Consider the following 56,882-nt stretch of genomic DNA (forward strand, 5'->3'; position numbering starts at 1 on the left):
ACTGGAAGGCCTGCACGAGCGGCTTCGGCAGAGCGAGACCCGAGGTCTCGATCAGGATATGGTCGACCTTCGGCGTGCGCGACAGGATCTGGTCGAGCGCCGGCACGAAATCGTCGGCTACGGTGCAGCAGATGCAGCCATTGGCGAGCTCGACGATGTTTTCCTCCGGGCAGGTGTCGATGCCGCAGCCCTTGAGGATTTCGCCGTCAACGCCGACGTCGCCGAACTCGTTGACGATCAGCGCCAGCCGCTTGCCCTTGGCGTTTTCGAGGATATGGCGGATCAGCGTCGTCTTGCCGGCGCCGAGGAAGCCGGTGACGACGGTGCAGGGCACGCGGGAAACGGAAGCGGTCATGTCTAGTCCTTCAGCATGGTAAGGGGAGGGATGCGCGCGATCAGGCCGCGCTTCAGCGAATCAGGGCGGCCGCGCCATGGGATGAGGCCGTCCTCGGAGGTGACGAAAAGTTCTGCGCCGGCGACGAGGTCGGGGCCGCTTTCGGCGGTCAGGTCGCCGAAGACATAGCTCCAGCAGCCGTCGCGCAACAAGGCGGCGGAGAGCCGGCGCTTGCAGTTGCCGAGACATTCGACGGTGCGGACTTCGATGTTCCGGTTATCCTCGGCGGCGGTGCGGGTAGCCTCGGCCAGCAGCGCGCCGGCACGTGGACGCGCGTCCGAGCCGGTCTCGTCGCGGCACGAGGAACAGACGATGATGGTGACGGGCGCGGTGTCGGCGTCTGCCGCAACACCCGCCGTCTCAGCCGAAAAACTGCCGTTGCGATCCAAATCGGACTCCTTGCCCGGGACACCCGCCAGGCGTTGGGGTTTTGGTCGGACGGCAGGTCTCCTGGCTCGCGGGTCGTCGCCTCGGTGCCGCCTTCCCGGGAAATCCCAGTGGCTATCGGCCTTGGCTCGTCGCTCACAGTTGCGGGGACAGCCGCGGAGTTGAGGTTTTTGAACCTCGCACCGCATTCCCTCTTCGCTCCTCCCGGTGAAGAGAGGAGACCGTCTTTGCCGGATTTAGGCTTGGGCGGGCCGTGCTGTCAACGCATGGTTACGGCGGATGACGTCGCATGCGTGGCCATGCCAGTCCGGCGCCGATCTGGCGATCAAACCACGACGCATTCGCGATTGCGCCGTTCGATGTGTAGATTGGCGGCCAGGAAGTCGATGAAAAGCCGCGTTTTGGCGAGCGGCAGGCGAGCGGCCGGCCAGATGACATGAACCGGGACCGCCGGTTGTTCAAACGCTTCGAGGATCACCTCGATTGCGCCGCTGTCGACGAGATCCTGCACTTGCCAAAGCGGTACGCGGCCGATGCCAAGACCGACAGCGACGGCGGAATGGCTCGCCGCGGCGTTGTCGAGATGCAGCCGTCCGCTCACCTTGACGGTCATCGGTCTGCCGCCATCCTGAAATTGCCATGCACCAGCGTCACGGTCGGTGTTGCGGAAAACGCATTGATGTTCCGCCAATTCACGCGGATGCCGTGGCCTGCCATATTTGTCGAAATAGGACGGAGCGCCGAAGACCACACGGCGCATGACACCGAGCCGGAGCGCCTTCAAGTCCGAATCCGGCAGCTCGCCAATGCGGATGGCAAGGTCGAGCCCTTCCTGGGCAAGATCGACGAAGCGGTTCGAGAGGCTGAGTTCGACCTCCACCTTGGGGTGCATTTCCATGAAGCGCGCGACGATGGGGATGAGATAGCTTGGCCCGAACAATTCCGGCCCGCCGATCTTGAGCAGCCCGGAAGGTTCGGCGCTGCGATTGCCTGCCTCGGCCCTGGCCTCGGCAATCTCCGAAAGTGCCGGTTTCACGCGGCGGTAGAAATCATATCCGGCTTCCGTGGGCTGCGCCTTGTGCGTGGTGCGGCGCACGAGCTCAACGCCAACGCTTTTTTCAAGAGCTGCCAGCGAACGGCTGACCGCCTGCAACGAGCGGCCGAGATGCCGGGCAGCGGCTGAAAGATTTCCGCGTTCCACGATTGCCAGGAACGCTTCGACATCACCAAACCGATCCATACCGTTCTCCGATTTTCGAGAGACGGTATCACGAATTGGCCCTCTACCAACCGAAGGGCGAGAGACCGATGTTTCAGGACATGCGGATCCAATATGGAAGGAAAACGGGATGTCCGATGTGAACAGGAAAACCGTGCTCGTGGTTGGCGCTTCCGGCCGCAGCGGCGGCTATGTCGCTGCCGAGCTTGCCCGGCGTGGCGTCATCGTGCGGGCGTTGGTGCGCAACGAGGCTGCCGCACATTCGGCGCGGAACAATGGCGCTTCCGAAATCGTGGACGGTGACCTGCGCGATGCCGAAAGCCTCGACGCTGCGCTCAGGGGTGTCCATGGCGTCTACTATGTCGGTCCACCTTTCGTAGCGGACGAACCGGCACTCGGCATCGCCATGGTGCATGCGGCGAAACGGGCAGGGGTGGGCAAGTTCGTGTTTTCTTCGGTCATTCATCCGGCCAACGGACTGGCCAACCACGCCAGCAAATTGCCCGTCGAAGAGGCGCTGCTGCGCTCCAATCTCGACTACACCATTCTTTACCCCGCAACACTGTTCCAGAACATCGCGCCGGCGTGGCGAGCCATTGTCCGGGACAGTATGTTCGTCGAACCCTTTTCGAACACTGCGCGGCTGGCGCGGGTCGACTATCGCGATGTCGCCGAAGTGGCTGCCGAGGCTCTGACGGATGACCGGCTTGCCTATGGCTCCTTCGAGCTCGCCGCAGACGGTATGTACAACCGCGTCGAGATCGCCGCGATGATGAGCGCCGTGCTCGGACGCTCGATCGAGGCGGTGGAACGCAGTTTCGAGGAGTGGGCAGCTGTCGCCAGGCCGCCCTTTGAGGGGGAAGCGCTGCAGCAACTCGCGCGCGTGTTCGAATCCTATTCGGCCTTTGGTTCTGCGGGAAACAGCCTGACGCTGCGTACCATCCTCGGACGCGAACCACGCACGTTGCGCCAGTATTTCGAAGAGCTTGCTGCCGCCGAGCCTGGCGAGCCGATGCGGGCTTGAACGGGCTGTTTATTCCATCACCACGTTCGTCCTCTGGCCCTGCCGAAGTTGCCTCTTGCCGGGGTTCGTCTGCTATCGTCTGATGCTATCTGAGGATAGCAACATGGCGGAGCCGTCCGGCTCGGCCGCATCGGAGAGGAGAAGGTAATGGCGGTTCAGAAGGTGGCGGTGGTGACTGCCGGCGGCAGCGGCATGGGCGCGGCGGCGGCGCGCAAGCTGGCAGCGGACGGCTACAAGGTCGCGATCCTGTCCTCCTCCGGCAAGGGCGAGGCATTGGCCAAGGAACTGGGCGGCGTCGGCGTCACCGGCTCGAACCAGTCCAATGACGATCTCAAGCGGCTGGTCGACCTCGCCGTTTCGACCTGGGGCCGTATCGACGTGCTGGTCAACAGCGCCGGCCATGGCCCGCGCGCGCAGATCCTCGAGATCAGCGACGATGACTGGCACAAGGGCCTCGACACCTATCTGATGAACGTCATCCGCCCGACGCGGCTGGTTGCGCCGGTGATGCAGAGGCAAAAGGCCGGCACCATCATCAACATCTCGACTGCCTGGACATTCGAGCCGAGCCCGATGTTTCCGACGTCGGCGGTCTTCAGGGCCGGACTTGCTTCCTTTACCAAGATCTTCGTCGAGGCCTATTCCGGCGACAACATCCGCATGAACAATGTGCTGCCGGGCTGGATCGACAGCCTGCCGGCGACCGAAGAGCGGCGCGACAGCGTGCCCTTGAAGCGCTACGGCACCAGCGAGGAAATCGCCGCTACCATCGCCTTCCTGGCCTCGGATGCCGCGGCATATATCACCGGCCAGAACATCCGCGTCGACGGCGGCGTGACACGCTCGGTGTAGTGGTGGCTGAACTTTCCATCGACGCGATCACCGCAGCCGTGGCGATTCTTCAAAGCGGCGATCGTTGCGCGGGAAAGTTGGAGCTTCAGCGGCTATGGAACGACGGCTTCGAGACCGATCCTTATCGCCGCTGTATCATCGCGCATTTTCTGGCCGATACAGAAGAAGATGTGGCCATGGAGCTTGCCTGGGACATCGCCGCTCTTGAGGCGGCGACAGGGAGGGCGGAGGGGGACGCGGATCCGCTGGCGCCGGCGCTTGCGAGCTTTCTTCCTTCGCTCCATCTCAATGTGGGGGATGCGTATCGCCGAATCGGGAATCTTGAACAAGCCAGGTTTCATGCGAAAGCCGGCCTAAGGCGGGCCAGTGTTCTTGAGGAGAACGGCTACGGTTCCATGATCAAGACCGGACTGGACAGGCTCCACATGCGAACCGAGGCGGACTGATCGTCTAAATTTTGCGGTGCGGTGGGATATCCGCCGGCGAGAATGCAACTGAAACGCTATGCGACTTGTAGGATCCGGTCGACCGTTGCTTGAAGAGGACCGCTGGAATCGATTTCGTGGTCGGCGGACTCCCGAAGCAGCGGCTCGATCAGCTCGATCAGTTCGGCGATCTTGCGGCGCTCCTCCGCCACACCGCCGTAGCCACTCGACATGCGTGCCGACACGCGCTGCATGATCGTATCGATCGGCGCCGAAAGCAGAATCACGGTGTCGATCAGCGGGAAAAGCTCTCCCATGTTCTCAGCGCAGCCGCTGATGAAGAGCATGCCTTCACGCGGTTCGGAAAGCAGGGCCCGGACCTTGTCCAGCTGCCACACCCAATCCTTGCCATCTCCGGGTGTCAGCGTGTCGTCCGAGGCGGCGTCGATCCAGTGCGACCATTCGGGCGTGTCGAGATCGCAGGCGGCATAGCCACGCGCGCTAAGCTCTCCGATCGTCGCTGACTTTCCAGTTCCGGACATGCCGGTGATCAACACGCGCTTCATATTTCTTCTCGAGGATATCGGTGGGTGGGTTGACGTCGGCACTACGCTTCAAGCCGCTTCTTCATGTAGACCGTCGTGCCTTCCATATAGGCTTCGCGTCCGGTGATGATGTAGCCGAGCCGCTCATAGAGGGCGATGTTGGCCTCGAAGGCGGCATTGGTCAGCAATTGGATTTCCTTGCGGCCGGCCTCAACCGCCATCTCCTCGGCGTAGCGAAGCAGCGTCTTGCCGAACCCTTTGCCCTGATGGGCGGGCAGCACGCAGACATTCTCGATCCACAAATGATCGTCTTCCAGCGTCGTCTCAATTAGTCCGGCAACCTTAGGACCTTCATGGAGAAGGGTGAATTGGTGCTTCCGCAGCACCTCATCGTAGTCAGCCTTCATCGGGCTTGGCTCGCGGCCGATCACGGGAATCCACTTCGAATAGGCCGCGCGCACGATGTCGCGAACCAGCGCGACATCGTCCATCGTCGCTGCCCGGAATTGCAAAGCGGGTTCGTGCGGCATTCGGGTATTCTCTCCTCAGGCGGCTTTGGCCATTCCTGCCACATCGGCCAGGGCAGGGCCGAGATCGCCGGCCGGCGTGACCTCGATGCGTTCCAGGCCGAGCCAGCCCTGCATCTGCTTCAATTCCTCGAACAGTGCCTCGGCGGTGTTGGCCGGCGCGTGCGGCTCGGCATAGGCGGCATGCACGCGCAGCACACCGGCTGGCCGATCCGCCTTCACGTCGATGCGGCCGACGATCTTCTCTTCATGGAGGAAAGGCAGCACGTAATAGCCGTATTGCCGCTTTTCGGCCGGCGTGTAGATCTCGATGCGATAGCGGAAGTCGAACAGGTTCTCGGCGCGGCTGCGCTCGAACACCAACGGATCGAACGGAGCGAGCAGCGCGCGCGCTTCCACCTTGCGCGGCTGGCGGGCGTCCTTGTGCAGATAGGCCGGTTTGTCCCAACCCTCGACGCGCACCGGGATCAGTTCGCCGTCCTCGACCAGTTCCTCCAGCCGCGCCTTTGTGTCCTCCGGGGCAAGGCGGAAATAATCGCGCAGGCAGGCATAGGTGGCGACGCCATGAGCGCGGGCAGACATGCGCAACAGTTCGCGGTGCGCGTCCTCGGGCGAGGGGACGGGCAGGTCGCGCACGGCCTGTGGCAGCACGCGCTCGGGCAGGTCGTAGAGGCGCTCGAAGCCGCGGCGCGAATGGGTGGTGATGCGGCCGGCCCAGAACAGCCATTCGAAGGCATGCTTGGCCGCGCTCCAGCCCCACCAGCCGCCATTGCCCTTGTGGCCTTCGATTTCCGAGGCGGCGATCGGTCCGCGCGTTTCGACCTCGCGAAAGATCTCGTCGATGAGGTTGGCGTTCTGGCAGCCCCATTTGGCAAGGCCGGTATACATTTCCTCGCCGCGTTCGGCTCGCTCCATGCGCCAGCGCATCAAGGGATAGGTCTCGATCGGCAAGAGCGAGGCCTCGTGCGCCCAATATTCGAACAGCGCGCGCTTGCGGCCCGGCGCCATGGCTTCGTCGAGCAGCGACATCGGATAGGCGCCGAGGCGCGAATAGAGCGGCATGTAGTGGGCGCGCACCACCGCGCTGACAGAATCAATCTGCAACAGACCGGTGCGGGAAAGCACGCGGCCGAGATGGCGGCGGTCGGGCGTGGTACTTGGTCGCGGGTCGGCGAAACCCTGCGCCGCCAGGGCGATGCGACGCGCGGTCTTGAGCGAGATCTTGTCTTTCATCCTGACGGCATTCTGGCGGTTCGAGCTGGCCGCCAAGGGCGGCGATTCCACCCATGCTAGCAGGGTTTCGGCGCCAATCCTGTCAGGAGAGAAAAGTGGAGTAAAAAGTGAAGGAAATCAAATAGGAGCCGATCGGACCAGTTTTCCCGGATCAAGCGTCCACAGCCGCATTTTGGACAAGGTTTGACTTGCTTCGCCGGGAGCGCTGCGCTAACCGTCGCCGCATTGCAGCATGGGCCCCGTAAAACGGTTTAGCCGTTGAACACGCGCGCTTCCGCCCTAAGGTCTTGTGCTGTATCAGGTGGATAAGCCACCAACGGAAAGTCGCAGCATGAACGCACTCCTCAGTTCGTATCTGCCCATCGTCCTCTTCATCGGTGTGGCGCTGATCGTCGGCCTTGCCCTTATCGTGGCGCCTTTCCTTGTCGCCTACCGCAATCCCGACCCGGAAAAGCTGTCGGCTTACGAATGCGGTTTCAATTCCTTCGACGACGCCCGCATGAAGTTCGACATCCGCTTCTATCTGGTGTCGATCCTGTTCATCATCTTTGACCTGGAAGTGGCCTTCCTGTTCCCCTGGGCGGTGTCATTCGGTCAGATCGGCATGCTCGGCTTCTGGTCGATGATGGTTTTCCTGGGTGTGCTGACCATCGGCTTTGCTTATGAATGGAAGAAAGGAGCGCTGGAATGGGATTGAACGACAATTCCGGCACGCTCGTCGCGCCGCGGCCGAAGGGCATTCTCGACCCGAACACGGGCAAGCCGCTCGGGTCCAACGATCCCTTTTTCCTCGAGATCAACAATGAGCTCGCCGACAAGGGTTTCCTGGTCACCTCCAGCGAGGCGCTGATCACCTGGGCGCGCACCGGCTCGCTCATGTACATGACCTTCGGCCTGGCCTGCTGCGCGGTGGAGATGATCCACAGCGCCATGCCGCGCTATGACAGCGAGCGTTTCGGCATCGCGCCGCGCGCGTCTCCGCGCCAGTCCGACGTGATGATCGTCGCCGGCACGCTGACCAACAAGATGGCGCCCGCGCTGCGCAAGGTCTACGACCAGATGCCGGAGCCGCGCTACGTCATCTCGATGGGCTCCTGCGCCAATGGCGGCGGCTATTATCACTATTCCTATTCGGTGGTGCGCGGTTGCGACCGCGTGGTGCCGGTCGACATCTATGTGCCTGGCTGCCCGCCGACCGCCGAGGCGCTGCTCTACGGCCTGCTTCTTCTGCAGAAGAAGATCCGCCGCACCGGCACCATCGAGCGGTGATCGATCATGAGTGAAGCCCTCAACGACCTTGCCGCCCATATCAAGGACAAGCTCGGCGCCACGGTGACCGACAGCGTGATCGCCTATGGCGAGCTGACCGTGACGGTCAACGCCGCCGACGTCGTCAAGGCGGCGACCTTCCTGCGCGACGACACCAAGTGCCAGTTCATCTCGTTCATCGACGTGTCCGGTGCCGATTACCCGTCGCGGGCACAACGCTTCGACGTTGTCTATCACCTGCTTTCGCCGAAGCAGAACCTGCGCGTGCGCCTGAAGGTCCTTGCCGACGAGGAGACGATGGTACCGTCGGTCACCGGCGTGTGGCCGGGTGCCGACTGGTTCGAGCGCGAGACCTACGATCTCTACGGCGTTCTGTTCTCCGGCCATCCGGACCTGCGCCGCATCCTCACCGACTACGGGTTCGAGGGCCATCCGCTGCGCAAGGATTTTCCGCTCACCGGTTTCGTCGAGGTTCGCTACGACGACGAAGCCAAGCGGGTGATCTACGAGCCGGTCGAGCTCAAGCAGGAATTCCGCAATTTTGACTTTTTGTCTCCCTGGGAAGGCACGGACTACGTGCTGCCGGGTGATGAAAAAGCCAAGACGAACTGAGGCGCCCCATGGCCGAGACCTCCGTCCGCAATTTCAACATCAACTTCGGTCCGCAGCATCCGGCCGCGCACGGCGTTCTGCGCCTCGTGCTGGAGCTGGACGGTGAAGTGGTCGACCGCGTCGATCCGCATATCGGCCTGCTTCATCGCGGCACCGAGAAGCTGATCGAGCAGAAGACCTATCTGCAGGCCGTGCCCTATCTCGACCGGCTCGACTATTGCGCGCCGATGAACCAGGAGCATGCCTTCGCGCTCGCCGCCGAGAAGCTGCTCGGTATCGAAGTGCCGAAGCGCGGCCAGCTGATCCGCGTGCTGTTTTCCGAAATCGGCCGCATCATGTCGCACATCCTCAATGTGACGACGCAGGCCATGGACGTTGGCGCGCTCACCCCGCCGCTGTGGGGCTTCGTCGAGCGCGAGAAGCTGATGGTGTTCTATGAACGCGCCTCCGGCTCGCGCATGCATGCCGCCTATTTCCGTCCGGGCGGCGTGCATCAGGACCTGCCGACCAAGCTGATCGAAGACATCGGCAAGTGGATCGACCCGTTCCTGAAGTCGATCGACGACCTTGACGCGCTGCTCACCCCCAACCGCATCTTCAAGCAGCGCAACGCCGACATTGGCGTGGTGTCGCTGGCCGATGCCTGGGCCTGGGGTTTCTCCGGCGTGATGGTGCGTGGCTCGGGCGCTGCGTGGGACCTGCGCAAGTCGCAGCCCTACGAGTGCTATTCGGAGCTCGACTTCGATATTCCGATCGGCAAGAACGGCGACTGCTACGACCGCTACCTCATCCGCATGGAAGAGATGCGCCAGTCGGCCAGGATCATGCGCCAGTGTATCGACCTTCTGCTCGGCAAGGAAAGCACCGGTCCGGTGTCGAATGTCGACGGCAAGGTGGTGCCACCGAAGCGTGGCGAGATGAAGCGCTCGATGGAAGCGCTCATCCATCACTTCAAGCTTTACACCGAAGGTTATCGCGTGCCGGCCGGCGAGGTCTATGCGGCCGTCGAAGCGCCCAAGGGCGAGTTCGGCGTCTACCTGGTCTCCGACGGCACCAACAAACCCTACCGCTGCAAGCTGCGCGCGCCCGGTTTCGCGCATCTGCAGGCCATGGATTTCCTGTGTCGCGGCCACATGCTGGCCGATGTCACCGCCATCCTCGGCTCCCTCGACATCGTGTTTGGTGAGGTCGATCGCTAAATGTCAGTCCGTCGTCTCGCAGATGCCAGCGTCCAGCCAGCTTCCTTCGCCTTCAACAGGGCGAATGCGGCGTCGGCCAAGAAGTGGATCGCCAAATATCCGAAGGGCCGCGAGCAGTCGGCGATCATCCCGCTCCTGATGATTGCGCAGGAGCAGGAAGGCTGGGTCACCAAGGCCGCGATCGAATCGATCTGCGAGATGCTGGGCATGCCCTTCATTCGCGGGCTGGAAGTCGCCACCTTCTACACGCAGTATCAGCTGAAGCCGGTCGGCACGCGTGCCCACATCCAAGTTTGCGGCACCACGCCCTGCATGCTGCGCGGCTCGGAAGAGCTGATGGACGTCTGCCGTTCCAAGATCCATCACGACCAGTTCCACACCAATGAAACCGGCACGCTGTCGTGGGAAGAGGTCGAATGCCTCGGCGCTTGCGTCAACGCGCCGATGGTCATGATCTTCAAGGATACCTATGAGGATCTGACGCCGGAACGTCTGGCCGAGATCATCGACGCCTTCGAAGCGGGCAAGGGCGCGGATGTGCCGGTCGGCCCGCAGAACGGCCGTATATTCTCGGCGCCGATCAGCGGCTTCTCCGCGCTGGCTGACGAGAAGGCCATCCTCAAGACGACACGCGACAAGGAAGCCAAGGCGGCCGCGAAAGCCGCCAAGGAAGCACCGGCCGTTGCCGCCGAGCCAGCCAAGGTGGCCGAGCCGGCGAAGGTCGCAGCCGTGCCGAAGGCTCCCGCCAAGGCGAAGGCCGAAGCAAAGCCCGTCGCGAAGAAGACCGAGGCTGCGGCTGCGGCACCGAAAAAAGCAGCCGCGCCGGCCAAGCCCTCGCTCGATCACAAGGATCGGCCGAAGGGCATCGAGAAGCCGACTGCGGTGGACGACCTCCAGCTCATCTCCGGCGTCGGGCCGAAGATCGAGGCGACGCTGCATGAATTGGGTATCTTCACCTACGCCCAGGTCGCGTCCTGGAAGAAGGCCGAACGCGTATGGGTCGACGGCTATCTTGCCTTCCACGGCCGCATCGAGCGCGAGGATTGGGTGAAGCAGGCCAAGGCGCTCGCCAAGGGCGGGGTCGAGGAATACATCCGCGTGTTCGGCAAGAAACCGGTCTGAGGGACGATCAATGCTTCAGGACAAGGACCGCATCTTCACCAACATCTATGGTCGCTTCGACCAGTCGCTGGCCGGCGCGATGTCGCGCGGCGCCTGGGATGGAACCAAGGGCCTGATCGAGAAAGGCCGTGACTGGATCATCAACGAGATGAAGGCGTCGGGCCTGCGCGGTCGCGGCGGCGCCGGCTTCCCGACGGGTCTCAAATGGTCGTTCATGCCCAAGCAGAGTGATGGCCGGCCGAGCTATCTGGTCGTCAACGCCGACGAATCCGAGCCCGGCACCTGCAAGGACCGCGATATCCTGCGCCATGACCCGCACACGCTGGTCGAAGGCTGCCTGCTTGCCGGCTTCGCCATGGGCGCGGTCGCCGCCTACATCTATGTGCGCGGCGAGTTTATCCGCGAGCGCGAGGCGCTGCAGCGCGCCATCGACGAGGCCTACGAGGCCAAGCTGATCGGCAAGGGCAACAAGAACGGCTACGATTTCGACATCTACGTCCATCACGGCGCCGGCGCCTATATCTGCGGCGAGGAAACCGCGCTGCTCGAAAGCCTGGAAGGCAAGAAAGGCCAGCCGCGCCTGAAGCCGCCATTCCCGGCCAATGTCGGCCTCTATGGCTGCCCGACCACGGTCAACAACGTCGAATCGATCGCGGTGGCGCCGACCATCCTGCGTCGCGGCGCTGCCTGGTTTTCGTCCATCGGCCGTCCCAACAATGTCGGCACCAAGCTGTTCATGCTGGTCGGCCACGTCAACACGCCGTGCACCGTCGAAGAAGCGATGGGCATCACCTTCCGCGAACTGGTGGAAAAGCACGGCGGCGGCGTCCGCGGCGGTTGGGACAATCTGCTGGCCGTCATCCCCGGCGGCGCGTCCTGCCCCGTGATCAAGGGCGAGGACATGGCCGATGCCATCATGGATTTCGACGGCATGCGCGAGAAGAAGTCGTCCTTCGGCACCGCCGCCGTCATCGTCATGGACAAGTCGACCGACGTCGTGAAGGCGATCGCCAGGCTCGCTTATTTCTTCAAGCACGAAAGCTGCGGCCAGTGCACGCCGTGCCGCGAGGGCACCGGCTGGATGTGGCGCGTCATGGAGCGGCTGGTGCGCGGCGAGGCGCAGAAGCGCGAGATCGACATGCTGCTCGACGTCACCAAGCAGATCGAGGGCCACACCATCTGTGCGCTGGGCGACGCGGCCGCATGGCCGATCCAGGGCCTGATCCGCAATTTCCGCCCGGAGATCGAGCGGCGCATCGACGAATTCACCCGCAATGCGCATCGCGCCGAGCCGGTTCTCGTCGCGGCAGAGTAACAAGACAATGAGAGAACAGGGGCGCAAGCCCTGCTGAACAGGAAACGGCAGCAAGAGCAGGGCATACGGAACGAAGCGGCTTAGGAGGCCATCGATGTTTCCCACCCCCGATCGCGAAGTGCCTGACGTGAACGATTTCGAGACCATGAACCAAGAGCTGACCAAATTGATGCCGCAGGAGATGGCCAACGCCGTCAATCTGTTCGCGCATCCGGTCGCCGGAGCCGCAGCGATGTCGGCGCTCGGCGTCGGCCTGGCCAGCCATGCCTTCGGACTGTGGGTTGGCGCGCTGACCGGCGCGGCCGAGGTTTCGCAACGCCTGCTGCAGCCGGTTCTGGACGATTTCCCGGGCAGTGTCGAAAGTTTTGCCGGCGAGGGCGCAGATACGGCCGCCAAGGCTCCCGCGGCGAGGGCACGCGCCACCACCAAAAAGCTGATCGCCGAAGCGCAGTCGGTTGCCGAGAAAATTGCCGAACCGATAGCCGAGCCTATCCAGGAAGCGCCACCCGCCGAGATCGCGGTTGCCGAAGTGCCGGCTCCCGTTGCGCCGACGGTCGCCGTGATGCCGGAGGATTTCCGCAAGCCGGCAGCTGTCGACAAGCCTGCGACGCCAGACGACCTCAAGGCGATCACCGGCATCGGCCCGAAGCTGGAAAAGGTGCTGAACGGCCAGGGCGTCTGGACCTATGCGCAGATCGCCGGCTGGACGTCGGCCGAGGTCGCCTGGGTTGACGACTATCTGGGCTTCAAGGGCCGCGTCGAACGCGACGGCTGGCTGATGCAAGCGGCGGCTCTGGCCGCCAAGACGAACGATTGAGCGAAGGGAGGCGACGGCGATGCAAGTCCATGACATGCGCGATGTGCTCGACGTTCGCGGCGCCGTCGTCACCAATTCGTGCTTCGACGACGTCAACATGTCGAACACGCAGTTTCACAACGTCAACCTGGCCAACGCCAGGGTGGAAGACGTCAATCTTTCCAATACGTTGTTCACCGATGTGAACATGAGCAACGTAAAGATCGAAAATGCGCAGATCGCCGGAATGGAGATCAACGGCGTCAGCGTCGTTGATCTGTTCGCGGCATATAAGACGGCGAAAGACGCCGGGAGCAATTGATGGCAAAGCTCAAGGTCGACGGCAAAGACATCGAGGTACCCGACCACTACACGCTGCTGCAGGCGGCGGAAGCGGCGGGCGCGGAAGTGCCGCGCTTCTGTTTCCATGAGCGGCTGTCGATCGCCGGCAACTGCCGCATGTGTCTCGTCGAGGTGAAGGGCGGCCCGCCCAAGCCGCAGGCTTCCTGCGCCATGGGCGTGCGCGACCTGCGCCCCGGCCCGAATGGCGAGCCGCCGGAAATGCTGACCAATTCGCCCATGGTCAAGAAGGCGCGCGAAGGCGTGATGGAGTTCCTGCTCATCAACCATCCGCTCGATTGCCCGATCTGCGACCAGGGCGGCGAGTGCGACCTGCAGGATCAGGCGATGGCCTTCGGTGTCGATTCCTCGCGCTTCCACGAAAACAAGCGCGCGGTCGAGGACAAATATATCGGCCCGCTGGTGAAGACGGTGATGAACCGCTGCATCCACTGCACGCGTTGCGTCCGCTTCACCACCGAAGTCGCCGGCATTTCCGAGCTCGGTCTGATCGGCCGCGGCGAGGATGCCGAGATCACCACCTATCTCGAACAGGCGATGACGTCGGAACTGCAGGGCAACGTCGTTGACCTCTGCCCGGTCGGCGCGCTGACCTCAAAGCCCTTCGCCTTTACGGCGCGGCCGTGGGAACTGACCAAGACCGAATCGATCGACGTCATGGACGCGGTCGGCTCGGCGATCCGCGTCGACAGCCGTGGGCGTGAGGTCATGCGCATCCTGCCGCGCGTCAACGAAGCGGTGAACGAGGAGTGGATTTCCGACAAGACCCGCTACATCTGGGACGGCCTGCGCACGCAGCGCCTCGACCGGCCCTATGTGCGCAAGAACGGCAAGCTGGCTCCCGCCAGTTGGGCCGAGGCGTTCGCAGCAGTGAAAGATGTCGTCGCCAAGGCTGCACCGGAGAAGATCGGCGCCATCGCCGGCGATCTGGCGGCTGTCGAGGAAATGTATGCGCTGAAGCAGCTCGTGCAGTCGCTGGGTTCCGCTGGCATCGACTGTCGCCAGGATGGCGCAGCGCTCGACCCGTCGCTCGGCCGGGCCAGCTACATCTTCAACCCGACCATCGAAGGCATCGAACACGCCGACGCCGTGCTGATCATCGGCACCAATCCGCGCTTCGAAGCTTCGGTGCTGAATGCTCGCATCCGCAAGCGCTGGCGCGCCGGCAATATGCCGGTCGGCGTGATCGGCGAGGTCGGCGACACACGCTACGACTATGAGGCGCTGGGCGCCGGTCCAGACACGCTGAAGGATCTGGCCGAGGGCAATGGCAAATTCTTCCAGGCGCTGAAGAAGGCCGAACACCCGCTCATCATCGTCGGCCAGGGTGCGCTGTCGCGTTCGGATGGCGCTGCCGTGCTCGGCCAGGCGGCCAAGCTGGCGCAGGCTGTCGGTGCCGTGAAGGATGGCTGGAACGGCTTTGCGGTGCTGCACACCGCGGCTGCCCGCGTCGGCGGCCTCGACATCGGCTTCGTGCCGGGCGAGGGCGGCAAGGACACCGCCGGCATCTTGAGCGACAGCGAAGTGCTGTTTCTGCTCGGCGCCGACGAACTCGATCTGGCGAAGGCTTCCGGTTTCGTCGTCTATATTGGCACGCATGGCGATGCCGGCGCCCACCGCGCCGATGTCATCTTGCCGGCGGCGGCCTACACTGAAAAGTCGGGCACCTACGTCAACACCGAAGGCCGGGTGCAGCAGACCAACCGCGCCGGTTTCGCGCCGGGCGATGCCCGCGAGGACTGGGCGATCCTGCGCGCATTGTCGGACGTGTTGGGCAAGAAGCTGCCGTTCGATTCGCTGGCGCAGCTCCGGCAGAAGCTCTATGGCGAGCATCCGCACCTTGCCCGCGTCGACCAGATCGCGGCAGGCGAAGCGGGCGACGTCACCAAGGTGGCAAAGCTCGGCGGCCGCCTCAACAAGGCGGCCTTCACCTCGCCGGTGAAGGACTTCTACATGACGAACCCGATCGCGCGGGCCTCCGCGGTCATGGCCGAATGCTCGGCGCTCGCGAAGAACGGCTTCAGGCAGGCAGCGGAATAAACCATGGACAGCTTCTTCTCCTTCTACGTGCTGCCGGCGCTGCTGATCCTCTTGAAGTCGGTCGTGCTGATCGTCGTGCTTCTGATCTTCGTGGCCTACATCCTTTATGCCGACCGCAAGATCTGGGCGGCGGTGCAGCTGCGTCGCGGCCCGAACGTCGTCGGTCCGTGGGGCACGCTGCAGGCCTTCGCCGACCTGTTCAAGTTCGTTTTCAAGGAACCGATCATTCCGTCCGGCGCCAACAAGGGCGTGTTCCTGCTCGCTCCGCTGGTCTCGGCGGTGCTTGCCATCGCCGCCTGGGCGGTGATCCCGGTCAACAATGGCTGGGCGATCGCCAACATCAATGTCGGCATCCTCTACGTCTTCGCCATCTCCTCGCTCGAAGTCTATGGCGTGATCATGGGCGGCTGGGCGTCGAACTCGAAATACCCGTTCCTCGGCGCGTTGCGCTCGGCGGCGCAGATGGTGTCCTACGAGGTCTCCATCGGCTTCGTCATCGTCACAGTGCTGCTCACCGTCGGCTCGCTGAACCTCACCGACATCGTGTTGTCGCAACATGATGGCCTCGGCACCCGTCTGGGCCTGCCCAACACCTTCCTCGACTGGAACTGGCTGGCACTGTTCCCGATGTTCGTGATCTTCTTCATTTCGGCGCTGGCCGAGACGAACAGGCCGCCCTTCGACCTGGTCGAGGCGGAATCGGAACTCGTCGCCGGCCACATGGTCGAATATTCGTCGACGCCGTTCCTGCTGTTCTTCCTGGGCGAGTATGTCGCCATCGTGCTGATGTGCGCGCTGGCCACCATCCTGTTCCTGGGCGGATGGCTGCCGCCGTTCGACTTCGCACCCTTCACCTGGGTGCCGGGCGTGATCTGGTTCGTCCTCAAGGTCTGCCTGATGTTCTTCTTCATCTCCATGGTGAAGGCATTCGTGCCGCGCTACCGCTACGACCAGCTGATGCGTCTGGGCTGGAAGGTGTTCCTGCCGATCTCGCTGTTCATGGTGGTGGCGACTGCCGCGTTCCTGAAACTCACGGGGGGGGCGTGATGTCCCCGAATGTTTTGGGTGCGATCGTTGCCGTTTTCTGGTTGGAACTGGGAATTTTGTTGATCTGGTTGGTGCTCCATAAAACCACGTGGCTTGAGAATGTAGGAATGAATCACGGGCTTTCTGCACAGCAGCTCCGTCGCTACTTCTGGATCCTACCGGCCTTGGCCGCGCTCGGCGGTGTGTTCATCGGTTGGCAGGGCGGACCGGCATTATTTGGAGGCGAATAGGAACATGTCCGCTCTTGCTCAGGCCGCCAAGGCACTGCTTCTGAAGGACTTCGTCGGCGCCTTCTTCCTGTCGATGCGCCAGTTCGTGTCGCCGAAGGAGACGATCAACTACCCGCACGAGAAGGGGCCGATCAGCCCGCGCTTCCGTGGCGAGCATGCGCTGCGGCGTTATCCGAACGGCGAGGAACGCTGCATCGCCTGCAAGCTGTGCGAAGCGATCTGCCCGGCGCAGGCCATCACCATCGAGGCCGGTCCGCGGCGCAATGACGGCACCCGCCGCACCGTGCGCTACGACATCGACATGGTGAAGTGCATCTATTGCGGCTTCTGCCAGGAAGCCTGCCCGGTGGACGCCATCGTCGAGGGGCCGAATTTCGAGTTCGCGACCGAGACGCGCGAGGAGCTTTATTACGACAAGGAAAAGCTGCTCGCCAACGGCGACCGTTGGGAGCGCGAGATCGCGCGCAACATGGAACTGGACGCACCTTACCGGTGAGTTTTGAAAGATGGACGCGCCGCAACGGCTCGTCTAAGGACAACGCGGTTTCGCAACCGGAGGCGGGGCGAGGCCGAAAAGAATGGAGCAGGGCGCCAGCCTTGCCCAACAGGAACCTGGGGGAACCCCTATGCTGAACGGACTAGAGGCGGCCTTCTTCTACCTCTTCGCCTTTATCGCTGTGGCGTCGGCCTTCATGGTCATCTCGTCGCGCAACCCCGTGCATTCGGTGCTGTTCCTCATCCTCACGTTCTTCAACGCGGCTGGGCTGTTCCTGCTCACCGGCGCCGAGTTCCTGGCGATGATCCTGCTGGTCGTCTATGTCGGCGCGGTCATGGTGCTGTTCCTGTTCGTCGTCATGATGCTCGACGTCGACTTCGCGGAACTGAAAAGCGGTGCCTTGCAATATGCGCCGATCGGCGCGCTCGTCGGGCTGATCCTGGCGGCGGAGCTCATCGTGGTGCTGGGCGGCTACACCTTCGCGCCGCAGCTCGCCACCACCATCACGCAGAAGACGCCCGATCTTGCCACCCGCACCAACACGGCGGCACTCGGCGACATTCTCTATACGAATTATCTCTTTTACTTCGAGATCGCAGGCCTGGTGCTGCTCGTCGCCATGATCGGCGCGATCGTTTTGACGCTTCGCCACAAGCCGGGCATCAAGCGGCAGTCGATCGCGGAGCAGGTCGCCCGCACGCCGGCGACCGCCATCGAAATCAAGAAAGTCGAGACGGGGAAGGGTATCTGAGATGACCGTCGGCATCGGACATTACCTCACCCTTTCGGCCATCCTGTTCACGCTCGGCGTGTTCGGCATTTTCCTGAACCGCAAGAACGTCATCGTCATCCTGATGTCGGTGGAACTGATCCTGCTGGCGGTGAACATCAATTTCGTCGCCTTCTCGGCGGCGCTGGGCGACCTCGTCGGCCAGGTCTTCGCACTGTTCGTGTTGACGGTGGCGGCGGCCGAGGCGGCGATCGGTCTTGCCATTCTGGTCGTCTTCTTCCGAAACCGCGGTTCGATCGCGGTCGAAGACGTGAACATGATGAAGGGTTAACGGGGCAATCATGTACCAAGCCATCGTCTTTCTTCCCCTCATCGGCTTCCTGATCGTCGGGCTGTTCGGCAATTCGCTGGGCGCCAAGGCATCGGAATACATCACCTCTGGTTTCCTGGTGATCTCGGCGGTTCTGTCCTGGGTGGCCTTCTTCACGGTCGCGCTGGGCTCGGGCGAAGCCTTCACCGTTCCGGTCATGCGCTGGATTCAGTCCGGCGGCGTCGACGCCGCCTGGGCGCTGCGGATCGACACGCTGACTGTCGTCATGCTGGTTGTGGTCAACACCGTATCCGCCTTGGTGCACATCTATTCGATCGGCTACATGCACCACGATCCGAACCGGCCGCGCTTCTTCGCCTACCTTTCGTTGTTCACCTTCGCCATGCTGATGCTGGTGACGTCGGACAATTTGATCCAGATGTTCTTCGGCTGGGAAGGCGTTGGTCTCGCGTCCTATCTGCTGATCGGCTTCTGGTACAAGAAGCCGTCGGCCAATGCCGCCGCCATCAAGGCGTTCGTCGTCAACCGTGTCGGCGACTTCGGTTTCGCGCTCGGCATCTTCGGCGTCTATGTGCTGTTCGGCTCGGTCAACCTATCGACCATCTTCGCCAATGCCGCCGCCTTCGCGCCGGCCGGCCATGACGCCGCCGCCACCGCTGCAGCGCATGGCGAAACGGTGCTGACCTTCCTCGGCTATGCGCTGGACAAGGGTGCGGCGCTCACCGTCGTCTGCCTGCTTCTCTTGATGGGCGCCATGGGCAAGTCGGCGCAGGTGCCGCTGCACACCTGGCTGCCGGACGCCATGGAAGGCCCGACGCCGGTTTCGGCGCTGATCCATGCCGCCACCATGGTCACCGCCGGCGTGTTCATGCTGGCGCGCCTGTCGCCGCTGTTCGAACTGTCGGCTACCGCGCTTACCGTCGTCACGCTGGTCGGCGCCATCACCGCCTTCTTCGCGGCCACCGTCGGCCTGGTGCAGAACGACATCAAGCGCGTCATCGCCTATTCGACCTGCTCACAGCTCGGCTACATGTTCGTGGCGCTCGGTGTTGGCGCCTATGGCGCGGCAATCTTCCACCTGTTCACGCACGCCTTCTTCAAGGCGCTGCTGTTCCTGGGCTCCGGCTCGGTCATCCACGCGATGTCGGACGAGCAGGACATGCGCAAGATGGGCGGCATCCGCAAGCTGATCCCCACCACCTACTGGATGATGGTGATCGGCACGCTGGCGCTGACCGGCGTCGGCATCCCGGCGACCGTCATCGGCACGGCCGGCTTCTTCTCCAAGGATGCCATCATCGAATCGGCCTTTGTCGGTCACAATGCGATGGCGATCTTCGCTTTCGCGCTGCTGGTGATCGCCGCCTGCTTCACCTCTTTCTACTCCTGGCGCCTGATCTTCATGACCTTCCACGGCAAGCCGCGTGCCAGCCACGACGTCATGCACCATGTCCATGAATCGCCGCCGGTGATGCTAGTGCCGCTGTTCATCCTGGCGGCCGGCGCGCTGGCTGCTGGCTTCCTGTTCCACGACTACTTCATCGGCGAAGCCTATGCCGAATTCTGGAAGGGCTCGCTGTTCACGCTGCCCGACAACCATATCCTGCACGACATGCATGGCGTGCCGGTGTGGGTGAAGCTGGCGCCGTTCGTCGCCATGGTGGTCGGCTTCCTGGTCTCCTGGAAGTTCTACATCTCTTCGCCCGAGATGCCGGTGACGCTGGCGCAGCGCCATCGCGGACTCTATGCCTTCCTGCTCAACAAGTGGTACTTCGACGAGTTGTACGACTTCCTGTTCGTGCGGCCGGCCAAGCGCCTCGGCACCTTCCTGTGGAAGAAGGGCGACGGCGCCGTCATCGACGGTCTCGGCCCCGACGGCGTCTCGGCCCGCGTGGTGGATGTCACCAACCGCGTGGTCAAGTTGCAGACCGGCTACCTCTATCACTATGCCTTCGCCATGCTGATCGGCGTTGCTGCACTCGTCACCTGGATGATGCTCTGATGTCGACCTGGCCAATCCTCTCCACGGTCACCTTCCTGCCGCTCGTCGGCGCGCTGCTGATCCTGTTCATTCGTGACGACAGCGATGCGGGGCGCCGCAACGTGCGCGCCATCGCGCTGTGGACCACGATCGTCACCTTCCTGGTGTCGCTGCCGATCTGGTTCTACTTCGACAAGTCGAGCACCGGCTTCCAGTTCGTGGAAAAGATGGGCTGGCTGGATTCAGGCATCTCCTACCACATGGGCGTCGACGGCATTTCCATGCTGTTCGTCATCCTGACGACCTTCCTGATGCCGCTCTGCATCCTGGCGTCGTGGACCTCGGTGGAGAAGCGCGTCAAGGAATACATGATCGCGTTCCTGATCCTGGAAACGCTGATGGTCGGCGTGTTCTGCGCAATGGACATCGTGCTGTTCTACGTCTTCTTCGAGGCCGGCCTGATCCCGATGTTCATCATCATCGGCGTGTGGGGCGGCAAGCGGCGCGTATATGCCTCGTTCAAGTTCTTCCTCTACACGCTGCTCGGCTCGGTGCTGATGCTTCTGGCCATCATGGCGATGTTCTGGCAGGCGGGCACCACCGATATCCCGACGCTGCTGACACACAACTTCCCAGCCAACATGCAGACTTGGCTATGGCTCGCCTTCTTCGCCTCCTTCGCGGTGAAGATGCCGATGTGGCCGGTGCACACCTGGTTGCCTGACGCACACGTCGAGGCGCCGACAGCGGGTTCCGTCATCCTGGCCGCCATCCTCCTGAAGATGGGCGGTTACGGCTTCCTGCGTTTCTCGCTGCCGATGTTCCCGCTGGCGTCCGAGTTCTTCGCACCCTTCGTGTTCACGCTTTCGGTCATCGCCATCATCTACACCTCGCTGGTGGCGCTGATGCAGGAGGACATCAAGAAGCTGATCGCTTATTCGTCGGTGGCGCATATGGGCTTCGTCACCATGGGCATCTTCGCCCTCAACCAGGAAGGCATCCAGGGCGCCATCTTCCAGATGCTGTCGCACGGCCTGGTCTCGGGCGCGCTGTTCCTGTGCGTGGGCGTCATCTACGACCGCCTGCACACCCGCGAGATCGCCGCCTATGGCGGCCTCGTCAACAACATGCCGAAATACGCCACCGCGTTCCTGATCTTCACCATGGCCAATGTCGGCCTGCCGGGCACCTCAGGCTTTGTCGGCGAATTCCTGACCATGATTGGCGCCTTCAAGGTGAACACCTGGGTGGCGTTCTTCGCCGCCACGGGCGTCATCCTGTCGGCTGCCTATGCGCTGTGGCTCTACCGCCGCGTCATCTTCGGCGCGCTGACCAAGGACAGCCTCAAGAGCATGCTCGACCTGTCGCCACGCGAGAAGGTGATCCTTTATCCGCTGGTGATCCTGGTCATCTTCTTCGGCGTCTACCCGGCGCCGGTCTTCGACGCGACGGCCGCTTCGGTCAAGTCGCTCGTCACCAACGTCACCGCATCCATCGGCTCCGCGCAGACCGCGGCGGCGCACTGAGTAGAGCATCATGACACCGGATCTTCTCTCCAGCCTTTCGCTCTCGACGCCGGAACTGATCATCGCCATCGGCGCGCTGGTCCTTCTGATGGTGGGCGCCTATTCGCGCGAGGCGTCGAGCGGCGCCATCAGCGGGCTCGCCGTGGCCATCCTCATCGTCGCCGGCGGCTGGATGCTGTTCGTCACGGGCGAGGGCAACGCCTATGGTGGCGCCTTCGTGCAGGATGCCTTCGCGCGTTTCATGAAGCTGTTGTCGCTGGTCGGTTCGGCGGTCACGCTGATCATGTCGGTGCGCTTCGCCAAGGCCGAACGCTTCGACAAGTTCGAATATCCGGTGCTGATCCTTCTGTGCACGCTCGGCATGATGCTGATGATCTCGGCCAACGGGATGATCGCGCTGTATCTGGGCCTCGAGCTGCAATCGCTGGCGATCTATGTGCTGGCCGCCATCAACCGCGATAATGTCCGCTCGACCGAGGCAGGCCTGAAGTATTTCGTGCTCGGCGCTTTGTCGTCCGGCATGCTGCTCTACGGTATCTCGCTCGTTTACGGCTACACCGGCAATGTCGGCTTCGAGGCGATCGCCAATGCGCTCAGCCATGGCGGACGCCAGCTGGGCCTGGTGTTTGGTCTGGTCTTCGTGCTGGCCGGCCTTGCCTTCAAGATCTCGGCCGTGCCGTTCCACATGTGGACGCCGGATGTCTATGAAGGCGCGCCGACCCCGGTCACCGCCTTCCTGGCGGCGGCGCCGAAAATGGCGGCGATGGCACTCGTCGTGCGCGTCACCATGGGTGCGTTCGAGCCGATCGCCAAGGACTGGCAGCAGATCATCGTCTTCATCTCCATCGCTTCGATGGCGCTGGGCGCCTTCGCGGCCATCGGCCAGACCAACATCAAGCGCCTGATGGCCTATTCCTCGATCGGCCATATGGGTTACGCGCTGGTCGGCCTTGCTGCCAATTCCGAAGCCGGCGTGCGCGGCGTCGTCATCTACATGCTGATCTATCTGGTGATGACGCTGGGCACCTTCGCCTTCATCCTGGCGATGCGCCGCAACGACCAGAATGTCGAACAGATCAGCGATCTGGCCGGCCTGTCGTCGACCAACCCGATGATGGCAACCATCCTCACCATTCTGATGTTCTCGCTGGCCGGTATTCCGCCGCTCGCCGGCTTCTGGGGGAAGTGGTACGTGTTCCTGGCCGCCATCAACGCCAATCTCTACGCGCTGGCGATCATCGGCGTCTTGGCCTCGGTGGTGGGTGCGTTCTACTATCTGCGCATCATCAAGCTCATGTGGTTCGATGAGCCGGTCGGCGCTTTCCAGCCGATGGCCGGCGAGCTTCGCCTGGTGCTCGGCCTCTCCGGCGCCTTCGTGCTGCTCTATGTGCTGATCGGCGGTCCGATTAGCACCTACGCGCAAGCTGCGGCAAAGACGTTCTTTTGATGGGTGAGAAGCGGCGCGCGCAGCGCATGAAAAGCCAATTGCTTGGCCTTTCGAGCTTCGAACGCCCTCAGCCTGCGAAGGGTCCGGTAGGAAAAGGGCAGGCCGTCCTTGTCGGGTTTGCGCCGCTCCCCATCTGCCTGTCGGCATCTTCTCCCTGTGAACGGGGAGAAGAGGTTTTTTCGTCGTGAGCTTCCGTCTCGCACCCACTGTCGAAGCCCAAGGCTTTCGCCTCGAGGCGCATGAGAGCGTCGGCTCCACAAACGCGCTGGCGCTGGATCGTGCCCGCGCCGGCGATCCCGGCAAGCTCTGGATCGTCTCCAAGAAACAGGAAAGCGGGCGCGGCCGGCGTGGCCGGGTGTGGGCGACGCTGGAAGGTAATCTTGCCGCGACCCTGCTTGTAGTCACCACCGGCGAGCTGCGCATGGCGGCAACGCTCGGCTTCGTCGCCGGGCTGGCACTGGCAGATGCGCTCGACGCCGTGGTGCCCAAGGGGCGCATCGCGGTCGGGCTCGACGGAGCCGGCGCGGGGCGCAACCGTTTCGAGCTGAAATGGCCGAACGACGTTCTGGCCTCCGGCGCGAAGCTCTCCGGCATCCTGCTGGAATCGGCGATGCTGGACGGCGGCCGTTTCGGCGTGGCCGTCGGCATCGGCGTCAATGTCGTGGCCCATCCTGAAGACCTGCCTTACCCCGCCACTTCGTTGAAGGCGCTGGGGGCGAATTGCGACGCCGAAACACTGTTCCTGGCGCTGTCGGACGCCTGGAGCGAAAACGCCGGCCTGTGGGCCGAGGGACGCGGGCTGACCGCCATTCGCGAGCGCTGGCTCAGGCGCGCCGCGGGGCTTGGCGGCGAGGTTGCCGTCAGGATCGACGGCAATGTGGTGCGTGGTACCTTCGAGACCATTGACGAGGATTGCCGTTTCGTGATCCGCGATAGTGCAGGCAAAATGATTACGGTCGCCGCCGGCGACGTGCATTTCGGCGCGGTGGCTTCGGCCGGGGCACAATAGGGCCGCCACGGCGCGGTCGCGCCGGATTGTGGCAAAAGGAGAGACTGGATGGCGAAAGCGGACAACGCCGAGCTCGTATTCGTGCCGCTGGGCGGCGTTGGCGAAATCGGCATGAACTTCGCCCTTTACGGCTATGGTCCGGCGAACAACCGCGAGTGGATCATTATCGATGTCGGCGTCACTTTTCCCGATGCCGCCCATCCCGGCGTCGACCTGATCCTGCCCGACACGCGCTTCATCGAGGACAAGCTCGCCAAGCTGCGCGGCATCGTCATCACCCATGCCCATGAAGACCACTACGGCGCGCTGCACGACATCTGGCCGAAGCTGAAGGCGCCGGTGTGGATGACGCCGTTCGGCGCCGGCCTGCTCGAGGCCAAGCGCCAGGGCGAGCAGAACGCGCCGAAGATCCCGGTCACCATCTACCGCGCCGGCGAGAAATTCACGATCGGTCCGTTCGAGATCGAGGCGATCCCGGTCGCCCATTCCATCCCCGAGCCGATGTCGCTGGCCATCACCACGCCGGTCGGCACCGTCATCCACACCGGTGACTGGAAGATCGATCCGGCGCCGTCCATCGGCCCGATGACCGACGAGGCGCGTTTCCGCGCCTATGGCGACAAGGGCGTGCTGGCGCTGGTCTGCGATTCCACCAATGCGCTGAGGGAAGGGGATTCGCCTTCCGAGCAGGCTGTCGGCGAAAGCCTGAAAAAGCTGATCGAGGAGGCCAAGGGCCGCGTCGCCGTGTCCACCTTCTCCTCCAATGTCGGGCGCATCGTGGCGATCGCGCGCGCTGCGCGCGACGCCGGCCGCCAGGTGCTGGTGCTCGGCCGTTCGCTGAAACGCGCCATCGATGTGGCGGGTGAACTCGGTTACATGGACGGCCTGCCGGAATTCATCGCCGAGGAAGATTACGGCTTCATTCCGCGCGAGAACCTGGTCGTCATCTGCACTGGCAGCCAGGGCGAACCGCTGGCGGCGCTCGCCAAGCTGTCGCGCGACGAGATGAAGTCGGTGGCGCTCACCGCCGGCGACACCGTGATCTTCTCCTCCCGCACCATTCCCGGCAACGAGAAGGCGATCCTGGAGATCAAGAACCGGCTGATCGATCTCGGCATGAAGATCATCGAGGATGGCGATGCGCTGGTGCATGTGTCGGGCCATCCGCGCCGCAGCGAACTGAAGCGCATGTATGAATGGGTGCGGCCGGCCATCGGCGTGCCGGTGCATGGCGAGGCTGCGCATCTGGTGGCGCAGGGTTCCCTGATGTCGATGTCCGGTATCCGCCAGGTGGCGCAGGTGCGTGACGGCGATATGCTCAGGCTCTATCCGGGGGCGGCCGAAATCGTCGACCAGGTGCCGTTCGGCCGGGTCTACAAGGACGGCAAGCTGGTTGGCAGCGACGAGGCGATGGGCATCAAGGACCGTCGCAAACTGTCCTTCGCCGGCCATGTCGCGGTCAATGTCGTGCTCGACGACAAATATGAACTCGCCGGCGACCCCGATCTCGTCGCCATCGGCGTCGCTGAGGCGGATGCCTCGGGCGAGTTGCTCGAGGACATCATGCTCGATGCGGCAGTTGGTGCGGTGGACTCCATACCGCGCCAGCGCCGAAAGGATCTGGACCTGGTTCAGGAGTCCGTTCGCCGCTCCGTACGCGCCGCCGCCAACGAGACCTGGGGCAAGAAGCCGCTGGTGACGGTGTTTGTGACGCGGTGAAAAGGGAGTAGGCAGTAGGCGATCGGCAGTCGACATTGAAGGTTGCTTGCTACTGTCAGGCAAATTGCATTCCGTCCCGACTGCCGACTGCCGACTGCCGACTGCCGACTGCCGACTGCCGTGGAGTTTCCATGCTTGGACGTCTCAATCATGTCGCCATTGCCGTGCCCGATCTCGGTGCGGCGGCGGCCACCTATCGCGACACTCTCGGTGCCAGGGTGACGGCGCCGCAGGCGCTGCCGGAGCATGGGGTGACGGTGGTGTTCATAGATCTCGGTAACACCAAGGTGGAGTTGCTTGAGCCGCTGGGCGAGGCATCGCCCATTGCAGCCTTCCTGGAAAAAAACCCGTCGGGCGGCATGCATCATATATGCTATGAGGTGGATGACATCCTCGCCGCGCGCGATCGCCTGAAGGCGTCGGGCGCGCGCGTGTTGGGCGATGGAACCCCTAAGATCGGCGCGCACGGCAAGCCGGTGCTGTTCCTGCATCCGAAGGATTTTTCCGGCACGCTTGTGGAGTTGGAGCAGTCATGACCGGAGGAAGCTTTACCGCCTGGGACTGGATCTCGATGGTCGCGGTCTATTTCGTGGTGTGGTGGATCACGCTGTTCGCCATTCTGCCCTTCTCCTTCCGCCGGCAGGACGAGCAGGAGGAGGTGGTGCTGGGCACCACCGCCAGCGCGCCGAAGCGGCCGCGCTATTTCTACATCCTGCTGTGGACGACGGTGTGGGCGTTCATCGTGCTCGCCACCTATTATGGCGTCACCGCCGGGCTCGGCTACACGGTCGACGACATCCCGCAGATCCTGCCCAGCTTCACCTAGCGGCCTGCCTTAATTTCCAGGCCGCCGCCGGTGCCAAACGCTCGTTTTGCTGCGATGCAGCGGAAAATTGGCGTCTGCCTTCCCACGACGATCACGAACAAGTGTGAAGCCGTTCACAGTGCGTCGCGCCGCGATCGCCTACACCTCGGTGTGCAAGCGCCTGAAGCAGCGGCGAGGAGGCCACGCTTCAGGCGAGATGGGCAGTGGAAGACCGAGACGAGAGAGACGGGGAGAACGCCGCACAGCTTCGGAAAACGATCGCAGCGCGTCACCAATAGTCTTGAGCCGGCTTGATAGTGTGCATCAGCCGGCACATGCAATTTGTTGATTGCCCAAAAAAAATGCAAGGCACGAGGCCTTGCAATTTTAACGCGTCCGATCTGCTTTCCGTTTCCGGCGGCTGCGAGTTACCGCGCCTAGATCGCATCCTCCCAAGACTTTGACCGCGCAGGAGAACAGATTTCGCTCCGTCCTCTCGGTTATTCAATTACTTTAGACTGGCGCCGATGAAAATGTCACGGGAAATTTTTCATCGGAAGCCTGTTTCATGTGCTGCATTGCACAATAAAACGGCGTTCCTCGCCTAGCAAACCCTCAGCCGTTCCCGGCGCGATATTGCCACGGGCCGCGCGGGTTTCCATTCCGCCATGAAATGGCTATGAAGCCCTTGCATTGAAGCCCGCCGCGCACCGATTCCGGCGCGGCCTTCCTCACTTACGGACCCATCCATGCGGTTGTCGCGCTACTTCCTGCCCATCCTGAAAGAGAACCCCCGCGAGGCCGAAATCGTCTCGCATCGCCTGATGCTGCGCGCCGGCATGATCCGGCAGCAGGGACAGGGCTCTTTCACCATGCTGCCACTCGGCAAGCGCGTCCTGGACAAGGTCTGCGCGATCATCCGCGAGGAGCAGAATCGCGCCGGCGCGCTGGAAATCCTGATGCCGACCATCCAGTCGGCCGAGCTGTGGCGCGAAAGCGGTCGCTACGACGCCTATGGCAAGGAGATGCTGCGCATCAAGGACCGCCAGGACCGCGAGCTGCTCTACGGGCCGACCAACGAGGAAATGGTGACGGAGGTTTTCCGCTCCTACGTCAAGTCCTACAAGGACCTGCCGCTCAACCTCTATCACATCCAGTGGAAGTTCCGCGACGAGGTGCGTCCTCGTTTCGGCGTCATGCGCGGCCGTGAATTCCTGATGAAGGACGCTTACACGTTCGACCTCAACTATGAGGGCGCCAAGGCGGCCTACTACCGGATGTTCGTGTCCTATCTGCGCACCTTCACTCGCATGGGCCTGAAGGCGATCCCGATGCGCGCCGATACCGGCCCGATCGGCGGCGACCTCAGCCATGAGTTCATCATCCTGGCCGAAACCGGCGAGAGCCAGGTGTTCTGCCACAAGGACTTCCTGTCGCTGCCCGTGCCCGGCGAGGGCGTCAATTATGGCAACGATGCCGAAATCGCCGGCATCGTGCAGGAATGGACGACGCCCTACGCGGCGACCGACGAGATGCATGACGAGGCCGCCTGGGACAAGATCGCCGACGGCGAGCGCCTCTCGGCGCGCGGCATCGAGGTTGGCCACATCTTCCACTTCGGCGACAAATATTCCAAGCCGATGGGTGCCAAGGTGCAGGGCCCCGATGGCAAGGAGCACAACGTCTCCATGGGCTCCTACGGCATCGGCCCGACGCGCCTCATCGCCGCCATCATCGAGGCCAGCCACGACGAGGCCGGCATCATCTGGCCGGAAAGCGTGGCGCCGTTCGACATCGGCCTGATCAACATGAAGGCGGGCGATGCCGATTGCGACCGCGTCTGCGACGAGCTCTACGCAGCGCTGACCGCCGCCGGCAAGGACGTGCTTTATGACGACACAGACCAGCGACCGGGCGGCAAATTCGCCACCGCCGACCTGATCGGCTTGCCGTGGCAGCTCATCGTCGGGCCGCGCGGCGTCGCCGCCGGCGAGGTCGAGATCAAGAACCGCAAGAGCGGCGAGCGCGAGACGCTGCCGCTGGCTGCCGCCCTCAAGCGCCTGGGTGTTGCCGGATGAGCGAGAGCGCGGCGGTCAAGGCGGCGAGCGCCGGACCTTTCTCCGGTTTCGAGCGCATGGTGGCTTGGCGCTACCTGCGCTCGCGGCGCAAGGAAACGGTGATCTCGGTGATCGCCTCGATCTCCTTCCTCGGCATCATGCTGGGCGTGGCGACGCTGATCGTCGTCATGGCGGTGATGAACGGTTTCCGCGCCGAGCTTCTGTCGCGCATTCTGGGCATCAACGGCCATCTCATCATCACGCCGGTGGATATGCCGCTGGAGGACTATGCCGAGCTCGCCAAGCGCATCAACGGCGTACCCGGCGTCAAATACGCGATCCCGCTAGTCGAGGGCCAGGTGCTGGCGCAGGGCAATGTCGGTTCGGGCGGCGGCGCGCTGGTGCGCGGCATCCGCGGCGAGGATCTCGGCAAGGTCACGCTGGTCGCCAACAACATCAAGCAGGGCTCGATCGTTGCCTTCGACACCGCCGGCGGCGTGGCGATCGGCCGGCGTATGGCCGATAATCTCGGCCTGGCGCTCGGCGACACCATCACGTTGATCTCGCCCGAAGGCGACGTCAGCCCGCTCGGCACGACGCCGCGCCTAAAAGGCTATCCGGTGACGGCGATCTTCGAGGTCGGCATGTCGGAATACGACACCTCGATCGTCTACATGCCGTTCTCCGAAGCCCAGATGTATTTCAACTCTGAAGGCAAGGCGCAGAGCCTCGAGGTCTATCTCGACAATCCCGACAATGTCGAGGCGCTGAAACCCAAGGTGGAGGAGGCGGCGCAGCGGCAAATCTACATGACCGACTGGCGCCAGCGGAACCAGACCTTCTTCTCGGCGCTGCAGGTCGAGCGCAACGTCATGTTCATGATCCTGACGCTGATCGTCCTTGTGGCGGCGCTCAACATCATTTCCGGCCTTGTCATGCTGGTGAAGGACAAGGGGCACGATATCGCCATCCTGCGCACCATGGGCGCGACGCGTGGTGCCATCCTGCGCATCTTCCTGATGACGGGGGCGGCGATCGGCGTGGTCGGCACCCTTGCCGGGGTGCTGCTGGGCGTCGTCATCTGCCTCAATGTCGAGCGTATCCGCGAGTTCTTCTCCTGGCTGTCAGGCACGGTGCTGTTCAATCCCGAGCTCTATTTCCTCAGCCAGTTACCGGCCAAGATGGATGCAAGCGAGACGGTCTCGGTCGTTGTCATGGCGCTTGTGCTGTCGTTCATCGCCACGCTGTTCCCGGCCTGGCGGGCGGCCCGGCTCGATCCGGTCGAAGCGCTGAGGTACGAATAATGGCCGCGGCAGTGCTGGAACTGAAGAGTGTCGAACGGCACTATGTGCAGGGGCCGCGCAAGCTCACCATCCTCAACGGCGCGGAGTTTACGCTGCACCGGGGCGAGATGGTGGCGCTGGTGGCGCCGTCAGGCACCGGCAAGTCGACGCTCCTGCATACGGCCGGCCTGCTCGAACGGCCGGATGGCGGCGACGTCATCCTGTCGGGCAAGGCCTGCGGGCGGCTCTCCGACGACGAGCGCACCGCGATCCGCCGCAACGACATCGGCTTCGTCTACCAGTTTCACCACCTGCTGCCGGAATTCTCGGCGCTGGAAAACATCATGATGCCGCAGCTCATTCGCGGCCTGTCGAAACCGGAGGCGGCCAAGCGCGCCGCCCAGCTGCTCGACTACATGCAGATCGGCAAACGCGCCCAGCACCGGCCCTCGGAACTGTCCGGCGGCGAACAGCAGCGCGTGGCGATCGCGCGCGCCGTCGCCAATGCGCCGCTGGTGCTCCTGGCCGACGAGCCGACCGGCAATCTCGATCCGGTCACCGCTTCCTATGTCTTCGACGCCTTGGAAGCGCTGGTCAGGCAGTCCGGCCTGGCAGCGCTGATCGCCACCCACAACCACGAGCTTGCCGGCCGCATGGATCGCCGGGTGACGCTCAATGAAGGCAAGGTGGTGCCGCTTTAGAACCGGCTGCTGAAGCCCGCCGGCTGGTTTCCGCCGGCATTGCGGACAATGTGATCGCCGTTACAGACCGCAACGCAGGTCTCTCCTAGGTTCGTCGTTGCGACGAAACCTGAAGGGGGAAACTGTCATGCTTTCTCGCGACAAGGCCGCGGCGCATGTGCCGCACGACGTGCATCCTCTATCGACATCCACATTGGCAAAAGCGCTTCTCGGCGCTGCCTGCGCCGCCACATTGAGCCTAGCACTCACGGCACCAGCCGTCGCCAGCCAGGCCATTGGCTGGTGGGGCGGCAACTGGTCCTGCAACATCGACGGCCGCCCAGCCCGGATGAAATGGGTGGTGGTCGACGATTCCCAGACCAACTGCGACGGCGATGTCTGCACTTCCACTTCCGGCGTGCGCTGGAAGGGGTCGTTCTCCGACAACGGTTCACGCTGGGTGCCGCTGACCAATCCGCGTCCCAGCGATGGCGGCGGTGTGTACTTCCGGCATGCCGACGGCAATCGCTGGTTTCTGCGCAAGCCGGTTGGCGGGCGCTCGAGTGGCTGGACCACATGGAACGGCAGCCGCTACGGCCTGTCCTGCTGGCGCTAGCCTGCACCCGGGTCGCGGCATAGCCGCGCTGTTGGCAGGAGCTGGTCCCTTCCGGCCAACAATTGCCCGGTGCACGCCGCCCCTTCCGCTGCGAGGCGGAAGGGGCGATGTCGGGCTCGCTTCCCGGTGCACCGGCATCCCCGGTGGAAAGCAGGGATAAGTTACCGGCGGCCGGCGACATCAACCTTTCCTTAACCCTGCCTTTCGAGGCCATCCGGAATCGGCCGGCATGCCGTTCTCCTGCGTTGACTTTGGAACAAAATTAGAACAAATTACGTACATATTAACAACAGGAGCCAGCCATGACTGATTTGATCCAGGATGTCGTCTCTCTTGTGTGCATGAGCGCCTTCCTCGTTTCGATGGCAATGTGGATCGGTGCGATGTGATGAAGGCGTCGCGGCCAACTGGCCGCGACATGCGTGAAGAACCGGGTCGGCGATGCTGCCGACCGCGAAAGACAAGATCGCCGACACGCCCGGACCGGTACGGGCAGCAGGCGAAACTCCCTCAGAGCCAGACGTGTGAGAGCTTCGGCACGGAGCGTCGACTAGAGCGCCGCGCGTCCAATTGGACGCGCAAAGGACGCTCTAATACTTTGACTCTGCTGCATCGGCCTACCGAAAATCGATTCCGATTTTCTGGCCGATGCAGTAGTTGCGTCTGGCTCATGCCAACAGGCTGCGGTCGCAACAAGCACCCTGTGCTGGCCTGCGAGCCATCAAACGGATGCTGCGAGGGTAGGGCTGGCTCAGCCGGCCTTGCGCTGCGGCTCGGCTTCGGCCGCCTCGGCAGGGCCGAACACGGTCTCGAAACCGGCCTTCAGCGCGACGTCGAGGTCGGCCATGGTCACCGGCAGGCCGAGATCGACCAGCGAAGTGACGCCGTGGTCGGAAACGCCGCACGGCACGATGCCGCCGAAATGGGCGAGGTCTGGTTCGACATTGATGGCGATGCCGTGGAAGGAAACCCACTTGCGCAGGCGGATACCGATGGCGGCGATCTTGTCCTCGGCCGGCGTGCCGTCGGGCAGGGCGGGCCGGTCCGGCCGCACCACCCACACCCCGACGCGGTCCTCGCGCCGCTCGCCCTTCACGTTGAAGGCGGCGAGGGTGCGGATGATCCATTGTTCGAGCGCGGCCACGAAGGCGCGCACATCCTCGCGCCGCCGCTTCAGGTCGAGCATGACATAGGCCACGCGCTGGCCGGGGCCGTGATAGGTGTATTCGCCGCCGCGCCCTGCGTTGAAGACGGGAAAGCGGTCGGGGTCGATTAGGTCCGCCGCCTGCGCGCTGGTGCCGGCGGTGTAGAGCGGCGGATGTTCCACCAGCCACACCATCTCGCCGGCGGTGCCGGCCCGGATCGTCTCGGCGCGCGCTTCCATGAAAGCCAGGGCGTCGGGATAGGCGGTGAGGCCGGGTTCGATGCGCCATTCCACCGGCGCGGAGCCGGCAAAGGGCAGGAACGTCGTGGCTATCTGGCTGCGTTCGGTCATCATGTTCTCGAAAGACTGCCCATCATATGGCGGCAATCGACGGCAACGTCCAGTTCCGGCCATTGTCCCAGCCGCCATACGAGGCGTACAGCGACCGTCGCCGCTGCTCGCTCTGAAGGCTATGGAACGAGTAAATGTGTCCCAGGCATGGTCTTAATGTGGGACACAAATGGCCCGAAAGCCATGGAAATACTGGGTTTTCTGATGGTGAATGGTGCGGTCGAGAAGACTCGAACTTCCACGGGTTGCCCCACAGCGACCTCAACGCTGCGCGTCTACCAATTCCGCCACGACCGCCCGTGGTAGGAGCCGGAATGCACCGGCTCGCGGCGTGTAGCAAATCGTTTCCGGCGAAACAAGGCCATAAGCGGCAATAATCGCACGTTCCGCAACAGACTTTGCATATGGCCCGTGGCGGCCGTTGCGTAAGCTGGGAACAGGGCCGTTTTCCGGCAGTCGCGCCGCTTCAATCCGGCATCGTCTTGCTCTAAACCGGACGCTGATCCTTTCCCGGAAAAGCGTCGCTGGGGACATCATGCAGGTTGAGGGGCAGCATCAGGACGACCAGTTCCACGCCGACATCTACGGCGAGGACGGCGTCATTCGCGCGGCTTTCGTCGCCCATATCGGCGCCGCCATCGCCGACCGCGACACGCTGACCTTGAAACACGAAGTCGGCGACCTGCACCAGTCGGAGCTCGGCGACCTGCTGGAGGCGCTGCTGCCCGACCAGCGCCGGGCGTTGGTCGATCTGCTCGGCACCGATTTCGACTTTTCGGCGCTGACCGAGGTCGACGAGGCGATCCGCCTCGACATCGTCGACAACCTGCCCAACGCGCAGATCGCGCAGGCGGTGCAGGAGCTCGATTCCGACGACGCCGTCTACATCCTGGAAGACCTCGACCAGGAGGACCAGGACGAGATCCTTTCGCAGCTGCCGTTCACCGAGCGCATCAGGCTGAGGCGCGCGCTCGACTATCCGGAAGAAAGCGCCGGGCGGCGCATGCAGACCGAGTTCGTTGCCGTGCCGCCGTTCTGGACGGTCGGCCAGACCATCGACTACATGCGCGACGACACCGACCTGCCGGACCGGTTTTCCGAAATCTTCGTCATCGACCCCACCTTCAAGCTGCTCGGCGCCATCGGCCTCGACCAGGTGCTGCGCGCCAAGCGCGCGGTGAAGGTCGAGGAGATCATGCACGAGACCCGCCACGCCATTCCGGCGACGATGGACCAGGAGGAGGCGGCACGCGAATTCGAGCAATACGATCTTTTGTCGGCCGCCGTGGTCGACGAGAACGAGCGGCTGGTCGGCGTGCTCACCATCGACGACGTCGTCGACGTCATCCAGCAGGAGGCGGAGGAAGATCTCCTGCGCATGGGCGGCGTCGGTGACGAGGAGCTCTCCGACACGGTAGCCGCCACCTCGCGTTCGCGCGTGCCGTGGCTCCTGGTCAATTTGTGCACGGCCTTCCTGTCAGCCTCGGTGATCAGCCTGTTCGGCGCCACCATCGAGGAGATGGTGGCGCTTGCCGCGCTGATGCCGATCGTCGCTTCGCTCGGCGGCAATGCCGGCACCCAGACCATGACGGTGACGGTGCGGGCGCTCGCCACGCGCGACCTCGATATCTACAATGCCGGACGCGTCATCCGCCGCGAGGTGCTGGTCGGCTTGCTCAACGGCGCCATCATCGCCACGCTGCTCGGGCTGGTGGCCGGTCTCTGGTTCCACAACATCGATCTCGGCTTGGTCATCGCCGCCGCCATGATCGTCAACATGCTGGCGGCTTCGCTGGGCGGCATCCTGATTCCGCTGTTTCTTGACAAGCTGGGCGCCGATCCCGCCATTTCCTCGTCGATCTTCACCACCATGATCACCGACGTCATCGGCTTCCTGGCCTTTCTCTCCTTCGCCACCTGGTGGCTGCATCTGGGCGGGGGCTAGCTGGAAATCGCCCGCGTCTTTGAAAACAATTGGTGATTTTGCCCACAATTGACTTTTACGTAAATGCCGTGCGAAGCTTGCCGTCGACCCGCATGCTGTTCGATTCTGGCGATATGAGCCGTGAAGCGGCGGCACGACGGACAACGGCGTATCTCGCCCCCTGTGCCCGGAGTGACCATGCGGGAATATTACACGATCACCGAGCTGACGCGCGAGTTCGACATCTCGACGCGTACCTTGCGTTTTTATGAGGATGAAGGGCTGGTTGCGCCGGTTCGGCGCGGCCGCACGCGGCTGTTCCGCCCCTCCGACCGGCATCTTGTCCGCCAGATCCTGCGCGGCAAGCGGCTGGGCTTCGCGATCGCCGAGATCCGCGAGATCATCCAGATGTACAAGGAGCCGCCGGGCGAGGTCGGCCAGCTGAAGCTGATGATCAAGCGCATCGAGGAAAAGCGCGACGACCTGCGCCAGAAGCGCCGCGACCTCGAGGAGACGCTGGCCGAACTCGACCAGGCCGAGGAATCCTGCGTCGAGCGGCTGGTCGAGCTCGGCGTCAGCACCTGAAATCCGGCGCGCCGCCCGTTCTGGTCGCGGTCCGCACCGTCCCGTTGGCGTCATCGCCGTGACGACGATGGCCGCCGCGCCGCCTTTTTCCAACAAACGCGCAATGCCTGAAACCGGCACTATTTCGGGCGGCGCTCTCTTGTCGGAGCCATGCGTGCTTGCACCGGCCGGCTGCCTGGCCTACCGATGATCCCATGTTGACAAGGCCGGACAGCGCGAGCGGTTTTGCCGTCCATTTCGGACGGCTGCTTTGCCTGTTGCTGGCGCTGCTGCTCCTGGAGCGCCCGGCGCCTGCTCGCTTCGACATCGGCGTTGGCGAGGCTCAACTATCGGCGCCCAGTGCCGATCTGAAGGCCGTCATTGCCGGCAAGGCCGATGCGCCGGCCTGGACCGGCGCGCGCGCCTCACGCCCGCATGGGCTGGCCCCGCAATCCTTCGATGCCGTCGTGCCCGACGCGCCGGTGTTGCTGCTGCCGGCACCCTATAGCTCGACCATTGCCGAAATTTCAGCACCGGGTGCCGCGCAAAGTTCGACGCATGCCCGCATCAGGGCGCCGCCGCGGGCCGCCTGAGCGGCCGCCAAGGCCTTTTGTCCTCAACCCTGATCCTTGTTCGCGCTGCCGGTATCGGCAGCGCCTTTTGGGCATTTTCCGATGCAATCCAAGTTGACTGCCTATACGCTCTTCGGCGTGGCTGCCGCCGCGCTGTTCCTGTCCACCAAGCTGCTCATCGTGCTGGGCACCATCCACTGGCTGGTGTCGGCGATCCTCGGCCTCGGGCTAACACCGCAACTGGTGCTCGCCGCCATCATGGCGCCGCCGGCGCTGATCGCGCTGTGGCGGATATTCAGGCTCTGCTACGAAGCCGAGACGCATCCCGCGAACAACTGATCGCGGGTTCGCCGCCCCGCTTCGGCGGGGCAGTTCCTTCATCGCGCGTCAATTGACGAAATAGCGCTGCCACTCGAAATCGGTGATGTGCGAGGCCTGCCAGGCCTCGAAGGCGGCCTGTTCGGCGCGGCGGCTTTCCGCGTAATTGTCGCGGAAGGCCTCGCCAAAGGCTTCGGCGCAGAAGTCCGAGTTGGCGAAGGCGTCGATCGAGGCGTTCAGCGTGCGCGGCAGCTTCGGCTTGTCCAGCTTGGCCAGGTCGCCGCTTACCGGCGCTTCCAGCGGCAGGTCTTTTTCAATGCCTTCGCAGCCGGCCGCCAGGATAGCGGCAACCGACAGATACGGGTTGATGTCGGCGCCGGGCGCGCGATGCTCGAAGCGGCATGCCCCGTCATTGGGCGTGGTGATGGCCCGGATCGGCGCGGTGCGGTTCTCAAAGCCCCAGGCGACGTCCTCCGGTGACCAGGCGCCGCGATCGAAGCGGCGGTAGGAATTGACGGTCGGCCGAAACAGCAGGTGTGTTTCCTGCATGCGGTTCAGCACGCCGGCCAGGAATTTCTCGGCGACCGGCGTCAGCCGGTTGGGGCCGGCGGCGAAGGCCGGCTGGCCGTCTTTCCACAGGCTGACATGATGGTGGGCGCCGCAGGCGCTTTCCTTGCCGGGCGGCTGGAAGCGGGTCATGAAGGTGGCGACCAGCCCGCGTTCGGCGCAAAGCTCGCGCAGATGCAGCTTGGCGCGCATGGCGTCGTCCGCCGCCTGCAGCGCCGTCTTCGGCGTCAGCGCATATTCATACATGCCAAAGCCGTATTCGGTGACCAGCGAGGCGATGCCGATGCCGATGCTTTTCATGCGGCGGATCAGCTCGGCGGCGAAATCCTGATATTCGCCGCTGCGCACCAGGTCGTAATTGGTCAGCGAGTGGCCCCATGGCTTCAATTCGCGATAGCGGCCGGCGCGCATCAGGTCGTGGTCGGCGTGGAAGATACCGAATTCGTATTCCAGCGCGAAACGCGGTTCGTAGCCGAGCGCGGCGGCGCGCTGTTCGACGCGGGCCAGAACGCCGCGCGGGTCATAAGGGCAGGGCGCCCCGTCCAGCATGTAGGAAAAGGTGATCGCCGAGGCGTATTCTGGTTTCCAGCCGTGCTGCACCACGGTTGCCGGGTCGATGATGCCCTTGATGTTGGGAAAGCCGTTTTCCTCGTTCGCCGTCGGCGAGGCGAAGGCGACGTCGCCCATGGGCTGGCCGTCGCCATGGGCGACGCAATAAAGGATGGCGTTGATCGCCTCGCCATAGGGCGACAGCTTCAAGGGGGTGATCTTCGAGCGGAACGCGCCCGAGGTGTCGACCGTATGCACCTGGATGAACTCGACGCCGTCCAATGCCAGCTTGCGCTGCAACGCCTCGAGTTTCGGCCCGTAGTCGGCAACCTTGTCCTGAAACTCCACCGTATATCCTCCACCCTGAAAAATGTCGGCGCCGCCTAGCGGGGATTGCGCCTGAAAAGCCTGTAGAGCTGCTCGTCGAGCTCAAGCCGCCCGCTGATGCCGCCGGGGCGGAACGCCATGCAAAGCACGATGACCACACCCAGTGCCACGCCGGACAGGCCGAGCAGCTGCGGCAGCTGGACACCGGCGATGGTGACGCCGGATTCGATGCTGCGGATGAATTCGAGGCCGATCGAAAGCACGATGACGCCGGTCACCGCGCCCGTCACCGTCGCCATGCCGCCCAGGATCAGCATGGCCAGCGTCATGAAGATCTGCTGGAAGTAGAACAGTTTCGGGCTGATCGTGCCGGCGAAATAGGCGAACAGCACGCCGGCAAGCCCGCAGATCAGCGCCGAAAGAACCCATGCGCCGAGGCGCAGGCGCCTGGCATCGACACCGAAGGCGGCGGCCGCCTGCGGGCTCTGGGCGCTGGCCCTCAGCTGCAGGCCCCAGCGGCTGTCCTTGAAAAGGCGGGCGATGACGATGACGACCACCGATGCCACCAGCATCGCCGGCAGGTCGACCACTTTCGGAATGCCGAAAAACGCCTGGTTACCCTTGAACAAGTCGGTCCAGTTCAAAAACACCGAATGCACGATGATCAGTAGCGCCAGGCTGACGATGGTGGCGGCGACGCCGGAAAGCCGGCTGATGATCTTGCCGCTGATTGCCGCAAGAATGCCGACGGCCAGCAAGGCCAGCACGGCGGCAAGCAGCGGGTTGAGTTCGACGAGGGCCAGTCCGAACGGCGCGTTGGGGATCGACAATTTCTTCATCGCCAGCGGCGTCGACAGGATGGCGACGCCATAGGCCCCGATGCCGACAAAGGCGCTGTGGCCGAGATTGGCGATGTTGCTGTTGCCCATGAAGACCTGCAGACCGACGACGACGATCAGGTTGACGAAGGCGGCCAGCGCCAGATGGGTGTAGTAGGCCGGCGCCAGGCCAAGCACGGCAAGACCGATCACCACGACCGGCAGGGCGGTGACGAGACCGCCGGCCAGCGAGCGGCGCAACATGGCGTGGCCGGATTGCGTGGTTTCGCCCGACGGACGCGAAAGCATGGTCTCTGCGCTCTGGGTCACCTCAGATCTCCTTGTCGCCCAGCTCGATGCGCTGGCCGAGCAGGCCTTCCGGCCGGTAGACAAGCAGGGCGACGATGATCACGTAGGTCAGCGCGTCCTTGAAGCCCCCATATTCCTGCGGCAGCGCCACCAGCAGGCCGACCTCGATGAAGCCGAGCAACATGCCGCCGGCGGCAGCACCCGCCAGTGAGCCGAAGCCGCCGATGACACAGGCGACGAAGGCCTTCAGCACCAGGCCAAAGCCGAGATCGGGCGAGACCGAACCGCGGCGCGCCAGGATGAACACGGCGGCGATGCCAGCCAGCGCGCCGGAGATGGCGAAGGCGGTGGCGATCACCCGGTTGGCGCGAATGCCCATCAGCCGCACCGTGGCGAAGTCGCGAGAGGCGGCGCGGATGGCCAGCCCGAGCGTCGAGCGGTTGAGAAAAAGCACCAGCGCCAGGATGGTGAGGCCGGAGACAACGAGTTCCAGCACCTGCAGCGACGACACCGCGAACGGGCCGAAGAACCACATCTGGTTGAGGCCGTTGAGGATCGAGACTGACTGCGGCTTTGGCGAGATCAGAAGCATGAACAGGTTCTGCACCACGATCGAAACGCCGAAAGCGGTGAGCAGGCCGGTTGTGGTCGGGGCGTAGCGCACCGGGCGGAAGGCGATACGTTCGAAGACGATTGCCGCCAGAGCCGCTGAGGCGACGGCGAGCAGCACGGCCACGAATGGCGAGGTCAGGCCAAGTGCGGCCGCCAGGAAGACGCTGTAGGCGGAGACGCCGATGATCTCGCCATGGGCGAAATTGACCAGGCCCATGATGGAGAAGACGACGGCGAGGCCGAGCGCCACCAGCGAATATTCCGCGCCGAAGGCCAGCGCGTTGAGCAATTGCTGCAAGACATAGTCCATGACGCGCCTATCCGCCGAGATAAAGGTTGAGGAGGCCGTGTTCGTCGGCGAGTTTCGCAGGCGGACCGTCATAACGCAGCGAACCGGAACTCACGACATAGACGCGGTCGGCGAAGCGAAGCGCCTGCGTGGCGTTCTGTTCCACCACCAGGAGCGTCAGCCCTTCGTTTTTCAGCTGGCCGATGAAGTCGAAGATCTGGGCGACGATGCGCGGCGCCAGCCCGAGCGACGGTTCGTCGAGCAAGAGCAGCTTCGGCCGCGACATCAGCGAGCGCGAGATGGCGAGCATCTGCTGTTCGCCGCCGGACAAGGTGCCGGCGGCCTGCGCGTAACGTTCGGCAAGAACGGGAAAGAGCGAGAGGAAACGCTCGGTGTCCTGGCGCACGCCTTTGGGGTCGCGCCGTGTCGCGGCGCCGAGCCGCAGGTTTTCGCCCACCGTCAGATTGGCGAAGATGTGCCTGCCTTCCGGCGTCGAGGTGAGGCCGGCGCGGATGCGGTCCTCGGTGCGCGCGCGTGTTATGTCCTTGCCGTCGAACACCATCCGGCCTGCCGTGGCGGCGACCAGCCCGGTCAGCGCATTGATGGTCGAGCTCTTGCCGGCGCCGTTCGGGCCGAGCAGGGCGACGAGTTCGCCCCGCCCGATGGTCAACGAAAGCTCGCGCACGGCCGCGACCGCGCCGTACCGGACGGAGAGGTTCTCGACCGTCAGCACGGCGTGGTCCAGGCTTGTGGTGCGGCGCGGCTCTGCATGGCGATGGCTGTCCGTTACTTCAGGGCCGGAACGTAGGTTGGCGGCGTATCGGTAATCAGCACGCGCTTGCCATTGGCGAAGCCCATGACCGGCACCGCTTTGACCGGATAACCCTTCTTTTCGGCGAACGAGATGGTCGGCGCGGTGGTGCCGGCATAACCGCCGGGCGCGCGAATCGCCTCGCGCAGCGCCGCCGGCTCGGTCGTGCCCGCCTTCTTCGCGGCCTCGTAGCTCACCTGCACCATGTCGGCGCCGAGCGCGTCGAAGATGCCGTTGACCTTGTAGCCGTCGGCCTTGCACTGGGCGAGGAAGTGATCGATCGGGCCGTCGATGCCGGTGGCGCCATGGGTAGTGAACATCACCTTGTCGAGCGCCGCGGCATTGCCCACCGTGCCTTCCAGCGACTTGTCGTCGAAGGCATCGCAACCGGTCACCCAGCCATCATAGCCATTGGCGCGCAGTTGCCGGATCAGGATGCCGACATCCGGCAGCACGGCGCAGATGTGGATGGCGTCCGGCTTCTGCGGCAGCGCCTTGATCGAGGCGATCTGCGGTGACCAGTCGGTGGTGCCCCAGGAATAATTGAGCTTGGACACGACCTTGCCGCCGCTGTGTTCGAACACCTCGCCGAACCATTCCGGCAGTTTTTCGGAATAGGAACCGGCATCGGGTGAAACCAGCAGCGCCACGGTCCGCGCGCCCTTGCCATAGAGGGCATTGGCGGTCGCGGCGGCGTTGATCGGGTCCGGCACCGCGCCGGCGATGAAGTTGTCGAGCCCGGCTTGCTGCATCTCCAGCTGCGTGTTGGGTGCGGAGAAGACGGTCGCGCCATAGGGCGCCGCGATCTGGGCTGTCGGGATCAGCGCGTCGGGGAAGGGAACGCCGGTGATCACCTGCGCGCCGGCATCGAGGAATTTCTGGCCGAGCGAGACCGAGAGCTGCGGATCGGAACGGTTGTCCTCGATCATCAGCTCGATCTTGGGATCGCCGGGGCTTGCCGCCTTGTTCAATTTGTCGGCCATGCAGCGCGCGCCTTCGGCCTCGCTGTAAGGTGCGTAGGTGCCGGTCATGGCGACCGCCAGCCCGATCTTCAGCTCGGCAGCGCCCGCATGTGCCGCCTGGAACAGGCCCGCTGTCAGAACGGCGGCTCCCAAAGTCAATTTGTCCATTTCCGAACCCTCCCTTGTTCTTGTTATCCTGGATGTCTGGATCGTCACGACGGCTGCGATTGCCCGACATAGACCTCGATGACACGCGGATCGCGCCAGACCTCGACGGTGTCGCCAGATGCGATGACCTGGCCCTGGTCCATGACGCAGAGCCGGTCGCAGAGCCGGTTGATGAAGCGCAGGTCGTGGTCGATGACGATGATGGCGCAGCCGAAATCGCGGCGAATGGCTTCGATCGCCTCGGCCAGCGTTTCCGACTCGCTCTCGTTGAGGCCGGCGGCCGGCTCGTCGAGAAGCAAAAGCGAAGGTCCAAGCGCCAGCGCGCGTGCAATCTCCAGGCGGCGCTGGTTGCCGTAGGAGAGCGTGCCGGCGGGGGCGTCGGCCGCACTGCCGAGCTCATACTGTTCAAGCAACGCATCGATATCGATGCGACCGGCGGCGTCAGGGCGCACGTCACGGCAGGTGATGTGCGCAACCTCGACGTTCTGGCGGACAGTCAGTTCCTTGAACAGGCGGATGTTCTGGAAGGTGCGGGCGATGCCGGCGCGGGCGCAATGTTCGGGACCGCGCCCGGTCAGCTCCTGGTCCGCCAGCCGGATGCTGCCCGCGTCGGGCTTGAGCACGCCTGAAATGGCATTGACGAGCGTGGATTTGCCGGCGCCGTTGGGGCCGATTAGGCCGAGGATTTCGCCGGAAGCGCAGGACAGCGAAGCCTGGCGCAACGCCTGTACTCCGCCAAATGTCTTGCTGACTGCCTCCACCGACAACATCGGTTTCGCCTCCCATTCCGGCCGTGGGCTGTTTGCTCCCTTCGGCAGGTGATCAGGATGCTAGACTCGCAACTTTTCCATAACAAGCATTTTTTTCCATTTTAGAAAAAGTATTTGTGCCGGTTCAGGAAAATCGGTGACGACGGCTCGTGCCGGCAAGGCCGCCGGCGCATCGGTTAGCCGGCCGAGGCGAGTGGAACGCTGTCGCGGGGAACCGTGTTCGACATCAGCATGATCGCCGGCTCGTCGCCGACCGAAACATAGGCGTGTTGCATCTCGCCATCGAACAGGATGCTGTCGCCCGGCTGCAGTACGACCGGGTCGTAGTGAATGGTGTGCAACTCCAGGCTGCCGCTCAGCACATGGATGAATTCTTCGCCCGAATGGCTACGCCAACCGCCATTTTCCTCGAACGATTTCGCCAGCAGCGTGACACGCCAGAAGATATTGGTTTTGTCGCGAAAGTCGCTGCACAACACCTCGAACACCATGGCGTTGCCCTCGTGCAGCACGCCACTGCCGGCACGGGTGATCGAGCGCCTGGCCTGCATGCCGGGTTTCGGGCTGAACAGGAACGATGCCACCGGTACGTGCAGCACGCCAGCGATGGTGAGCGCGACATCGACGGTCAGCCGCGCCTTGCCGTTTTCCAGCTTGGACAATTGCGAGACCGAGAGGCCGGAGCGCTCGCTGAGTTCGCGCAGCGTGATGTTGTGCTGCTTGCGCGCGTCCCGGATCTTGGATCCCACATTGCCCTGCATGGTCCGCGCCCTTGGCTGTCGTGTTTCCATTTCGACAAGCTGTAGCGAGGCCGCTTCCGGGCGTCCAGCGCTTAGACGGCTATCGCGGGGTCCGGCCATAGCGTTTTCGCAATCTCGCAAAGACTGTCGCCGAGCACGCCCACCACCTGTTCGAGACGGTCGGGCCTGACGAGCAGGTCGTTGCGCACTTCGAGATAAAGGCAAGGCCGCTGCTGTTGCAGGCCGTGCCGGTTCAACGTGTAGCCGATCGCCTGGCGCCAATCGTAGGGTTCGTTGTCGCCCATCGTGAGGCCGGCGGCCTTGCTCTTCTCGCGAACCGTTTCCAGCATGGCCGAGACGAAGGGCGACGGCTCGCGCCACAGAATACCGATATCGACATCCCTCCGAACGCCGCCCATCACCGGCGTGAAGGAATGGATCGAGACGAGGGCCCTGCGGTCGACGGCGCCGTCGGCGATCGCCTGTTCCAGCGGCTCCCAGCCGACCTGCCGGCGTAGGTCACGATCTTCCTCGCTTACATCGAGGTTGCCCGGAACCGGGATGCCGCCGAGGTCTGGGCGCATGTGATCCCATTCGTCGACGGGTCGATTGTAGTCGAGGAAAAGCCGTGAATAGCGCGCGATCACCGCCGGCGCCACGAGGCGCTGCGATAGTCGCCGGGTCAATGCGTCGATGCCGATATCGACCGCGAAATGGGTTTCGAGAAAGGGCGCGGTGAGACCAAGGTCGCGCCACGGCGCCGGTACCTTGTTGCCGGCATGCTCGGCGATCAGCAAATAAGGGCTCGCCGCCTGCGGCAGCAGGCAGTCGACGGCTGCTGCCGCCAGCGCTGCTGCCTCGTGTCTTTCCAGGCGCATATCAGGCGATGACGGAGCGGACATGATAGGACTTCGCTGCCGTCGACTCGATAAGGCCAGCGCCGCCATTGGTGCGGCCCATGCCGGAGTTCTTGATACCGCCCCAGGGCAGATAGAGATCGGCGTGGTCGCAGCGGTTGAGGTAGACCGTGCCTGCCTCGACCTGGTCTAGCAGCGCCGTGCCGTGGTCGATGTCCTGCGTCCAGATCGAGGCGCTGAGGCCGTATTCGCTGTCGTTCATCAGGGCGATGGCCTGTTCGTCGCCATCCACGGCCTGCACGCAGGCGATCGGACCGAACAGTTCGTCGCGCATGATCTGCATGTGATGGTCGACGCCGACGAGCACTTCCGGCGCGACATAGGCGGCGCCGAGCAAGGCGGCCTTTTGCGCACCGGTTTCCGGCATCAGGCGCCGCGCGCCGGCGCGAACGGCCTGTTCGGCCATGCCGCGGATGGTCTCGGCAGCGGTCGCGCGCACCACCGGTCCCACCATCGGCTTGTCCTCGATCGGGTGGCCGATCGTCCATTTCGCAGTCTCCGCCACCAGCGCGTCGACAAAGCGGTCGTGGACGGCGCGGTCGACATAGATGCGCTCGACCGAACAGCAGGACTGGCCCGCATTGGAGTAGGTGCCTTCGGCGATCTGCGCCACCGTGGCCTCAAGATCGGCATCGGCGCGCACATAGGTCGGGTCCTTGCCGCCGAGTTCGAGATGCACCTGGGTGAACGTCCCGGCGGCGGCGGCGTGCACGCGCCTTCCGCCATTGACCGAGCCGATGAAATTGACCGCGTTGAAGGCGCCGGAAGCGATCAGCCGTTCGGCGTCGGCATGGTCTAGATGCAGGCTCTGGAACACGCCGTCGGGCCCGCCGGCGGCGCGGAAAGCTTCTTCAGCCACTTCGGCGATCAGCGGGGTCTGCGGCGAATGCTTGAAGATCACTACATTGCCGGCGGCGAGCGGCGCCGTCACCAGATAGCCGAGCATCGCCGTCGGATAGTTCCAGGCGCAGATCGAAAGATGAAGCCCGCCGGGGGCCGGGCGCACATAGCGGCGGATGGTGTCGTCGGAAGGGTAGGGTCGCTCGGCCAGCGTCTCGCCGGCGATGTCGGCCAGAAGTTGGCCGACCAGTGCCAGACGCGGCGTTTCGTCGGCCTGCCAGAGCGGGCGGCCGATCTGCCAGGCCACCATTTTGGCAAGCTCGGCGGAACGCGCCTTCATCTCCTCGCCGAACCTGAGCAGGATCGCCAGCCGCTCCGCCAGCGGCGTCCGTTGCCAGGGTTTTAGTGCCGCGCGCGCCTTGGCGAGCGTCGCCTCGATGGCGGCGCCGTCGGCATAGCTGCGCCGAGCATAGATGGAGCCGTCGACGGGAGATGTAACGGAAAAAGCCCGGATGTCGGTGCGCAGGTTCATGGTCTTGATATCCGCCGGATGGGAGGGTTCATGTCCGGTACGATATCGCTATTTTCCATTTTGGCAAATTTTTTCTATTCCGGCTTGATGGATTCAACACGCGCTCCTATTGTCCGCTTAACGGCGCACGGCCGACAGCAGAGGAGGGGGTATTAATGATCGAGTTCGATTTCACCGGTAGGCATGCGGTCGTTGCCGGTGCCGGCGGCGGCATGGGCGAGGCGATCGCGCTGGCGCTGCTTGAATCCGGTGCTGCGGTCACCGCCATCGACGTCAAGGAGCGCCCGGCGTCGCTGTCGGGCCATGGCGATCGATTGACCTATGCGCAGGGCAACCTCACAGACGAGGCCTTTGTCCGCGACGCGATCGGTTCGGCCGGAAAGGCGCGTGGCGGCGTCGACTATCTCGCCAATGTCGCCGGCGTGTTGTGGTTCGGCCGCGACAGGTCGGTGCTGGACATGGACCTCGACGTATGGGACCAGGTCTTCGACATCAACCTCAAATCCTTTGCCCACACCGCGCGGGCGGCAGTGCCGCTGATGCGCTCGACAGGCCGCGGCGGCGCGATGGTGCATTTCTCGACCATCCAGTGGTATCGCGGCGACCCGGCTCCCCAGGATGCCTACCAGGCCTCGAAGGCCGGCGTCTGCGCGCTGTCGAAGTCGCTGGCCATGCAACTGGCGGCCGAGCGCATCCGCTCCAACGCCATCTGCCCCGGCATGGCGCTGACGCCGCTGCAGGCGCGCTGGGACACCGAGGAAAAACGCCAGGCCGTCGCCAACTACGCGCCGCTCGGCCGCATCGGCACGCCGCAGGACATGGCCAGCGCGGCGCTGTTTCTGTTGTCGGACGCTGCAAGCTACATCACCGGTATCGAACTCGCCGTCGACGGCGGTTTGCTGATGCGGATGTGAGGGGTAAGAAGGCTAGGTAACCGCCGAAGACCCAGGCCCAGCCATGTCGCGAGCCGGTCCGACCAAATAGCGCGAACGATATCGGCCGGACTTTGCAGTCCGGCCGTTCGCATTACCACTTCACCCTGAACCCAAGCGAGCCCTTGATCGTGTTGCTGTCGCCGAAATGGGCGAGGCTGGTCGCGACGGAACCTTCGCCATAGATCGAATATTTGTCGTCGTTCCAGTTGTAAGAGCCGCCGAGGCCGATTTCGCCCCACAATCTGTCGGAGCGGTTCGAAAAATCGACGCTGGCGACGTCGACGCGGGTGCCCTGCAGGAATTCATAATGCAGATTGGTGAGGCCGTAGACATGGCTGCGGGTGAGTGTGCCGTTCTCCGCGGTCCATGAGTTTTCGCGATCGAGCGAAAGGCCCAGCCGGCCGCGCAGGCTGTCTCCGTCCTGAAGCGACACGCCGGCCCCGAACGGGTCGACGAAGCTGTCGAAGTTGACACGCGAATAGATCAGCTGTGCCTGCGGGGTCAGCGTCAGGCCTTCGCCGACCTGGAAGCGTTTTCCGGTCTCCAGCGACAAGGCGTAACCAAAACCGTCATTGCCGGAAGTCAGCGACCGGGCGGCGGTGAACGAAGCGAGATCGCTGTTGTACCAGGTCACTTGCGCCTGGCCGTCGACATAGAACCCGTCATTGCCGTACCAGGTCAACGTGCCGCCAAAGCCGTAGCCGTCGGTGGAGATGCTGCCATCGCCGCTGGGGGCGGTGACGTCGGTCTTGCCGTGGACATAATGCAGCGTGATGCCGCCGAGCAGTCGGCCCGCCTCGTTTTCCGCCACAAGCAAATCCAGACCGGCCTGCAGGCGGAAGATGTTCTGGTCGTAGCTGGCATTGCTGGTCGAGACCGCCGGATCGATGCTCGCATGCGAGCCTTCGCTGCGTCCCCAGAAGGCACGGTTCTCGGTATAGGTCGGATTGACGCCGTCCGGCGCCGGGTTCTGTGCCGGCGCGTCCGCGCCCTGCGCCACGACATTGGCGCCGGCATCGCTCCAGTAGCGGTTGCCGACGCGCTGCTGGAGGGTCGGCAGGCCGTTCATGGCCAGCAGATGTTGCGGATAGACCTCGTAGACCGGAACGCCCGGATTGTACTGGGGTTCAGGCTCAGGATCCGGACCCGGCGGGATGGGTGGGAAGGGTGGCGTCGGCTTCAGCTGCGAACGCAGATACCAGTCGCCGTCCGCCGGCGTCGACGACCCGCCCTGGAACAGGCGATAGGCATAGGCGCCGGCAACGATCGACGGGCTGCCATTGAAGGTGAAATCCCCGACCAGCGAGAACTTGCCGCTCGAAGCGCCGTCGATCTGAACAAGCTTGATGCCTTGCGCCGTCGGCGCGCCGAGACCACCCGCATTGATCACCTTCAACAGGCTGGAGCCGGTGCTGTCGCCATTGATCACCAGTTTGTCGGTTGGCGAATTGTCGCCGCCAAGCTGGGTGGCAAGCTGGACCGTGCCGCCATTGCCGAGATAGTTCCCGGCGACGGTGAGCGTCGTCCCGGTCTTGGTGCCGCCGAGATCGACCGTACCGGCATTGGCGAGCGAGGCCAGTGTCTGGTCGAGATCCTGCAACGCCAGGGTGCCGCCGGAAAGAACGGAGAAGGCGGAGGCCGCGCTGAAGATGTTGGCGGCGCCCGGGGCCAGCGTGCCGGCGGCGACCGTGGTCGGCCCGGTATAGGTGGAGACACCGGTCAGCGTCGTCACGCCGGAGCCGATCTGGCTTACGCCGCCCGATCCGGAAATGCCGTTGCCGAAGGAGAACGCGTCGGAGCGGTTGAAGGCGAGCGTGCCGTTGTTGGTGACATTGCCGGTGATGGAGCCGGAAGTGCCGCCATTGCCGAGCTGCAGCGTGCCGGCCGAAATCGTCGTGCCGCCGGCATAGGTGTTGGTTCCGGTGAGCACCGTGGTGCCGGTGCCGTTCTGCTGCGCCGCTCCAGTGCCGGAGATGACGCCGGCATAGGTAAACGTATCCGAACGGTTGAAGGCGAGCGTGGCGTTGTTGGTGACATTGCCGACGATCGAGCCGGAAGTGCCGCCATTGCCGAGCTGCAGCGTGCCGGCCGAGACCGTCGTGCCGCCGCTATAGGTGTTGGCGCCGGTCAGCGTCAGCGTGCCGGTTCCCGTCTTGGTGAGCGCACCGGCACCGGTGATGCCCTGGCCGACGGTTGACTGGAAGGCCTGCGTGTCGATGGTGCCGCCGGGCGCATTGAGAGTGATGGCACGTGGGGCTCCGATGTCGAAGCTGGCGCCGAGGCGCAGTGTGCCGCCAGTGAAGGTGAGCCCACCCGTCGTCGCGCCAAGATTGCCGTCGTTCGACACCTGCAGCACACCGCCATTGATGGCAGTGCCGCCGCTGTAGGTGTTGGCACCGTTGAGGATAAGCGTGCCGAGATCGGTCTTGACGAGCTGGGTTGCGCCATCGAGCACGGAATCGATTGTGGCGGTGTAACCAGCGCCGGCTGCGGTGCCGTCGCCAACCCTGATGGTGGAGGACGGTGAGCCAACAAGCGTCAACACACCGCCCTGGATGACATAGCCGCCGCTGGCGAACTGCATGCCGGTGGCGCGTACCGCGCCATTGCCGTTGTCGACCGCCACGGTACCTGGCGTTGCCATGAAAACGGCGAAACCGCTGTCCTGCCACGGAGCGTTGAGCGCGCCGCTCTGTTCCGTCCAATTGTCCTGTACACCCGCATTCTGCCAGGTGCCGTTGCCGCCATTGACCGCGCCGTTGTTCTTGGGGCCGGCATCGCCATCCCAGAAGGTCAGTTGGAGGCCGGCGGTGTTGACAAGGTTGACCTGTTGAGCAACCGAAGTCTGCACGAAGAAGGTGTTCGGCGGCGTGCCGGGCGGCAGGCTGGCGATGTCCAGCCCATGGTTGGTCAGCGCACCGTTATAGCTGATGACGCGATAGATGCCGGGATCGAAGGAGCCGCCGGGCGTCAGGTCGACGTTCAGCTTGCCGTCGAGCGTCAAATTGCCGCCGACCGTGGTGAGGTCGTTGAGCGGGCCGCCAACGACATTGGCCTGGCCAAAATTGTAATTGAGGTTGGAGGCCTGGTTGAGGTTGAGCGAACCCTTGATGTTCAAGGTGCCGGGGGTGGTACCGACATTGCCAGGCGCGAGCGTGCCGCCATCGAGCACTGTCACGTCGCCGCCGATGATGCCGGTACCGCCGATGGTGGCGCCCGTGTTGACTGTCGTTGCGCCCGTGGCGGCGGTCTGGTCGCCATTGACGATCAGCGTGCCGGCCGCCACCGTTGTTGTTCCGGTATAGCTGTTGGTTCCGGTGAGCGTGGTGACGCCCGAGCCGATCTGCTGGATCGCGCCCGCGCCCGAAATCACACCGCCGAAGGTGAAGGCGCTGGAGCGGTTGAAGGCGAGCGTGCCATTGTTGGTGACATCGCCGATAATGGAACCGGAGGTGCCGCCATTGCCGAGCTGCAGCGTGCCGGCCGAAATCGTCGTGCCGCCACTGTAGTTGCTGTCGCTGAGGAGCACGGTGGTGCCGGTGCCGTTCTGCTGGACGGCGCCGGTGCCGGAGATGACGCCGGGGAACGTCATCGTATCCGAGCGGTTGAAGGCGAGGGTGCCGTTGTTGGTGACATCGCCGAAAATGAAGCCGGAGGTGCCGCCATTGCCGATCTGCAGTGTGCCGGCCGAGATCGTCGTGCCGCCGCTGTAATTGTTGGCGTTGGTCAGCGTCAGCGTGCCGGCTCCCGTCTTGGTGAGCGAGCCGGCGCCGGCGATCGCCTGGCTGACCGTTGACTGGAAGGTCTGCGTGTCGATGGTGCCGCCCGGCGCATTCAGCGTAATGGCGCGACCGGTGTTGGGGTCGAAGCTGGCGCCGAGGCGCAGCGTGCCGCCATTGAAAGTCAGTCCGCCGCTGGCCGCGCCGAGATTGCCGTCGTTCGACACCTGCAGCACGCCGCCATTGATGGCGGTGCCGCCTGTATAGGTGTTGGCGCCGTTGAGCACCAACGTGCCGAGATCGGTCTTGACCAGCTGGGTCGTCCCGGCGAGCACGGAATTGATGGTGGCCGTATAGCCTGCGCCGGCTGCAGTGCCGTCACCGACCCTGATGGTCGAGGATGGCGAGCCGACCAGGGTCAGCACGCCGCCCTGGATGACATAGCCGTCGCTGGCGAACTGCATGCCGGCGGCGCGCACAGCGCCATTGCCGTTGTCGACCGCCACCGTGCCGGGCGTTGCCATGAAGACGGCGAAGGCGCTGTCGTTCCAGGGGGCGTTGACCGTGCCCGGCTGATCCGTCCAGTTGTCCAGGCCGCCGGCATTCTGCCAGGTGCCGTTGCCGCCATTGACCGCGCCATTGTTCTTCGGGCCGAGGGTGCCGTCCCAGAAATTGAGCTGCAGGCCCGCCGTGTTGACGAGGTTGACCTGTTTGGCCACCGAGGTCTGCACGAAGAAGGTGTTCGGCGGCGTGCCGGGCGGCAGGCTGGCGATGTCCAGCGTGTTGTTGGTCAACGCGCCGGTATAGTTGATGATGCGATAGATGCCGGGGTCGAACGAGCCGCCGGGCGTCAGGTTGACGTTCAGCTTGCCGTCGAGCGTCAGGTCGCCGCCGACCGTGGTGAGGTCGTTGAAGGGACCGCCGACGACATCGGCCTGGCCGAAATTGTAATTGAGGTTCGAGGTCTGGTTGAGCCCGAGCGAACCCTTGATCGTCAATGCCCCGGGCACCGTTCCGACATTGCCGGGTGCCAGCGTGGCACCGTTCGCCACAGTCACGCTGCCGCCAATGATGCCGGTGCCGCCGATGGTGGCGCCTGCATTGACCGTCGTCGCGCCCGTGGCGGCGGTCTGGTCGCCGTTGACGATCAACGTGCCGGCAGCGACGATGGTTGTTCCGGCGTAGCTGTTGGTGCCGGTGAGCGTGGTGATGCCCGAGCCGATCTGCTGGACCGCGCCGCTGCCGGAAATGGTGTTGCCGAAGGTGAACGCATCGGACCGGTTGAAGGTCAGCGTGCCGTTGTTGGTGACATTGCCGAGAACCGAGCCGGAAGCACCGCCATTGCCGAGCTGCAACGTGCCGGCCGAGATCGTCGTGCCGCCGCTGTAAGTGCTGGCGCCGGTCAGCGTCAGCGTGCCACTTCCCGCCTTGGTGAACGCGCCGGCGCCGGTGATCGGCTGGCTGACCGTCGACTGGAAGCCTTGCGTGTCGATGGTGCCGCCAGGCGTGTTGAGGGTAATCGCCCGGCCGTTGTTCAGGTCGAAACTGCTGTTGAGCTGCAGCGTGCCGCCATTGAAGGTGATGCCGCCGGACGCAGCACCTAGATTGCCGTCGTTGGAAACCCGGACCACGCCGCCATTGATGACCGTGCCGCTGGCGTAGCTGTTGGCCCCGTTGAGGACAAGCGTGCCGGAACCGGCCTTGGTGAGGGAGCCGGAGCCGGTGATGCCCTGATTGACTGTCGACTGGAAACCTTGAGTGTCGATGGTTCCGCCGGCCGAATTCAGCGTGACGGCACGGTTGTTCGCGAGATCGAAGCTGCTGTTCAGCTGCAGCGTGCCACCATTGAAGGTGAGCCCACCGGAGGCGGCACCCAGCGCATTGTCGGCGGCAGCCGCCACCGTCCCCTGGTTGATCGAAAGCCCGCCCAGAAAGGTGTTGCCGGCGGGTGCCGCGGGCGTCAGCGTCAAAACGCCGGCGCCCAGCTTGACCACTGAGCCCGCGCCGGTGATCTGGCCGGTATAGGTGCCGTTGTCGGTCTGGGTGAAACGTACCAGCCCGTCATTCTGGACATTGTTGACGTTGGCGGAGGCCGGCGTCTTTGTCGGCAGGCTTTGCGCCCGCGCCTCGAGGATGCCGGTCGGATTGACGACCAGGTTGCCGGTGTAGCCGGCATTGTTCCCGGTCAGCGCCAGCACGCCGTTCTTGACCGTGACGATGGTGAAGCCGCTCAGGCTGCCGGATACGGTCCACTGACCAAGTCCGTCCTTGGTCAGCGTGCTGAAATTGGTGATGCTGCCGGGCAGCGTGTCGTTCGATCCCGCCGCACCCTGCAAGGTGAGATTGTTGACGCCGCCACCGCCATTGATGCCGCCGGACGCGGTCGACCCGGCCTCGAAGATGAGATCGTCATTGCCGCCGCTGAAGGAGAGGTTGCCGAGGATCTTCGCGCCGGTGCGGTTGTAAAAGGTGATGCCGGAATTGCCGCTGCTGCCCATCACGGCACCGCCGCCGACCCTCTGGATCGTGCCGTAGTTGTCGACGACGTTCTTGGCGCCCGTGAAGCTGTCCTCGAACCAGATCGCCGCACTGTTGGTGGCCTGGATCAGCCCGTAGTTGAGGATGGTGTTGCCGAAGCCGGTCGGGTTGATCGCTTCGGAGTTGGTCGATGTGCCGGAGGCGATGATGGAGCCGCCGCTGTTGATGGTGAGTGTGCTGTTGCTCCTGAACTCGACCGTGTTGTTGCCGGTGCCTGCCGTGCCGCCGCCATTGGGGGTGTTGGCGGTGTTGCTGACCGTCCCGTTGACGGTAATGTTGGCGTTGTCGCCGAGGCTGATGGCGTTGTTGTTGGTGGTGTTGACGGTCGCGCCGCTGTTGACCGTAATAGTGCGGTTGCTGTCGCTCTGACCGGTTCCGACGCGCGTCGTGTAGGGATTGGGGCTGGTCGTGTCGCAAGTGGTGACGCCGCCGGTGGTCGTGCAGTTCGCCAAGGCTTCAGTCGGGACGAGCAAAACGCCCGAAGACAGTCCCGCAATACCGCTCAAGAATGTTGTCGACCAGATGACCCGGTGCCGAACGCGCCTCATGGATGTTCCTTCAACCTGTGGTGAGTCCCTGCCAAGGAACTATTAGCCACGAGGTGAAAGGCAAGCAATGTTTAAATGTAGAAAAAGTATAGGTTATTTAAGTTTAGAAAACTCTATATTAGTGATAAATAACATTTTTATGTACTAATATTGATACTTAATATCGTTCGTCGCCGACATCTTCAGATTCAACCTTTTGGTGTATTTTGGCTGGCGAAGTTTGACATGCTGTCCGCAGATGCTCCGGACAACCCTCTATCGACCTTTATCTAAATCGACGCGTTTGCTTGCACCTCCCTTGCGGGTGGCGGCGACAGGAAAATGGCCCGCGGCTCTAGAGAGCTGCGGGCCGTAAATCATGTAGCGAACTTAGAAATCGCGCTCGAAGCGGAGGAAGCCGCCGACTGAACCCTTGCCGTTGGCGATGTAGCCAATCTTGCTGGTGTAGACGAGTTCAGGCGTCACATAGAAACCGGGTACCACCTCGCGCGAGACATTCGCCACGGCGACGAATTCCTTGCCGGCGTCATAGGCCAACTGCATGTTGAGGCTGGTCTTTTCATTGACCTTGGCCGTACCGCCGCCCCAAACCGCCCATGAGCCTTCCCAGTTGCCGTAGTAGTTCGGCACGTTCTTGTCGGACTTGTAGCCGGCCATCGCCCACAGCGTGACCATGTCGGTGACCTTGACGTCGACGCGCGCCTTGCCCGCCCACACCTCGTTGACGCTGTCATAGGCAGCGACGGCCATCGCGCGGCCCCAGCCTTGCGTGAGTGACACGCCGCCGACGACATGCGGCACGTAGTTGTCGATCGTGTAGCCGCCGGCACCCTGTTCGAGGGCGACGGTCGCGGCAAAGCCGTTGCCGCCCGTGTAGGTGTATGAGATCTGGTTGGTGCGGAACGGACCGTAGCCGAGCAGCCAGTCATTGATGACGTTGCCGGCATAGTCGGTCAATGTGGTGAAGACGGAATCGGTCATGCCCACCCGGAACCCGCCGAGCTGCATGTAGACGTGGTTGATGTAGAGGTTGTCGGCGACCGGCGAGCCGAACGTATTGTAGTTCCAGATCGAACCATTGGTGTCGCGGTCGAAATTGATCTGGGCATAGGCCCGGAGTTCGCCGAGTTCCGTCTGGCTGCGCGCGTCCGTCTTCAAGGCGAACCGAGCGCGCTTGTAGTAGGTGTCGCCGAGACCGTCGCCGTCGACATCCGAACCCAGATTTTTGCCGACGCCGATGTCGTAGCGAACATAACCGCTAAGGCGCAGACAGGTTTCCGTGCCGGGGATGTAGAAGAACCCGACGCCGTAAACGTCGCAGATCTTCACAAACTCCGCCGGCTCGGGTTCGGCAATGACCGTCGGGTCGGCCGCATAGGCGCTGCCGATGCCTGCCGTCGACGCGGCAAGCGCGGCCAACATTAGAGATTTTCTCATTTCCCACCTTTTCAATTCGAGTTTGCCGGACCGGTTCTCGGTGCGGTCGAATTGATCTGCGGGCAGGGGATTTTCCGGCGGCGAACACGAAGTTTACATATCTGCAAGACTGGGCTTGGGTTTTGCCGTGGCGATGCAGGTGTTGCCGGCTCGCCACATAATTTGCCGGCTTCCGACGGTTCGTTTTCGCAGACGGGTTTGCGGGACGAAGAGGTTGATCACCTGTCGCCTGTCACGTTTGCGGATTTGTATATTCCATCTCAAACAGGCTCAAAGCCACGGTCGTAGATAGGGGCGTCTCAATGACGATGCATTGCCAAATGCGTGCCTAACTATCCGCCCGTGTGCCTGACCTCCACGGGCGGATTTTTTTCGCCCGATCCTAGGATGCTTTCGAAAAAGCGATCGAGACCACGAGGCCCGGTCTGTTGTCCGTCAGTGTTATGACCGCGCCATGCATGTCCGAGATCGCCTTGACGAGGCTAAGCCCAAGCCCGGTGCCTTCGGTCGTCCGGCTTTTCTCCAGGCGATAGAAGCGCTTGAAGACCTTGTCTCGCTCTTCCTCTGGAATTCCCGGGCCGTTGTCGCTGACGATGAGGATGAGGGCGTCCGCTTCGGCGGCAACACCGATGACGATCCGCGCGCCTTGCGGCGTGTGGCGCATCGCGTTGACGAGAAGATTGACGCACATCTGCTTGAGCAGGTCGATATCGCCCCACACCCATGACGGGACGTCGTGATGATCGTCGCTCAGGTCTAGCAGCCGGCCGGCGTCGACGGCGATATCGCGATAGATGTCGTGGATATCGCTGACAAGCTCGGCAAGATTGACCTGGGCAAATCGCGACCGGCGCGCACCGGATTCGATCTGGGATATGCGCAGCAATCCTTCGAAAGTGCCGGTGATGCGGGTGACTTCCTCCATCGCCTTTTCAAGAAGCGGTCTCGTGGCCGAGTGATCGCCGCATTCCAGCGCGGTTTCCAGCGTCAGAAACAGCCTGCCTATCGGTGTCTTGAGGTCATGGGCGATGTCGGTGGTGACTTGCGTCATGGCGGCGACACTGGCCTGCAGTTGCCCGAGCGCGTCGTTCACCTCCATCGCCAACGTATCGATGTCATCGCGGCGCGAGGAAACCGGCAGGCGTCTGGAGAGCTCGCCGGCGCCAACGGCTTTCATTGCCTGGGACAGCCGGCCGATTCGTCGGCGCGTGCGAAATGCCAGCACGGCGCCGCCGCCAAGGCCGGCAGCCAGGACGATGGCCGTCGCCCAGCCGAAGCTGACCAGCGCGATCCGGCGCAACCGGTTGGTGTCGTCGTAGCTTATGCCAACCGTCAAATCGTAGTTGCCAAGGGCCTTTCGGTAGAGCCGGTAGTTGGCGAGGGGCCGATTGTGGCTTGTCGGAGCGCGCGTGGAAAAGCCGGGCGGCACATCGGCCATATCGATGTTGCCGGCCAGAACGACATTGTCGGCGTCCTTCAGCGTATAAAGCGTTTCCTGGCCGCGGATGGCCGGACCATGGCTCTGCACCATGGCGACCGCACCGTCGATGCCGCTTGTGTCGTAAGCCGAGGCTATTTCCCTGAAGCGCTCCGTGACATTGGCGTCGAGGCGCTCGTAGAGATAGGTGGCGACCATGTTGTAGCCCACCACATTGGCGCCGAGGAAAGAGAGCAGGAACAACAAGGTGTAGAAGGCGGCGAGCCGGAGCGACGTGCTCCGCGCAATGCTAGCGCTGGCCATGGATGCTGTAGCCGGTGTTGCGGGTGTTGTGCAGCAGCGGCGGGTTGAATGGCTTGTCGATCTTGGCGCGCAGCCGGCTGATATGCGTCTCCACGACCGTGCTCTGCGGATCGAAATTGAAGTTCCAGATGCGCTCCAGCAGCATCGTCTTGGTCAGGATGCGGCCTTCATTGCGCATGAGGAGTTCGAGCAGGGCGAACTCGCGCGGTAAAAGTTCGATTATCGTGCCGCCCCGGTGCGCCAGCCGGCTGTACAGGTCGAGTTCCAGATCGGCGACGCGCAACTTCGCCTTTTCGGCGGCGATAGGCGGGCGACGGTTCAGCGCATTGATGCGTGCCAGGAGTTCGGAGAACGCGAAGGGTTTCACGAGATAGTCGTCTGCTCCCGCCTCGAGACCTTCGACGCGATCGTTGACCCCGCCCATGGAGGTCAGGAAAATGACCGGCACCTTGCCACCGGCGCCGCGCAAGCCCCGAACCAGCGACAACCCGTCGAGCCCCGGCAGCATGCGATCAACGATCGCCACATCGTATGGCTCCCGCAATCCCACCAGCAACGCATCGCGTCCGTCCTTCAGCACGTCAGTGACGTGACCGGAGGATTT

At 63.6% G+C, this 56,882-nt stretch carries 53 protein-coding genes, 1 tRNA gene and 1 riboswitch (2 of these 55 only partly in view); of the genes, 33 read left to right on the plus strand and 21 right to left on the minus strand.

Annotated features, from left to right (window positions below; all coding sequences use genetic code 11):
• The 3 genes from cobW to AB4136_RS07965 all read right to left on the minus strand — a co-directional run.
• On the minus strand, positions 1–355 hold the beginning of the coding sequence (gene cobW / locus AB4136_RS07955) for a cobalamin biosynthesis protein CobW (RefSeq protein ID WP_024924557.1). Its footprint begins 683 nt before the window's first position; 355 of the gene's 1,038 nt are visible here — the first part of the coding sequence; the start codon lies at positions 353–355; its stop codon lies off the left edge, out of view.
• Between the two features lie 2 nt (positions 356–357).
• A complete protein-coding gene (locus tag AB4136_RS07960; RefSeq protein ID WP_024924558.1) occupies positions 358–783 on the minus strand; it encodes a DUF1636 family protein in 426 nt (141 codons plus the stop codon).
• A gap of 34 nt (positions 784–817) precedes the next feature.
• Positions 818–1,022, minus strand: a riboswitch (cobalamin riboswitch).
• An 84-nt stretch (positions 1,023–1,106) separates the two neighbouring features.
• A complete protein-coding gene (locus AB4136_RS07965; RefSeq protein ID WP_024924559.1) occupies positions 1,107–2,021 on the minus strand; it encodes a LysR family transcriptional regulator in 915 nt (304 codons plus the stop codon).
• Positions 2,022–2,130: 109 nt separating this feature from the next.
• Between AB4136_RS07965 and AB4136_RS07970 the strand changes: the two genes are divergently transcribed.
• The 3 genes from AB4136_RS07970 (at position 2,131) to AB4136_RS07980 (ending at position 4,322) form a co-directional block, all read left to right on the plus strand.
• A complete protein-coding gene (locus AB4136_RS07970) occupies positions 2,131–3,024 on the plus strand; it encodes an NmrA family NAD(P)-binding protein (RefSeq protein WP_036255053.1) in 894 nt (297 codons plus the stop codon).
• A gap of 147 nt (positions 3,025–3,171) precedes the next feature.
• Positions 3,172–3,876, plus strand: coding sequence for an SDR family oxidoreductase (locus tag AB4136_RS07975; RefSeq protein ID WP_024924561.1), 705 nt, complete (start codon positions 3,172–3,174; stop codon positions 3,874–3,876).
• 2 nt (positions 3,877–3,878) lie between these two features.
• On the plus strand, positions 3,879–4,322 hold the full coding sequence (locus AB4136_RS07980) for a hypothetical protein (RefSeq protein WP_036255072.1): 444 nt from the start codon (positions 3,879–3,881) through the stop codon (positions 4,320–4,322).
• Between the two features lie 56 nt (positions 4,323–4,378).
• Here AB4136_RS07980 and AB4136_RS07985 read toward each other — a convergent pair whose 3' ends face one another.
• From AB4136_RS07985 to AB4136_RS07995, 3 genes are read right to left on the minus strand one after another with little or no spacing between them, the layout of a single operon-like run.
• Complete coding sequence (locus AB4136_RS07985) at positions 4,379–4,867, minus strand: shikimate kinase (protein WP_024924562.1); 489 nt, start codon at positions 4,865–4,867, stop codon at positions 4,379–4,381.
• A gap of 41 nt (positions 4,868–4,908) precedes the next feature.
• On the minus strand, positions 4,909–5,376 hold the full coding sequence (locus AB4136_RS07990; RefSeq protein WP_024924563.1) for a GNAT family N-acetyltransferase: 468 nt from the start codon (positions 5,374–5,376) through the stop codon (positions 4,909–4,911).
• A gap of 15 nt (positions 5,377–5,391) precedes the next feature.
• Positions 5,392–6,606, minus strand: a complete 1,215-nt coding sequence (locus tag AB4136_RS07995) for a winged helix-turn-helix domain-containing protein (protein ID WP_024924564.1) — start codon at positions 6,604–6,606, stop codon at positions 5,392–5,394.
• A 331-nt stretch (positions 6,607–6,937) separates the two neighbouring features.
• Between AB4136_RS07995 and AB4136_RS08000 the strand changes: the two genes are divergently transcribed.
• The 25 genes from AB4136_RS08000 to AB4136_RS08120 all read left to right on the plus strand — a co-directional run bounded on the left by AB4136_RS08000 (position 6,938) and on the right by AB4136_RS08120 (position 31,276).
• The gene (locus AB4136_RS08000) at positions 6,938–7,303 is read left to right on the plus strand and encodes an NADH-quinone oxidoreductase subunit A (RefSeq protein ID WP_024924565.1); all 366 of its coding nucleotides are present in this window, start codon (positions 6,938–6,940) and stop codon (positions 7,301–7,303) included.
• Positions 7,294–7,875 carry a NuoB/complex I 20 kDa subunit family protein gene (locus AB4136_RS08005; RefSeq protein WP_024924566.1) on the plus strand — a complete coding sequence of 194 codons (582 nt, stop codon included), beginning with the start codon at positions 7,294–7,296 and terminating at the stop codon, positions 7,873–7,875. Before AB4136_RS08000 ends, AB4136_RS08005 begins: the two co-directional genes overlap by 10 nt.
• A gap of 6 nt (positions 7,876–7,881) precedes the next feature.
• Positions 7,882–8,487, plus strand: a complete 606-nt coding sequence (locus AB4136_RS08010) for an NADH-quinone oxidoreductase subunit C (protein ID WP_024924567.1) — start codon at positions 7,882–7,884, stop codon at positions 8,485–8,487.
• An 8-nt stretch (positions 8,488–8,495) separates the two neighbouring features.
• Positions 8,496–9,686, plus strand: coding sequence for an NADH-quinone oxidoreductase subunit D (locus AB4136_RS08015; protein WP_024924568.1), 1,191 nt, complete (start codon positions 8,496–8,498; stop codon positions 9,684–9,686).
• Positions 9,687–10,808: an NADH-quinone oxidoreductase subunit NuoE gene (gene nuoE, locus AB4136_RS08020; protein ID WP_024924569.1), complete on the plus strand. Its 1,122-nt coding sequence runs from the start codon at positions 9,687–9,689 to the stop codon at positions 10,806–10,808.
• 10 nt (positions 10,809–10,818) lie between these two features.
• Positions 10,819–12,123, plus strand: a complete 1,305-nt coding sequence (gene nuoF / locus AB4136_RS08025) for an NADH-quinone oxidoreductase subunit NuoF (RefSeq protein ID WP_024924570.1) — start codon at positions 10,819–10,821, stop codon at positions 12,121–12,123.
• 94 nt (positions 12,124–12,217) lie between these two features.
• Positions 12,218–12,940 (plus strand): NADH-ubiquinone dehydrogenase, encoded by a 723-nt coding sequence (locus AB4136_RS08030; protein WP_024924571.1) that lies wholly within the window; start codon positions 12,218–12,220, stop codon positions 12,938–12,940.
• A gap of 19 nt (positions 12,941–12,959) precedes the next feature.
• The gene (locus AB4136_RS08035; RefSeq protein WP_024924572.1) at positions 12,960–13,241 is read left to right on the plus strand and encodes a pentapeptide repeat-containing protein; all 282 of its coding nucleotides are present in this window, start codon (positions 12,960–12,962) and stop codon (positions 13,239–13,241) included.
• Positions 13,241–15,319 (plus strand): NADH-quinone oxidoreductase subunit NuoG, encoded by a 2,079-nt coding sequence (nuoG, locus tag AB4136_RS08040; protein ID WP_024924573.1) that lies wholly within the window; start codon positions 13,241–13,243, stop codon positions 15,317–15,319. Before AB4136_RS08035 ends, nuoG begins: the two co-directional genes overlap by 1 nt.
• A gap of 3 nt (positions 15,320–15,322) precedes the next feature.
• Complete coding sequence (nuoH, locus tag AB4136_RS08045) at positions 15,323–16,366, plus strand: NADH-quinone oxidoreductase subunit NuoH (RefSeq protein WP_024924574.1); 1,044 nt, start codon at positions 15,323–15,325, stop codon at positions 16,364–16,366.
• Positions 16,366–16,596: a hypothetical protein gene (locus AB4136_RS08050; RefSeq protein ID WP_024924575.1), complete on the plus strand. Its 231-nt coding sequence runs from the start codon at positions 16,366–16,368 to the stop codon at positions 16,594–16,596. The genes nuoH and AB4136_RS08050 overlap by 1 nt, the downstream gene beginning before the upstream one ends.
• Positions 16,597–16,600: 4 nt before the next feature.
• Complete coding sequence (gene nuoI, locus AB4136_RS08055) at positions 16,601–17,092, plus strand: NADH-quinone oxidoreductase subunit NuoI (RefSeq protein WP_024924576.1); 492 nt, start codon at positions 16,601–16,603, stop codon at positions 17,090–17,092.
• 130 nt (positions 17,093–17,222) lie between these two features.
• Positions 17,223–17,843, plus strand: coding sequence for an NADH-quinone oxidoreductase subunit J (locus tag AB4136_RS08060; RefSeq protein ID WP_024924577.1), 621 nt, complete (start codon positions 17,223–17,225; stop codon positions 17,841–17,843).
• Between the two features lies 1 nt (position 17,844).
• Complete coding sequence (nuoK, locus tag AB4136_RS08065; RefSeq protein WP_024924578.1) at positions 17,845–18,153, plus strand: NADH-quinone oxidoreductase subunit NuoK; 309 nt, start codon at positions 17,845–17,847, stop codon at positions 18,151–18,153.
• A gap of 10 nt (positions 18,154–18,163) precedes the next feature.
• Positions 18,164–20,155: an NADH-quinone oxidoreductase subunit L gene (gene nuoL, locus AB4136_RS08070; RefSeq protein ID WP_024924579.1), complete on the plus strand. Its 1,992-nt coding sequence runs from the start codon at positions 18,164–18,166 to the stop codon at positions 20,153–20,155.
• The gene (locus AB4136_RS08075; protein WP_024924580.1) at positions 20,155–21,660 is read left to right on the plus strand and encodes an NADH-quinone oxidoreductase subunit M; all 1,506 of its coding nucleotides are present in this window, start codon (positions 20,155–20,157) and stop codon (positions 21,658–21,660) included. Before nuoL ends, AB4136_RS08075 begins: the two co-directional genes overlap by 1 nt.
• Positions 21,661–21,670: 10 nt before the next feature.
• Positions 21,671–23,107 (plus strand): NADH-quinone oxidoreductase subunit NuoN, encoded by a 1,437-nt coding sequence (gene nuoN, locus AB4136_RS08080; RefSeq protein ID WP_024924581.1) that lies wholly within the window; start codon positions 21,671–21,673, stop codon positions 23,105–23,107.
• A 184-nt stretch (positions 23,108–23,291) separates the two neighbouring features.
• Entirely contained in the window at positions 23,292–24,116 is an 825-nt protein-coding gene (locus AB4136_RS08085; protein WP_024924582.1) for a biotin--[acetyl-CoA-carboxylase] ligase, read from the plus strand.
• Between the two features lie 48 nt (positions 24,117–24,164).
• Positions 24,165–25,835: a ribonuclease J gene (locus AB4136_RS08090; protein ID WP_024924583.1), complete on the plus strand. Its 1,671-nt coding sequence runs from the start codon at positions 24,165–24,167 to the stop codon at positions 25,833–25,835.
• A 131-nt stretch (positions 25,836–25,966) separates the two neighbouring features.
• Positions 25,967–26,371 carry a methylmalonyl-CoA epimerase gene (gene mce, locus AB4136_RS08095; protein ID WP_024924584.1) on the plus strand — a complete coding sequence of 135 codons (405 nt, stop codon included), beginning with the start codon at positions 25,967–25,969 and terminating at the stop codon, positions 26,369–26,371.
• A complete protein-coding gene (locus AB4136_RS08100) occupies positions 26,368–26,661 on the plus strand; it encodes a DUF1467 family protein (RefSeq protein WP_024924585.1) in 294 nt (97 codons plus the stop codon). Before mce ends, AB4136_RS08100 begins: the two co-directional genes overlap by 4 nt.
• 728 nt (positions 26,662–27,389) lie before the next feature.
• Positions 27,390–28,718 (plus strand): proline--tRNA ligase, encoded by a 1,329-nt coding sequence (gene proS, locus AB4136_RS08105; RefSeq protein ID WP_024924586.1) that lies wholly within the window; start codon positions 27,390–27,392, stop codon positions 28,716–28,718.
• Entirely contained in the window at positions 28,715–30,001 is a 1,287-nt protein-coding gene (locus AB4136_RS08110) for a lipoprotein-releasing ABC transporter permease subunit (protein ID WP_024924587.1), read from the plus strand. Before proS ends, AB4136_RS08110 begins: the two co-directional genes overlap by 4 nt.
• The gene (locus AB4136_RS08115) at positions 30,001–30,681 is read left to right on the plus strand and encodes an ABC transporter ATP-binding protein (RefSeq protein WP_036255054.1); all 681 of its coding nucleotides are present in this window, start codon (positions 30,001–30,003) and stop codon (positions 30,679–30,681) included. Before AB4136_RS08110 ends, AB4136_RS08115 begins: the two co-directional genes overlap by 1 nt.
• A 127-nt stretch (positions 30,682–30,808) precedes the next feature.
• A complete protein-coding gene (locus tag AB4136_RS08120) occupies positions 30,809–31,276 on the plus strand; it encodes a DUF6006 family protein (RefSeq protein WP_024924589.1) in 468 nt (155 codons plus the stop codon).
• Positions 31,277–32,027: 751 nt separating this feature from the next.
• On the opposite strand, the gene lipB is transcribed toward AB4136_RS08120, so the two are convergent.
• Together lipB and AB4136_RS08130 are read right to left on the minus strand one after the other, a co-directional pair.
• Entirely contained in the window at positions 32,028–32,771 is a 744-nt protein-coding gene (lipB, locus tag AB4136_RS08125; RefSeq protein ID WP_024924590.1) for a lipoyl(octanoyl) transferase LipB, read from the minus strand.
• 212 nt (positions 32,772–32,983) lie between these two features.
• A tRNA-Leu gene (locus AB4136_RS08130) sits at positions 32,984–33,068 on the minus strand.
• Between the two features lie 238 nt (positions 33,069–33,306).
• Between AB4136_RS08130 and mgtE the strand changes: the two genes are divergently transcribed.
• The 4 genes from mgtE to AB4136_RS08150 all read left to right on the plus strand — a co-directional run bounded on the left by mgtE (position 33,307) and on the right by AB4136_RS08150 (position 36,170).
• Entirely contained in the window at positions 33,307–34,716 is a 1,410-nt protein-coding gene (mgtE, locus tag AB4136_RS08135; RefSeq protein WP_024924591.1) for a magnesium transporter, read from the plus strand.
• A gap of 177 nt (positions 34,717–34,893) precedes the next feature.
• Positions 34,894–35,280, plus strand: a complete 387-nt coding sequence (locus tag AB4136_RS08140) for a MerR family transcriptional regulator (RefSeq protein ID WP_024924592.1) — start codon at positions 34,894–34,896, stop codon at positions 35,278–35,280.
• 194 nt (positions 35,281–35,474) lie between these two features.
• Complete coding sequence (locus AB4136_RS08145) at positions 35,475–35,852, plus strand: hypothetical protein (RefSeq protein ID WP_024924593.1); 378 nt, start codon at positions 35,475–35,477, stop codon at positions 35,850–35,852.
• Between the two features lie 81 nt (positions 35,853–35,933).
• The gene (locus tag AB4136_RS08150; RefSeq protein WP_024924594.1) at positions 35,934–36,170 is read left to right on the plus strand and encodes a hypothetical protein; all 237 of its coding nucleotides are present in this window, start codon (positions 35,934–35,936) and stop codon (positions 36,168–36,170) included.
• A 48-nt stretch (positions 36,171–36,218) separates the two neighbouring features.
• Here the strand turns inward: AB4136_RS08150 and AB4136_RS08155 are convergent, their stop codons facing one another.
• From AB4136_RS08155 to AB4136_RS08195, 9 genes are all read right to left on the minus strand, one after another.
• Positions 36,219–37,613, minus strand: coding sequence for a glutamine synthetase family protein (locus AB4136_RS08155; protein WP_137900529.1), 1,395 nt, complete (start codon positions 37,611–37,613; stop codon positions 36,219–36,221).
• 35 nt (positions 37,614–37,648) lie between these two features.
• Positions 37,649–38,740: a branched-chain amino acid ABC transporter permease gene (locus tag AB4136_RS08160; RefSeq protein ID WP_244431117.1), complete on the minus strand. Its 1,092-nt coding sequence runs from the start codon at positions 38,738–38,740 to the stop codon at positions 37,649–37,651.
• A gap of 1 nt (position 38,741) precedes the next feature.
• Positions 38,742–39,641: a branched-chain amino acid ABC transporter permease gene (locus AB4136_RS08165; RefSeq protein ID WP_024924597.1), complete on the minus strand. Its 900-nt coding sequence runs from the start codon at positions 39,639–39,641 to the stop codon at positions 38,742–38,744.
• Between the two features lie 7 nt (positions 39,642–39,648).
• Complete coding sequence (locus tag AB4136_RS08170; protein WP_024924598.1) at positions 39,649–40,353, minus strand: ABC transporter ATP-binding protein; 705 nt, start codon at positions 40,351–40,353, stop codon at positions 39,649–39,651.
• 53 nt (positions 40,354–40,406) lie between these two features.
• Positions 40,407–41,561, minus strand: a complete 1,155-nt coding sequence (locus AB4136_RS08175; RefSeq protein ID WP_024924599.1) for an ABC transporter substrate-binding protein — start codon at positions 41,559–41,561, stop codon at positions 40,407–40,409.
• A 44-nt stretch (positions 41,562–41,605) separates the two neighbouring features.
• Positions 41,606–42,331 (minus strand): ABC transporter ATP-binding protein, encoded by a 726-nt coding sequence (locus AB4136_RS08180; RefSeq protein ID WP_024924600.1) that lies wholly within the window; start codon positions 42,329–42,331, stop codon positions 41,606–41,608.
• Positions 42,332–42,507: 176 nt separating this feature from the next.
• The gene (locus AB4136_RS08185) at positions 42,508–43,080 is read right to left on the minus strand and encodes a helix-turn-helix domain-containing protein (protein ID WP_244431116.1); all 573 of its coding nucleotides are present in this window, start codon (positions 43,078–43,080) and stop codon (positions 42,508–42,510) included.
• Positions 43,081–43,163: 83 nt separating this feature from the next.
• On the minus strand, positions 43,164–43,973 hold the full coding sequence (locus AB4136_RS08190; protein ID WP_161773042.1) for an N-formylglutamate amidohydrolase: 810 nt from the start codon (positions 43,971–43,973) through the stop codon (positions 43,164–43,166).
• A complete protein-coding gene (locus tag AB4136_RS08195; protein ID WP_024924603.1) occupies positions 43,951–45,360 on the minus strand; it encodes an aldehyde dehydrogenase family protein in 1,410 nt (469 codons plus the stop codon). The genes AB4136_RS08190 and AB4136_RS08195 overlap by 23 nt, the downstream gene beginning before the upstream one ends.
• A 155-nt stretch (positions 45,361–45,515) precedes the next feature.
• On the opposite strand from AB4136_RS08195, the gene AB4136_RS08200 reads away from it, so the two are divergent.
• Positions 45,516–46,274: an SDR family NAD(P)-dependent oxidoreductase gene (locus AB4136_RS08200; protein ID WP_024924604.1), complete on the plus strand. Its 759-nt coding sequence runs from the start codon at positions 45,516–45,518 to the stop codon at positions 46,272–46,274.
• 112 nt (positions 46,275–46,386) lie between these two features.
• On the opposite strand, the gene AB4136_RS08205 is transcribed toward AB4136_RS08200, so the two are convergent.
• The 4 genes from AB4136_RS08205 to AB4136_RS08220 all read right to left on the minus strand — a co-directional run.
• On the minus strand, positions 46,387–53,058 hold the full coding sequence (locus AB4136_RS08205; RefSeq protein WP_441931025.1) for an autotransporter outer membrane beta-barrel domain-containing protein: 6,672 nt from the start codon (positions 53,056–53,058) through the stop codon (positions 46,387–46,389).
• 411 nt (positions 53,059–53,469) lie between these two features.
• Complete coding sequence (locus AB4136_RS08210) at positions 53,470–54,537, minus strand: porin (RefSeq protein WP_137900531.1); 1,068 nt, start codon at positions 54,535–54,537, stop codon at positions 53,470–53,472.
• A 382-nt stretch (positions 54,538–54,919) separates the two neighbouring features.
• Positions 54,920–56,278, minus strand: coding sequence for a sensor histidine kinase (locus AB4136_RS08215; RefSeq protein ID WP_137900532.1), 1,359 nt, complete (start codon positions 56,276–56,278; stop codon positions 54,920–54,922).
• On the minus strand, positions 56,265–56,882 hold the 3' portion of the coding sequence (locus AB4136_RS08220; protein WP_024924608.1) for a response regulator. It continues 60 nt past the right edge of the window; the window shows 618 of its 678 coding nt (coding positions 61–678); its start codon lies off the right edge, out of view; it ends in the stop codon at positions 56,265–56,267. The genes AB4136_RS08215 and AB4136_RS08220 overlap by 14 nt, the downstream gene beginning before the upstream one ends.

Origin of the sequence: Mesorhizobium sp. 2RAF21 (assembly GCF_052115345.1) — a bacterium.
Classification (GTDB): domain Bacteria; phylum Pseudomonadota; class Alphaproteobacteria; order Rhizobiales; family Rhizobiaceae; genus Mesorhizobium; species Mesorhizobium terrae.

Excerpts from the sequence above, each read along its gene's own strand:
- AB4136_RS08005 (WP_024924566.1), top strand. The coding sequence starts at position 7,294 with ATGGGATTGAACGACAATTCCGGCACGCTCGTCGCGCCGCGGCCGAAG.
- nuoE (WP_024924569.1), top strand. The coding sequence starts at position 9,687 with ATGTCAGTCCGTCGTCTCGCAGATGCCAGCGTCCAGCCAGCTTCCTTC.
- AB4136_RS08035 (WP_024924572.1), top strand. The coding sequence starts at position 12,960 with ATGCAAGTCCATGACATGCGCGATGTGCTCGACGTTCGCGGCGCCGTC.
- AB4136_RS07975 (WP_024924561.1), top strand. The coding sequence starts at position 3,172 with ATGGCGGTTCAGAAGGTGGCGGTGGTGACTGCCGGCGGCAGCGGCATG.
- AB4136_RS08090 (WP_024924583.1), top strand. The coding sequence starts at position 24,165 with ATGGCGAAAGCGGACAACGCCGAGCTCGTATTCGTGCCGCTGGGCGGC.
- AB4136_RS08210 (WP_137900531.1), bottom strand. The coding sequence starts at position 54,537 with ATGAGAAAATCTCTAATGTTGGCCGCGCTTGCCGCGTCGACGGCAGGC.
- AB4136_RS08075 (WP_024924580.1), top strand. The coding sequence starts at position 20,155 with ATGTCGACCTGGCCAATCCTCTCCACGGTCACCTTCCTGCCGCTCGTC.
- AB4136_RS08110 (WP_024924587.1), top strand. The coding sequence starts at position 28,715 with ATGAGCGAGAGCGCGGCGGTCAAGGCGGCGAGCGCCGGACCTTTCTCC.
- AB4136_RS08120 (WP_024924589.1), top strand. The coding sequence starts at position 30,809 with ATGCTTTCTCGCGACAAGGCCGCGGCGCATGTGCCGCACGACGTGCAT.
- AB4136_RS08175 (WP_024924599.1), bottom strand. The coding sequence starts at position 41,561 with ATGGACAAATTGACTTTGGGAGCCGCCGTTCTGACAGCGGGCCTGTTC.
- AB4136_RS08200 (WP_024924604.1), top strand. The coding sequence starts at position 45,516 with ATGATCGAGTTCGATTTCACCGGTAGGCATGCGGTCGTTGCCGGTGCC.
- AB4136_RS08115 (WP_036255054.1), top strand. The coding sequence starts at position 30,001 with ATGGCCGCGGCAGTGCTGGAACTGAAGAGTGTCGAACGGCACTATGTG.
- AB4136_RS08165 (WP_024924597.1), bottom strand. The coding sequence starts at position 39,641 with ATGGACTATGTCTTGCAGCAATTGCTCAACGCGCTGGCCTTCGGCGCG.
- nuoF (WP_024924570.1), top strand. The coding sequence starts at position 10,819 with ATGCTTCAGGACAAGGACCGCATCTTCACCAACATCTATGGTCGCTTC.
- AB4136_RS08015 (WP_024924568.1), top strand. The coding sequence starts at position 8,496 with ATGGCCGAGACCTCCGTCCGCAATTTCAACATCAACTTCGGTCCGCAG.
- AB4136_RS07995 (WP_024924564.1), bottom strand. The coding sequence starts at position 6,606 with ATGAAAGACAAGATCTCGCTCAAGACCGCGCGTCGCATCGCCCTGGCG.
- mce (WP_024924584.1), top strand. The coding sequence starts at position 25,967 with ATGCTTGGACGTCTCAATCATGTCGCCATTGCCGTGCCCGATCTCGGT.
- mgtE (WP_024924591.1), top strand. The coding sequence starts at position 33,307 with ATGCAGGTTGAGGGGCAGCATCAGGACGACCAGTTCCACGCCGACATC.
- AB4136_RS08100 (WP_024924585.1), top strand. The coding sequence starts at position 26,368 with ATGACCGGAGGAAGCTTTACCGCCTGGGACTGGATCTCGATGGTCGCG.
- AB4136_RS08140 (WP_024924592.1), top strand. The coding sequence starts at position 34,894 with ATGCGGGAATATTACACGATCACCGAGCTGACGCGCGAGTTCGACATC.
- AB4136_RS08190 (WP_161773042.1), bottom strand. The coding sequence starts at position 43,973 with ATGTCCGCTCCGTCATCGCCTGATATGCGCCTGGAAAGACACGAGGCA.
- AB4136_RS07990 (WP_024924563.1), bottom strand. The coding sequence starts at position 5,376 with ATGCCGCACGAACCCGCTTTGCAATTCCGGGCAGCGACGATGGACGAT.
- AB4136_RS08195 (WP_024924603.1), bottom strand. The coding sequence starts at position 45,360 with ATGAACCTGCGCACCGACATCCGGGCTTTTTCCGTTACATCTCCCGTC.
- AB4136_RS08050 (WP_024924575.1), top strand. The coding sequence starts at position 16,366 with ATGTCCCCGAATGTTTTGGGTGCGATCGTTGCCGTTTTCTGGTTGGAA.
- AB4136_RS08150 (WP_024924594.1), top strand. The coding sequence starts at position 35,934 with ATGCAATCCAAGTTGACTGCCTATACGCTCTTCGGCGTGGCTGCCGCC.
- nuoK (WP_024924578.1), top strand. The coding sequence starts at position 17,845 with ATGACCGTCGGCATCGGACATTACCTCACCCTTTCGGCCATCCTGTTC.
- AB4136_RS08010 (WP_024924567.1), top strand. The coding sequence starts at position 7,882 with ATGAGTGAAGCCCTCAACGACCTTGCCGCCCATATCAAGGACAAGCTC.
- proS (WP_024924586.1), top strand. The coding sequence starts at position 27,390 with ATGCGGTTGTCGCGCTACTTCCTGCCCATCCTGAAAGAGAACCCCCGC.
- AB4136_RS08180 (WP_024924600.1), bottom strand. The coding sequence starts at position 42,331 with ATGTTGTCGGTGGAGGCAGTCAGCAAGACATTTGGCGGAGTACAGGCG.
- nuoH (WP_024924574.1), top strand. The coding sequence starts at position 15,323 with ATGGACAGCTTCTTCTCCTTCTACGTGCTGCCGGCGCTGCTGATCCTC.
- AB4136_RS08215 (WP_137900532.1), bottom strand. The coding sequence starts at position 56,278 with ATGGCCAGCGCTAGCATTGCGCGGAGCACGTCGCTCCGGCTCGCCGCC.
- AB4136_RS08060 (WP_024924577.1), top strand. The coding sequence starts at position 17,223 with ATGCTGAACGGACTAGAGGCGGCCTTCTTCTACCTCTTCGCCTTTATC.
- nuoN (WP_024924581.1), top strand. The coding sequence starts at position 21,671 with ATGACACCGGATCTTCTCTCCAGCCTTTCGCTCTCGACGCCGGAACTG.
- AB4136_RS08145 (WP_024924593.1), top strand. The coding sequence starts at position 35,475 with ATGTTGACAAGGCCGGACAGCGCGAGCGGTTTTGCCGTCCATTTCGGA.
- nuoG (WP_024924573.1), top strand. The coding sequence starts at position 13,241 with ATGGCAAAGCTCAAGGTCGACGGCAAAGACATCGAGGTACCCGACCAC.
- AB4136_RS07970 (WP_036255053.1), top strand. The coding sequence starts at position 2,131 with ATGTCCGATGTGAACAGGAAAACCGTGCTCGTGGTTGGCGCTTCCGGC.
- AB4136_RS07965 (WP_024924559.1), bottom strand. The coding sequence starts at position 2,021 with ATGGATCGGTTTGGTGATGTCGAAGCGTTCCTGGCAATCGTGGAACGC.
- AB4136_RS07985 (WP_024924562.1), bottom strand. The coding sequence starts at position 4,867 with ATGAAGCGCGTGTTGATCACCGGCATGTCCGGAACTGGAAAGTCAGCG.
- nuoI (WP_024924576.1), top strand. The coding sequence starts at position 16,601 with ATGTCCGCTCTTGCTCAGGCCGCCAAGGCACTGCTTCTGAAGGACTTC.
- AB4136_RS08030 (WP_024924571.1), top strand. The coding sequence starts at position 12,218 with ATGTTTCCCACCCCCGATCGCGAAGTGCCTGACGTGAACGATTTCGAG.
- AB4136_RS08000 (WP_024924565.1), top strand. The coding sequence starts at position 6,938 with ATGAACGCACTCCTCAGTTCGTATCTGCCCATCGTCCTCTTCATCGGT.
- nuoL (WP_024924579.1), top strand. The coding sequence starts at position 18,164 with ATGTACCAAGCCATCGTCTTTCTTCCCCTCATCGGCTTCCTGATCGTC.
- lipB (WP_024924590.1), bottom strand. The coding sequence starts at position 32,771 with ATGACCGAACGCAGCCAGATAGCCACGACGTTCCTGCCCTTTGCCGGC.